The 55,579-nt window shown below is 71.9% G+C and carries 52 protein-coding genes and 1 tRNA gene (2 of these 53 cut by a window edge); 35 read left to right on the top strand and 18 right to left on the bottom strand.

What is annotated here, in order from left to right; translation table 11 throughout:
- From ACZ7LU_RS34245 to ACZ7LU_RS34220, 6 genes are all read left to right on the top strand, one after another.
- On the top strand, positions 1-186 hold the end of the coding sequence (locus ACZ7LU_RS34245; protein ID WP_471919087.1) for a MogA/MoaB family molybdenum cofactor biosynthesis protein. It extends 318 nt beyond the left edge of the window; only the last 186 of its 504 coding nucleotides appear in the window; the start codon falls outside the window, past its left edge; the stop codon is at positions 184-186.
- Positions 183-806 (top strand): GNAT family N-acetyltransferase, encoded by a 624-nt coding sequence (locus tag ACZ7LU_RS34240; RefSeq protein WP_398303759.1) that lies wholly within the window; start codon positions 183-185, stop codon positions 804-806. The genes ACZ7LU_RS34245 and ACZ7LU_RS34240 overlap by 4 nt, the downstream gene beginning before the upstream one ends.
- A gap of 228 nt (positions 807-1,034) precedes the next feature.
- Complete coding sequence (sepX, locus tag ACZ7LU_RS34235) at positions 1,035-2,258, top strand: divisome protein SepX/GlpR (protein WP_468304795.1); 1,224 nt, start codon at positions 1,035-1,037, stop codon at positions 2,256-2,258.
- Between the two features lie 86 nt (positions 2,259-2,344).
- Positions 2,345-2,418: transfer RNA gene (locus ACZ7LU_RS34230), tRNA-Ala, on the top strand.
- A 120-nt stretch (positions 2,419-2,538) separates the two neighbouring features.
- Positions 2,539-2,997, top strand: a complete 459-nt coding sequence (locus tag ACZ7LU_RS34225) for a hypothetical protein (protein WP_471918954.1) — start codon at positions 2,539-2,541, stop codon at positions 2,995-2,997.
- 10 nt (positions 2,998-3,007) lie between these two features.
- Complete coding sequence (locus ACZ7LU_RS34220) at positions 3,008-4,255, top strand: ATP-binding protein (RefSeq protein WP_471918953.1); 1,248 nt, start codon at positions 3,008-3,010, stop codon at positions 4,253-4,255.
- Positions 4,256-4,491: 236 nt separating this feature from the next.
- On the opposite strand, the gene ACZ7LU_RS34215 is transcribed toward ACZ7LU_RS34220, so the two are convergent.
- Positions 4,492-5,043 carry a GNAT family N-acetyltransferase gene (locus ACZ7LU_RS34215; protein ID WP_471918952.1) on the bottom strand — a complete coding sequence of 184 codons (552 nt, stop codon included), beginning with the start codon at positions 5,041-5,043 and terminating at the stop codon, positions 4,492-4,494.
- Between the two features lie 69 nt (positions 5,044-5,112).
- Here ACZ7LU_RS34215 and ACZ7LU_RS34210 point away from each other — a divergent pair, with 69 nt between their 5' ends.
- Together ACZ7LU_RS34210 and ACZ7LU_RS34205 are read left to right on the top strand one after the other, a co-directional pair.
- Positions 5,113-5,904, top strand: coding sequence for an exodeoxyribonuclease III (locus ACZ7LU_RS34210; protein ID WP_468304782.1), 792 nt, complete (start codon positions 5,113-5,115; stop codon positions 5,902-5,904).
- A gap of 160 nt (positions 5,905-6,064) precedes the next feature.
- On the top strand, positions 6,065-7,120 hold the full coding sequence (locus tag ACZ7LU_RS34205) for a DUF6528 family protein (protein ID WP_471918951.1): 1,056 nt from the start codon (positions 6,065-6,067) through the stop codon (positions 7,118-7,120).
- Positions 7,121-7,143: 23 nt separating this feature from the next.
- On the opposite strand, the gene ACZ7LU_RS34200 is transcribed toward ACZ7LU_RS34205, so the two are convergent.
- Complete coding sequence (locus tag ACZ7LU_RS34200) at positions 7,144-7,770, bottom strand: MerR family transcriptional regulator (protein WP_398303761.1); 627 nt, start codon at positions 7,768-7,770, stop codon at positions 7,144-7,146.
- A 308-nt stretch (positions 7,771-8,078) separates the two neighbouring features.
- Here ACZ7LU_RS34200 and ACZ7LU_RS34195 point away from each other — a divergent pair, with 308 nt between their 5' ends.
- From ACZ7LU_RS34195 to ACZ7LU_RS34185, 3 genes are read left to right on the top strand one after another with little or no spacing between them, the layout of a single operon-like run.
- Positions 8,079-9,623, top strand: a complete 1,545-nt coding sequence (locus ACZ7LU_RS34195; protein ID WP_471918950.1) for a flavin-containing monooxygenase — start codon at positions 8,079-8,081, stop codon at positions 9,621-9,623.
- A complete protein-coding gene (locus ACZ7LU_RS34190; protein ID WP_471918949.1) occupies positions 9,620-10,579 on the top strand; it encodes an alpha/beta fold hydrolase in 960 nt (319 codons plus the stop codon). Before ACZ7LU_RS34195 ends, ACZ7LU_RS34190 begins: the two co-directional genes overlap by 4 nt.
- Positions 10,576-11,454 carry an SDR family oxidoreductase gene (locus tag ACZ7LU_RS34185; protein ID WP_471918948.1) on the top strand — a complete coding sequence of 293 codons (879 nt, stop codon included), beginning with the start codon at positions 10,576-10,578 and terminating at the stop codon, positions 11,452-11,454. The genes ACZ7LU_RS34190 and ACZ7LU_RS34185 overlap by 4 nt, the downstream gene beginning before the upstream one ends.
- 129 nt (positions 11,455-11,583) lie before the next feature.
- On the opposite strand, the gene ACZ7LU_RS34180 is transcribed toward ACZ7LU_RS34185, so the two are convergent.
- The gene (locus ACZ7LU_RS34180) at positions 11,584-11,790 is read right to left on the bottom strand and encodes a hypothetical protein (protein WP_471918947.1); all 207 of its coding nucleotides are present in this window, start codon (positions 11,788-11,790) and stop codon (positions 11,584-11,586) included.
- A gap of 102 nt (positions 11,791-11,892) precedes the next feature.
- Positions 11,893-15,255 carry a S41 family peptidase gene (locus tag ACZ7LU_RS34175; protein WP_471918946.1) on the bottom strand — a complete coding sequence of 1,121 codons (3,363 nt, stop codon included), beginning with the start codon at positions 15,253-15,255 and terminating at the stop codon, positions 11,893-11,895.
- A gap of 216 nt (positions 15,256-15,471) precedes the next feature.
- On the opposite strand from ACZ7LU_RS34175, the gene ACZ7LU_RS34170 reads away from it, so the two are divergent.
- Both ACZ7LU_RS34170 and ACZ7LU_RS34165 read left to right on the top strand, forming a co-directional pair.
- Positions 15,472-16,062: a TetR/AcrR family transcriptional regulator gene (locus ACZ7LU_RS34170; RefSeq protein ID WP_398303388.1), complete on the top strand. Its 591-nt coding sequence runs from the start codon at positions 15,472-15,474 to the stop codon at positions 16,060-16,062.
- Positions 16,063-16,162: 100 nt separating this feature from the next.
- On the top strand, positions 16,163-18,403 hold the full coding sequence (locus ACZ7LU_RS34165) for an MMPL family transporter (RefSeq protein WP_471918945.1): 2,241 nt from the start codon (positions 16,163-16,165) through the stop codon (positions 18,401-18,403).
- A gap of 44 nt (positions 18,404-18,447) precedes the next feature.
- Here ACZ7LU_RS34165 and ACZ7LU_RS34160 read toward each other — a convergent pair whose 3' ends face one another.
- The gene (locus ACZ7LU_RS34160) at positions 18,448-18,792 is read right to left on the bottom strand and encodes an SsgA family sporulation/cell division regulator (RefSeq protein WP_398303392.1); all 345 of its coding nucleotides are present in this window, start codon (positions 18,790-18,792) and stop codon (positions 18,448-18,450) included.
- 279 nt (positions 18,793-19,071) lie between these two features.
- On the opposite strand from ACZ7LU_RS34160, the gene ACZ7LU_RS34155 reads away from it, so the two are divergent.
- From ACZ7LU_RS34155 to ACZ7LU_RS34140, 4 genes are read left to right on the top strand one after another with little or no spacing between them, the layout of a single operon-like run.
- Positions 19,072-20,151 carry an energy-coupling factor ABC transporter permease gene (locus ACZ7LU_RS34155; RefSeq protein ID WP_471918944.1) on the top strand — a complete coding sequence of 360 codons (1,080 nt, stop codon included), beginning with the start codon at positions 19,072-19,074 and terminating at the stop codon, positions 20,149-20,151.
- Position 20,152: 1 nt separating this feature from the next.
- Complete coding sequence (cbiQ, locus tag ACZ7LU_RS34150; protein WP_398303396.1) at positions 20,153-20,914, top strand: cobalt ECF transporter T component CbiQ; 762 nt, start codon at positions 20,153-20,155, stop codon at positions 20,912-20,914.
- Positions 20,902-21,678: an energy-coupling factor ABC transporter ATP-binding protein gene (locus ACZ7LU_RS34145; RefSeq protein ID WP_471117117.1), complete on the top strand. Its 777-nt coding sequence runs from the start codon at positions 20,902-20,904 to the stop codon at positions 21,676-21,678. Before cbiQ ends, ACZ7LU_RS34145 begins: the two co-directional genes overlap by 13 nt.
- 47 nt (positions 21,679-21,725) lie before the next feature.
- The gene (locus ACZ7LU_RS34140; RefSeq protein ID WP_471918943.1) at positions 21,726-22,925 is read left to right on the top strand and encodes a serine hydrolase domain-containing protein; all 1,200 of its coding nucleotides are present in this window, start codon (positions 21,726-21,728) and stop codon (positions 22,923-22,925) included.
- A 409-nt stretch (positions 22,926-23,334) separates the two neighbouring features.
- On the opposite strand, the gene ACZ7LU_RS34135 is transcribed toward ACZ7LU_RS34140, so the two are convergent.
- The 3 genes from ACZ7LU_RS34135 to ACZ7LU_RS34125 all read right to left on the bottom strand — a co-directional run bounded on the left by ACZ7LU_RS34135 (position 23,335) and on the right by ACZ7LU_RS34125 (position 24,572).
- The gene (locus tag ACZ7LU_RS34135; RefSeq protein WP_471918942.1) at positions 23,335-23,637 is read right to left on the bottom strand and encodes a hypothetical protein; all 303 of its coding nucleotides are present in this window, start codon (positions 23,635-23,637) and stop codon (positions 23,335-23,337) included.
- A 72-nt stretch (positions 23,638-23,709) separates the two neighbouring features.
- Positions 23,710-23,994 (bottom strand): DUF3817 domain-containing protein, encoded by a 285-nt coding sequence (locus ACZ7LU_RS34130; protein ID WP_398303403.1) that lies wholly within the window; start codon positions 23,992-23,994, stop codon positions 23,710-23,712.
- Positions 23,991-24,572: a hypothetical protein gene (locus ACZ7LU_RS34125; protein ID WP_471918941.1), complete on the bottom strand. Its 582-nt coding sequence runs from the start codon at positions 24,570-24,572 to the stop codon at positions 23,991-23,993. Before ACZ7LU_RS34125 ends, ACZ7LU_RS34130 begins: the two co-directional genes overlap by 4 nt.
- 80 nt (positions 24,573-24,652) lie before the next feature.
- On the opposite strand from ACZ7LU_RS34125, the gene ACZ7LU_RS34120 reads away from it, so the two are divergent.
- Together ACZ7LU_RS34120 and ACZ7LU_RS34115 are read left to right on the top strand one after the other, a co-directional pair.
- Positions 24,653-25,000: a PadR family transcriptional regulator gene (locus ACZ7LU_RS34120; protein WP_398303407.1), complete on the top strand. Its 348-nt coding sequence runs from the start codon at positions 24,653-24,655 to the stop codon at positions 24,998-25,000.
- Positions 24,997-25,701: a permease prefix domain 1-containing protein gene (locus ACZ7LU_RS34115; protein WP_471918940.1), complete on the top strand. Its 705-nt coding sequence runs from the start codon at positions 24,997-24,999 to the stop codon at positions 25,699-25,701. Before ACZ7LU_RS34120 ends, ACZ7LU_RS34115 begins: the two co-directional genes overlap by 4 nt.
- Positions 25,702-25,960: 259 nt before the next feature.
- On the opposite strand, the gene ACZ7LU_RS34110 is transcribed toward ACZ7LU_RS34115, so the two are convergent.
- The 6 genes from ACZ7LU_RS34110 to ACZ7LU_RS34085 form a co-directional block, all read right to left on the bottom strand.
- The gene (locus tag ACZ7LU_RS34110) at positions 25,961-26,812 is read right to left on the bottom strand and encodes an EamA family transporter (protein ID WP_471918939.1); all 852 of its coding nucleotides are present in this window, start codon (positions 26,810-26,812) and stop codon (positions 25,961-25,963) included.
- Entirely contained in the window at positions 26,809-26,988 is a 180-nt protein-coding gene (locus ACZ7LU_RS34105; protein WP_471918938.1) for a hypothetical protein, read from the bottom strand. The genes ACZ7LU_RS34110 and ACZ7LU_RS34105 overlap by 4 nt, the downstream gene beginning before the upstream one ends.
- Positions 26,985-27,500 carry a YbaK/EbsC family protein gene (locus tag ACZ7LU_RS34100; RefSeq protein ID WP_398303413.1) on the bottom strand — a complete coding sequence of 172 codons (516 nt, stop codon included), beginning with the start codon at positions 27,498-27,500 and terminating at the stop codon, positions 26,985-26,987. Before ACZ7LU_RS34100 ends, ACZ7LU_RS34105 begins: the two co-directional genes overlap by 4 nt.
- A gap of 97 nt (positions 27,501-27,597) precedes the next feature.
- Positions 27,598-29,361, bottom strand: coding sequence for a penicillin-binding transpeptidase domain-containing protein (locus ACZ7LU_RS34095; protein ID WP_471918937.1), 1,764 nt, complete (start codon positions 29,359-29,361; stop codon positions 27,598-27,600).
- Positions 29,362-29,497: 136 nt separating this feature from the next.
- Complete coding sequence (locus tag ACZ7LU_RS34090) at positions 29,498-31,129, bottom strand: penicillin-binding transpeptidase domain-containing protein (RefSeq protein WP_471918936.1); 1,632 nt, start codon at positions 31,127-31,129, stop codon at positions 29,498-29,500.
- An 82-nt stretch (positions 31,130-31,211) separates the two neighbouring features.
- Positions 31,212-32,960, bottom strand: a complete 1,749-nt coding sequence (locus ACZ7LU_RS34085) for a dolichyl-phosphate-mannose--protein mannosyltransferase (protein WP_471918935.1) — start codon at positions 32,958-32,960, stop codon at positions 31,212-31,214.
- Positions 32,961-33,022: 62 nt separating this feature from the next.
- Between ACZ7LU_RS34085 and rsmI the strand changes: the two genes are divergently transcribed.
- From rsmI to ACZ7LU_RS34030, 11 genes are all read left to right on the top strand, one after another.
- On the top strand, positions 33,023-33,919 hold the full coding sequence (gene rsmI, locus ACZ7LU_RS34080; protein ID WP_471149675.1) for a 16S rRNA (cytidine(1402)-2'-O)-methyltransferase: 897 nt from the start codon (positions 33,023-33,025) through the stop codon (positions 33,917-33,919).
- 166 nt (positions 33,920-34,085) lie between these two features.
- Positions 34,086-34,559, top strand: coding sequence for a hypothetical protein (locus ACZ7LU_RS34075; protein WP_468087264.1), 474 nt, complete (start codon positions 34,086-34,088; stop codon positions 34,557-34,559).
- A gap of 41 nt (positions 34,560-34,600) precedes the next feature.
- A complete protein-coding gene (locus ACZ7LU_RS34070; protein ID WP_471918934.1) occupies positions 34,601-35,476 on the top strand; it encodes a TatD family hydrolase in 876 nt (291 codons plus the stop codon).
- 122 nt (positions 35,477-35,598) lie between these two features.
- On the top strand, positions 35,599-36,993 hold the full coding sequence (locus ACZ7LU_RS34065) for a ubiquitin-like domain-containing protein (protein ID WP_471918933.1): 1,395 nt from the start codon (positions 35,599-35,601) through the stop codon (positions 36,991-36,993).
- 639 nt (positions 36,994-37,632) lie between these two features.
- Positions 37,633-38,511, top strand: coding sequence for a 16S rRNA (adenine(1518)-N(6)/adenine(1519)-N(6))-dimethyltransferase RsmA (gene rsmA / locus ACZ7LU_RS34060; protein ID WP_471918932.1), 879 nt, complete (start codon positions 37,633-37,635; stop codon positions 38,509-38,511).
- Positions 38,508-39,401: a 4-(cytidine 5'-diphospho)-2-C-methyl-D-erythritol kinase gene (locus tag ACZ7LU_RS34055; protein ID WP_471918931.1), complete on the top strand. Its 894-nt coding sequence runs from the start codon at positions 38,508-38,510 to the stop codon at positions 39,399-39,401. The genes rsmA and ACZ7LU_RS34055 overlap by 4 nt, the downstream gene beginning before the upstream one ends.
- Before the next feature lie 73 nt (positions 39,402-39,474).
- Positions 39,475-40,815 carry an acyltransferase family protein gene (locus tag ACZ7LU_RS34050; protein WP_471918930.1) on the top strand — a complete coding sequence of 447 codons (1,341 nt, stop codon included), beginning with the start codon at positions 39,475-39,477 and terminating at the stop codon, positions 40,813-40,815.
- Between the two features lie 30 nt (positions 40,816-40,845).
- On the top strand, positions 40,846-42,660 hold the full coding sequence (locus ACZ7LU_RS34045) for an ABC-F family ATP-binding cassette domain-containing protein (RefSeq protein WP_468087276.1): 1,815 nt from the start codon (positions 40,846-40,848) through the stop codon (positions 42,658-42,660).
- Between the two features lie 156 nt (positions 42,661-42,816).
- Complete coding sequence (locus tag ACZ7LU_RS34040; protein WP_471918929.1) at positions 42,817-44,625, top strand: outer membrane protein assembly factor BamB family protein; 1,809 nt, start codon at positions 42,817-42,819, stop codon at positions 44,623-44,625.
- 58 nt (positions 44,626-44,683) lie between these two features.
- Positions 44,684-46,525: an outer membrane protein assembly factor BamB family protein gene (locus tag ACZ7LU_RS34035; protein ID WP_471918928.1), complete on the top strand. Its 1,842-nt coding sequence runs from the start codon at positions 44,684-44,686 to the stop codon at positions 46,523-46,525.
- Between the two features lie 223 nt (positions 46,526-46,748).
- Positions 46,749-47,471: a helix-turn-helix transcriptional regulator gene (locus ACZ7LU_RS34030; RefSeq protein WP_398303441.1), complete on the top strand. Its 723-nt coding sequence runs from the start codon at positions 46,749-46,751 to the stop codon at positions 47,469-47,471.
- Positions 47,472-47,492: 21 nt separating this feature from the next.
- Here ACZ7LU_RS34030 and ACZ7LU_RS34025 read toward each other — a convergent pair whose 3' ends face one another.
- Positions 47,493-47,777, bottom strand: coding sequence for a hypothetical protein (locus tag ACZ7LU_RS34025; RefSeq protein ID WP_398303443.1), 285 nt, complete (start codon positions 47,775-47,777; stop codon positions 47,493-47,495).
- A 23-nt stretch (positions 47,778-47,800) separates the two neighbouring features.
- Entirely contained in the window at positions 47,801-49,486 is a 1,686-nt protein-coding gene (locus ACZ7LU_RS34020; RefSeq protein WP_468087284.1) for a sodium:solute symporter family protein, read from the bottom strand.
- A 174-nt stretch (positions 49,487-49,660) separates the two neighbouring features.
- Here ACZ7LU_RS34020 and galT point away from each other — a divergent pair, with 174 nt between their 5' ends.
- Genes galT through galK form a run of 3 tightly spaced genes read left to right on the top strand, consistent with a single transcriptional unit; the run spans position 49,661 to position 52,872 of the window.
- The gene (gene galT / locus ACZ7LU_RS34015; RefSeq protein ID WP_471918927.1) at positions 49,661-50,731 is read left to right on the top strand and encodes a galactose-1-phosphate uridylyltransferase; all 1,071 of its coding nucleotides are present in this window, start codon (positions 49,661-49,663) and stop codon (positions 50,729-50,731) included.
- Positions 50,728-51,681: a UDP-glucose 4-epimerase GalE gene (galE, locus tag ACZ7LU_RS34010; RefSeq protein WP_398303449.1), complete on the top strand. Its 954-nt coding sequence runs from the start codon at positions 50,728-50,730 to the stop codon at positions 51,679-51,681. Before galT ends, galE begins: the two co-directional genes overlap by 4 nt.
- A 36-nt stretch (positions 51,682-51,717) precedes the next feature.
- Positions 51,718-52,872 carry a galactokinase gene (gene galK / locus ACZ7LU_RS34005; RefSeq protein ID WP_471918926.1) on the top strand — a complete coding sequence of 385 codons (1,155 nt, stop codon included), beginning with the start codon at positions 51,718-51,720 and terminating at the stop codon, positions 52,870-52,872.
- Here galK and ACZ7LU_RS34000 read toward each other — a convergent pair.
- Positions 52,869-53,324, bottom strand: coding sequence for a GNAT family N-acetyltransferase (locus tag ACZ7LU_RS34000; protein ID WP_471918925.1), 456 nt, complete (start codon positions 53,322-53,324; stop codon positions 52,869-52,871). The two genes, galK and ACZ7LU_RS34000, sit on opposite strands and share 4 nt — an antisense overlap.
- 265 nt (positions 53,325-53,589) lie before the next feature.
- On the opposite strand from ACZ7LU_RS34000, the gene ACZ7LU_RS33995 reads away from it, so the two are divergent.
- Complete coding sequence (locus ACZ7LU_RS33995; RefSeq protein ID WP_468087290.1) at positions 53,590-54,405, top strand: LuxR C-terminal-related transcriptional regulator; 816 nt, start codon at positions 53,590-53,592, stop codon at positions 54,403-54,405.
- On the opposite strand, the gene tamR is transcribed toward ACZ7LU_RS33995, so the two are convergent.
- Positions 54,364-54,861: a MarR family transcriptional regulator TamR gene (tamR, locus tag ACZ7LU_RS33990; RefSeq protein ID WP_125513240.1), complete on the bottom strand. Its 498-nt coding sequence runs from the start codon at positions 54,859-54,861 to the stop codon at positions 54,364-54,366. The genes ACZ7LU_RS33995 and tamR overlap by 42 nt on opposite strands.
- 102 nt (positions 54,862-54,963) lie before the next feature.
- Here tamR and ACZ7LU_RS33985 point away from each other — a divergent pair, with 102 nt between their 5' ends.
- On the top strand, positions 54,964-55,579 hold the 5' portion of the coding sequence (locus ACZ7LU_RS33985) for a trans-aconitate 2-methyltransferase (RefSeq protein ID WP_471918924.1). 218 nt of this gene lie beyond the right edge of the window; the window shows 616 of its 834 coding nt (coding positions 1-616); the start codon lies at positions 54,964-54,966; the stop codon falls past the right edge of the window.

Raw genomic sequence — 55,579 nt, 5'->3', positions numbered from 1 at the left:
AAGATCCCCACCGCCGTGCTGTCGCGCGGGCTCGCCGGCGTCGCGGGCCGGACGCTCATCGTGAACCTGCCGGGCTCCACCGGAGGCGTACGCGACGGACTCGCCGTCCTGGAGCCGCTCCTGAGGCACGCCGTCGACCAGCTGCGGGGCGGCGACCATCCCGGCCCGCCGGGGGGTGTGAGCTGAACGGCTCCTCCTGGCCCGTCGAGCTGACGGACGGCGACATCGCCCTCCGTCCCATAAAGATGCGTGACCAGCGGGCCTGGCGCGACGTCAACCGGCGCAACCGCGACTGGCTGCGCCCCTGGGAGGCCACGATCCCGCCGCCCACCCCCAGCGGCCCGATCGTGCACCGCCCCACATACCGTCAGATGGTCCGCCACCTGCGCGCGGAGGCCAACGCGGGCCGGATGCTGCCGTTCGTCATCGAGTACCGGGGCCGTCTCGTCGGGCAGTTGACGGTCGCCGGGATCACCTGGGGATCGATGTGCTCGGGGCACGTGGGCTACTGGGTCGACGAGTCCGTCGCGGGCCGCGGGGTCATGCCGACCGCCGTGGCGCTCGCCGTCGACCACTGCTTCCGCTCGGTGGGGCTGCACCGTATCGAGGTCTGTATTCGCCCCGAGAACACGCCGAGTCGACGGGTCGTGGAGAAACTCGGATTCCGCGAGGAGGGACTCCGTCCGCGGTATCTGCACATCGACGGCGCGTGGCGGGATCACCTCGTCTTCGCGCTCACGACCGAAGAGGTCCCGGAAGGGTTGTTGCGCCGCTGGCACCAGGCGCGACCTCGGAACACGGCCTAGCGGGCCGTCACCTCCGCCGTCACCTCCGCAAATGAAATAAGTGTTCGAAATTGATCGCGGATGGTCCGTCAGAGGCGGGTATGAGACTTGTCTCAGGCATTAATTTCCCGCTGCTGACGCGTCGTTGATCGCATCAGTCACAAAAAAAGTTCGAGATATCAGCCAGATCGTGCGACACACCGGCGCAATTGGCAGATGGCCTCACGCAAACCCCTCTACCGTGTGAGCGTGAGCAGCAGCGGCCTCATCTACGCAGTCATCGTCGGGGCCTGGGCCGCCTACTTGGTGCCGATGTGGCTCCGTAGGCAGGACGAGCTGAACGAAGCCCGTCCGACGGAACGCTTCAGCACCGCCATCCGGCTGCTGTCCGGACGGGCGGGGATGGAGCGCCGATACGCCAGGGACCTGCAAGCGCGCTCGCCCGAGGAAGGGGAGTCGCTCGACGACCCGGACGTCATCACCGGCTCGGTGGACGTCCGGTCCTTCGTCGCGCCCCCGTCCGACACGGCGGCATCCCGACCGGACCGGGCCGACCGGCCCGACCGGGCGGAGCGCGAACCAGAACGCGAGCGGGAGCACGAGCGTGAGCCCGAACGTGCACCCGCACCCGCACCCCGTGCCAAGGCCCCCGCCAAGGACCCGGCCGCCAGGCCCACGCCCGCACAGCGCGCCGCGTCGGCGGAGGCCGCCGCGCGCGCCCGGCGCGTCAAGGTCCTCGCCCGGCGCCGCCGCACGACGGTGCTCCTCTTCCTCGCCTTCACGGCCGGCACGGTCGTCGCCGCGGTCGGCGGGCTCGCCTTCCTGTGGGCGCCCGCCGGGCCCGCCGTGCTGCTCAGCGCGTACATCGTCTATCTGCGCGGCCAGGAGCGGCGGCGCTTCACCTACACGATGGACCGGCGCCGGGCCGAGGCCGCGGCGCAGCGGCTGCGCGAGCGACAGCCCCGCCGCAGGCCCGCGGGCACGGAGCACGTCGCCGACGGAACGGCGGAGGAGGGACCGGCGCCCGAGACGGAGACCGGGCTCTCCGCACTCGCCGCGGACCGCCGCGCCCTCGTCGAGCAGACCGACCACGCCGAGTGGGTCGACCAGCAGCGCGAGCGGCAGCGCGGCCCGGGCCGGGGCGACAGCTGGGACCCGGTCCCGGTGCCGCTGCCGACCTACGTGACCGCGCCGGTCGCCCCGCGCGCCACCGGCAGCGTCGACCTGGGCGCGCCCGACGTCTGGAGCTCCGTGCGGTCCAGCACGGCGGAGCCGGCCGCCGAGCGCGCGGCCGAGCGGGAGCGACCGGCCGCGGGCCCGGGGGACATCGACGGAGCCGAGGGCGCCGACGCGGGCGGCGGCCGCAGCGACAAGCGCCGGGCGGCGTCCGCGCGGCGCGCTCGCGAGCGCGGCCGCACGCCGCTCTTCGACCAGTACGAGGACGGCGACCGGCCGCGCGCGGCCAACGAGTGAGACGCGGCGAGGTCCGCACCGGCTGACCAGCCAGGAACGGATTTCCAAGCACCCGGATCGGGATGCTAGAGTTTCACTCGTTGCAAGGGCCTGTGGCGCAGTCTGGTAGCGCACCTCGTTCGCATCGAGGGGGTCTGGGGTTCAAATCCCCACAGGTCCACTGCACATGAGATCCCGTCCAGTTCATCGAACTGGGCGGGATCTTTGCGTTGCGGTACGCGAGGCCGGGCTCCGCGTGTGGTCTCCGTGTGGGTTGTCCGGCTGTGGATACATTTGATCCATGGTGTCCCCTTTGCGGGTTGGCGTGATCTGCGGCACTTCTCTGGCCGCCGTGCTCGTGGGCGGGTGTGCCGAGCCCCGGGGGCTGCGGGTGGAGGGGCCCGCGCTGCGGCCCACGCGAGTGGCGGGGCCCGTCTATGTGGCCGACGTGTCGGGGCGGCCGCTGCAGCAGCCGGCCGAGGTGGAGCTCACCGAGTCCGTCGTCGTCGCGGAGCTGAGCTGGCGCGACTGGGGCGGGCCGACCGCGCGGGCCACCGGGAGGCTCGGCGGCCCGTGGTGCGGGCCAGGGTGCCGTGACAGGCCTTACGACGCGACGCTGACGCTCAGCGGTCTGGAGCGGCCAGAGGGCGTGGCGTACTACCGGCGGGCCACCGTCGAGCCGAGGAAGCCGGAGGAACTGCCCGCCGCGGCGGTGAACGTGCAGTTCCAGGGGATCCGGCTGTCGGCGCCGGACTTCTGAGGGCACGGGCATGAGTGTGGGGATGGGGTTGCGCGCCAAGATCGGGCTCGCCATCGCGGCCACCGCGGCCGTGGTGGCCGCGGTGATGGGGCTCCTCGTGCACCACCGCACCGTCGACGCGCAGTACGCGGCCGCGCGCAGTCAGATCGGGGACCGGTTGCGGACCGCCGTGCAGGACCACGCGGCCGGGATCGACGGGGACCGCACCCTCATCGACCCCGTCGACCTGCCGGGGCCGCTCGCCGGGGCCGTCACGAACGGGCGGTGGGGCGTCTATCTGGACCGGAGCGGGCGGGTGCCGCAGCTGTGGGCGGCGAGCAAGTACGGCAAGGAGGTCGTCGCGCTGAAGCGCCCGTACGACAGGGAGACGGAGACCGTACGGGATCTGGACCGGGTGCTGTGGATCTCCGGGGGCATCGGGACGGCGCTCGCGTGTGCGGCGGGGCTGCTCGTCGCCACGCGGCTGGGGCGGCGCCTCAGGAGGAAGGCCGGGGCGGCGCGGCGCATCGCCGACGGGGATCTGACGGCGCGGCTGCCCCTGCACGGCAAGGACGAGATCACTCAGCTCGCGGCCGCCGTGAACACCATGGCCGACGCGCTTGCCGCGCGGTTGCAGGCGGAGCGCGAGGTGACGGCGAACATCGCGCACGAGCTGCGTACGCCGGTGGCCGGCATGGTCACGGCGGCGGGGTTGCTGCCGCCAGGGCGGCCGTCCGAGCTGGTGCGGGAGGCCGCGGGGCGGCTGCGGGAGCTCGTCGACGACGTCATCGAGGTGGCGCGGCTCGACGGGGCGGGGGAGCAGGTGGCCGCGGAGGTGTGTGAACTGGGGGTGGTGGTGCGGAGGTCTGTCGCGGCGGGGGCTGCTGGAGCCGCCGGGGCCGACGGTGCCGACGGGGCGGTCGGTGTGACGGTGGATGTTGTGCGGGACGTGGAGGTGGTGACGGATCCGCGGAGGGTGGAGCGGGTGGTCGCCAACCTCGTCAGCAACGCGTTGCGGCACGGGGCGGTGCCTGTGGTGGTGGAGGTCGACGGTGGGGTGGTGCGCGTGCGGGACTCCGGGGGTGGGTTTCCGGAGTCCTTGTTGTCCGGGGGGCCGCAGCGGTTTCGGAGTGGGGGTGGGGAGGAGGGGGTGGGGCTTGGTCTTGGGCTGACCATTGCTCAGGGGCAGGCGCGGGTGTTGGGGGCGGGGTTGCGGTTCGCCAATCCGGTGGGGGGTGGGGCGGTGGTCGAGTTCGACCTGCGGTCCGCTGTGCGGTGACCCTCCGGGGGGGTGCGGGGTTGTCCGTGCGGGGGTGTCGTCTGCGGGTTTGTGGGGGCTGGTCGCGCAGTTCCCCGCGCCCCTGAGCGGGCTGGGGGTGTTGTTTTGTGTGCCGCCTGTCTGTGGCTTGTTGCGCAGTTCCCCGCGCCCCTGAGTGGGTTGAGCGTGTTGTTTTGTGTGCTGCCCGTCTGTGGCTGGTCGCGCAGTTCCCCGCGCCCCTGAGTGGGCTGGGGGTGTTACAGGAGTTTTGCGTAGCAGCGGCTCAAGTTGTCGAAGCGGTAGTAGCCGAACTTTTCCTCGGCGGGGGTGTAGCCGCTGGAGGTGTAGAGGGCTATCGCCTCCGGCTGCTTCGTGCCTGTTTCCAGGACCATGCGGGTGCGGCCCGCCGCCTTCGCGTCGGCCTCCAGGGCCGCGAGGATGCGGCGGGCGAGGCCCAGGCCCCGGGCCTCCGGGGTGACGTACATGCGCTTCAGCTCGGCGTCGCCGTCCTGGTAGTTCTCCTCGTTCCGGTCCATGCCGCGCCAGCCGCCGGTGGCCAGCGCGGTGCCCTCGTCGTCGTACGCGATGAGGTAGAGGCCGCGTGGTGGCTCGAACATGGTGGGGTCGAGGGGGGTGAGGTCGCCGTCGTCGCCGTAGCGCTCGGCGTATTCGAGCTGGACGCGGTCGTTGAGGCGGACGGCGTCCGGGTGCGCGAAGGTGACGGTGCGCAGCTCGACGGGGGGAGGGGTGGGGGTGGTGCGGGGCTGGGCGGGTATGGGGGCGGCGGTGTCGCGGGCCTGGATATTCATGCGCTCCATCGTACTTCTATGCGTAACGGATGAGAGTGGTGTCGTCCAGTGTGCCGGTATCGTGCCGGGATGCTCACTGTGACCAGCGTGAATGTGAACGGCCTGCGCGCGGCCGCCAAGAAGGGCTTCGTGGAGTGGCTCGCCGGGACCTCGGCCGACGTGCTCTGCCTCCAGGAGGTGCGCGCCGAGGCGCATCAGCTGCCGGACGAGGTGCGGGCCCCCGAGGGCTGGCACGTCGTGCACGCGCCCGCGGCCGCCAAGGGGCGCGCCGGTGTCTCGCTGTACACGCGCCGTGAGCCGGACCGGGTGCGGGTCGGCTTCGGGTCCGACGAGTTCGACGGCAGTGGGCGGTATGTCGAGGCGGATCTGCCCGGTGTCACCGTGGCCAGCCTGTATCTGCCTTCCGGCGAGGTCGGCACCGAGCGGCAGGACGAGAAGGTCCGGTTCATGAAGGAGTTCCTCGACTACCTGAAGGAGCTCAAGGCGCGGGCCGCCGCCGAGGGGCGGCACGTCGTCGTCTGCGGCGACTGGAACATCGCCCACCAGGAGGCCGACCTCAAGAACTGGAAGGGCAACAAGAAGAACTCCGGGTTCCTGCCCGAGGAGCGCGCCTGGATGGACGAGGTCTTCGCGGAGTACGAGGACGTCGTGCGGGCCCAGCACCCGGGCGTCGAGGGCCCCTACTCGTGGTGGTCGTACCGCGGGCGCGCCTTCGACAACGACACGGGCTGGCGCATCGACTACCACGTCGCGACGGCCGGGCTCGCCGAGCGCGCGGTGAAGGCGTACGTCGAGCGGGCCGCGACCCACGCCGAGCGGTGGAGCGACCACGCGCCCGTGACGGTGGTCTACGACCTGTAGGCCCTCGATCCGCGCATCCCCGGGGGCATGGGGAGGGCCATAGGAGTGGCCGGTGGCGGGGCGCGGGTGCAAAGTCCGGCAGAAGGCTGTCCCTCGCCCGCCCGGCATGGCAGATTGCGGTCGCGCACGTGACCAACTGCCGAGCTTTCGGGGGGACTTCATGTCGGCCGTGCCCAGAGCCGCGTCCACATCTGCCACGCCATCGAGACGTGCCGTCGTGCTGGGCGCGGCGGGTGCCGGGATCGCGGCGGCGCTGCCCGCCACCCGGGCGTACGCGACGGGCGGCGGTGGCGGGGTGCCCGCCGGTACGCCGCCCGTCCTGCTGACCGAGCAGGCGAGCAGGCGCCTCCTCGTCCTCGACCCGCGGCGCCGCGTCTGGGACCCGGCCGAGGAGCCGTCCGTCGTGCGCTGGCAGTTCTCGCCGCTCGGCGACCCGCGCTACGAGGACCTGCGGCCGGACGAGAGCTGGGTGTATCCGTGCGAGGCGAAGGTGCGGGTGCACCGGAAGCGCACGTACGTCCTGACGACGGCGTCGTTCGGCTTCGTGGCCGTCGTCGAGCACCCCTCGGGCAGGCGGTACTGGGGTGCGGCGCTCGGACCCGGGGACGATCTGTACAACCCGCACAGCGCCGAGATCCTGCCCGACGGCAATGTGGCCGTCGCGTGCAGCACGGGCGCGCTGGTGCGGCTGTACGCGGCGTCGCGGGGGCCCCGGGCCACGCGGTACGCGGAGGCGACGCTCAAGGGCGCGCACGGACTGCACTGGGACGGCACGCGTGAGGTGCTGTGGGCCATCGGCGACGACGAGTTGGTGTCGTACGCGGTGGGCGGCACGGCGGGGCGGCCCACGCTGACGCGGACGTACGCGGTGGGCCTGCCGGTCGGGACACCGGGCCGGACGCCCGGCGGGCACGACCTCTTCCCCGTGGCGGGGCGGCCTGGGCGGCTGTGGGTGACGACCAACGCGGCCGTGTTCCAGTACGAGCCGGACAGCGGCGCCTTCCTGCGGGACTTCGCCGGGGCCGAGGAGATCTCCCGCAAGTCCGTCAAGGCCGTCGGCGACGACCCGCGCACCGGGCAGGTCCTGACCACCGTGCCGGAGAGCGGGCTCGACGAGACCTGGTGGACCACGACGGTGAGCGTGCACCGGCCCGCGAGCAGCTACAAGCTCGTCAATGGGGGTATTTACAAGGCGCGTTGGTGGCTGCCCCGCTGAACCCGTAATGACTGGCCGGTCGGTCAGGGCTTCTTGAGGCGCCGGTCCAGGGCCATGGACAGCTCGGCCTCCACCACGCTCTTCGCGAGCGGGCGCAGCTGCTCGATGTCGACCTCCGCGGTGTCGGGCGTGTGGGTGCGCATGACCGTGATGAACAACTCCGCCAGCGCGTCGGCGTGTTCGCGGACGCGCTGGCCCGCCTCCAGGACCGCGGCGAGCGGAACTCCCTTGCGCACCAGGGTGGATGAGGCGTCGAGCAGGCGGCGGCTGATGTGGACCAGTTCGTCGCCGTCGGTGCCGAGGTAGCCGAGGTCCAGGGCGGCGACGAGGTTCTCCGGGGTGACCTCGCCCGCGAAGTGGTCGGCCAGCTCCTCGGGGGTGAGGCGGACCGGCTGCTCCTCCGTCGGCTCGCCGAGGCCGAGGAGTTCGCCGACGTCACGGCCCTTCTCGAAGGCGTCGGCGAGTTCGGCGATGCCGTTGAGGGTGTGGCCGCGCTCCAGGAGGGCGGCGATGGTGCGGAGTCTGGCCAGGTGGTGCTCGTCGTACCAGGCGATGCGGCCCTCGCGGCGCGGTGGCGGGATGAGGCCGCGCTCGCGGTAGAAGCGGACGGTGCGCACGGTGATGCCGGCCGCCTCGGCCAGCTCCGCCATGCGGTACTCGCGTACGTCTCCGGGTCCGCTGTCACGTTCGTCTGCCACGGGTGAAGCCTATGCGGTGCCCCGTCGGGGGCGCGGGGGACCGCGAGCTCGGCCCCCGCCGAGGCGCGGTCGCGTCTGCCGCGGCGGGTTCCACGGCGAGTGCGGCTTGTCGTCGGTTGCTCGCGCAGTTCCCCGCGCCCCTGGCGGGGCACGGGGCAGTCGACCTTGCTCGACCCCTACCCATGAGTACGGAACTGCCCTACTCTCCAATTGCGCCAGTAACCACTGGCATGGTTCGCGAACTTCCGGGAGGCGGCGGAATGGCAGAGCACGAGCACGTACGAGTGGCGGTGGTCGGTTCCGGGTTCGGAGGCCTCGGCGCGGCCGTGCGGCTGCGCCGCGAAGGCATCACCGACTTCGTCGTCCTGGAGCGGGCCGGCGCGGTGGGCGGCACCTGGCGCGACAACAGCTACCCGGGCTGCGCCTGCGACGTGCCCTCGCACCTGTACTCGTTCTCCTTCGCGCCCAACCCGGACTGGCCGCGCACCTTCTCCGGGCAGGAGCACATCCGGGAGTACCTGGAGCACGTCGCCGACACGTTCCGGCTCCGCCCGCACATCCGCCTCGACACCGAGGTGAAGCTGATGAGCTGGGACGCCGACCGGCTGCGCTGGACGATCGAGACGAGCAACGGCACCTACACCGCCGACGTCGTCGTCTCCGCCACCGGACCGCTCTCCGACCCGAAGACCCCCGACATCCCGGGCATCGACACCTTCCCCGGCAAGGTCTTCCACTCCGCCCGCTGGGACCACGACTACGACCTGCGCGGCAAGCGCGTCGCGATGATCGGCACCGGCGCCTCCGCCATCCAGATCGTGCCGGAGATCCAGAAGACGGTCGGTAAGCTCACGCTCTTCCAGCGCACGCCCCCGTGGGTGATGCCGCGCGCCGACCGCGCCATCACCGGCGCCGAGCGCTGGCTGCACAAGCAGCTGCCGTTCACCACCCAGGCCCGGCGCGGCCTCCTGTGGGGCATCAGGGAGCTGCAGGTCCAGGCGTTCACCAAGCGGCCCAACGAGCTCGGCATGGTGGAGCAGCTCGCCAAGCGCAACATGTACCGGGCCATCAAGGACCCCGCGCTGCGGGCCAAGCTGACCCCGACGTACCGCATCGGCTGCAAGCGCATCCTGCTCTCCAACACCTACTACCCGGCGCTCGCCAAGCCGAATGTCGACGTCGTCGCCAGCGGTCTGACCGAGGTGCGCGGCAACACCGTCGTCGCCGCGGACGGCACGGAGGCCGAGGTCGACGCGATCATCTTCGGCACCGGCTTCCACGTCACGGACATGCCGATCGCCGAGCGTGTGGTGGGCGACGAGGGCCAGACCCTCATGGAGAGCTGGAAGGGCGGGATGAACGCGCTGCGCGGCGCGACCGCGGCCGGCTTCCCCAACTGGATGACGATCATCGGCCCGAACACCGGGCTCGGCAACTCCTCCATGATCCTGATGATCGAGTCGCAGCTGAACTACATGGCCGACTACCTGCGGCAGTTGGACCTCCTCGGAGGCCGCGCCGCCCTCGCCGCCCGGCCCGACTCCGTGAGCGCCTGGAACCGCCGGGTGCAGGAACGGATGAAGCGCACCGTGTGGAACACCGGCGGCTGCAACAGCTGGTACCTCGACGAGAACGGCGTCAACACCACGGTCTGGCCCGGCACCACCACCGAGTTCCGGGCGGCGACGCGACGCGTGGACCTCTCCGAGTACGAGGTGCTGCGGGAGCCGAGGGCGCTGAAAGCCGTGCCCGACACCCGTGCCGCGGAGAAGTCCGGGACGGCGAAGGTCGAGGCCGGGGCATGAGCCGACGACTGACGCCAGTGGCGAGCGGGCCCTACGCGCCGCCCGCTCCCGTGCGCGAACTGACCGCCGTCTCCGCCGACGGGGCCCGCGTCCACGTCGAGGTGCACGGCCCCGAAGGCGCGCCCGCCGTGGTGCTCGCCCACGGCTGGACCTGCTCGACCGCCTTCTGGGCCGCGCAGATCCGCGCACTCCGCGCCGGTCACCGCGTCATCGCGTACGACCAGCGGGGGCACGGGCGCAGTGACGCGCCCGGGGCCGCCGACGGGTACAGCACGACGGCGCTCGCCGACGACCTCGAAGCGGTCCTGGCGGCGACGCTCGCGCCGGGCGAGAAGGCCGTGCTCGTGGGGCACTCCATGGGCGGCATGACCATCATGGCGGCGGGCGGCAGGGACAAGGTCCGTGAGCATGCGGCCGCCGTTCTGCTGTGCAGCACGGGGAGTTCGGCGCTGGTCGCCGAGTCGCTGGTGGTGCCGCTGCTGCGGGCAGGGCGGGCGCGGACGCGCGTCACGCGGTCGGTACTCGGCTCGCGCGCGCCGCTCGGGCCCGTCACGCCGCTGGCCAAGCGCGTCCTCAAGTACGCGACGATGGGCCCCGGCGCGTCACCGGACAAGGTGGAGGCCTGCGCGCGGATCGTGCATGCGTGCCCCCGGGACGTGCGGTACGGCTGGTCGCACGTCCTTGAAGGGCTGCAACTGGACGTCGAAGTCAGTGAGTTGCAGGCGCCCACCGCCGTCATCGCCGGCACGGTCGACCGGCTCACGCCCGTCGTGCACGCGCGGCGGATCGCGGCCGCGCTGCCCGAGTGCCTGGGGCTCACCGAGCTGACCGGGGTCGGACACATGACGCCCATCGAGGCACCCGAGGCGGTCACCGCGCGGATCGCGGAGCTCGTCGGAACGTACGTACAGGTCGAGCAGGGCAAGCCGGTCGAGCCGGTCAAGGAGGACGCATGAGCAGGGTCAGCCTGGAGGGACAGGTCGCGGTCGTCACGGGGGCGGCGCGCGGAGTCGGTGAGCTGCTCGCGCGCAAGCTGTCGGCGCGCGGCGTGCGGGTCGCGCTCGTCGGCCTGGAGCCGGACGAGCTGAAGCAGGTGTCGGAGCGGCTGCACACCGAGTCCGCACACTGGCACGCGGACGTCACCGACCACGCGGCGATGGCGCGGGTCGCGCAGGAGGTCAAGGAGCACTTCGGCAAGGTCGACATCGTCGTCGCCAACGCGGGCGTGGCCGGCGGCGGGCCCTTCCTGGAGTCCGACCCGGACGCGTGGCGCCGCGTCATCGAGGTCAACCTCATCGGCAGCGCGGTGACCGGCAGGGCCTTCCTGCCCGTCCTCATGGAGAGCCGCGGCTACCTGCTGCAGATCGCCTCGCTCGCCGCGATCACCCCGGCGCCGATGATGACGGCGTACTGCGCGTCGAAGTCGGGCGTCGAGGCGTACGCGCACGCGCTGCGGGCCGAGGTCGGCTACAAGGGCGTCAAGGTGGGCGTCGGCTATCTGTCCTGGACCGACACGGACATGGTGCGGGGCGCCGACCAGGACGAGGTGATGCGGGAGTTGCGGCAGCGGCTGCCGTGGCCGTCGAACAAGACGTACCCGCTGGGTCCGGCCGTGGACCGGATCGTGGCGGGCATCGAGCGGCGCTCCAGCCATGTGTACGCGCAGTGGTGGCTGCGGGGCATGCAGGGCGTCCGCGGCTATCTGCCCGCGGTCATCGGCTCGGTCGGCCAGCGCGAGATGCGGCGCTTCGAGCCGCGGCTCGGCAACGTGTCGACCGGTCTCGTCGGCGCGGGCGGTTCGGCGGACGAACGGGAGCGCGCCGCCGGTTGAGCCGACGTCGCGTGGCCGTACGGAGCGCAAAGGCCGTACGCAGCGCAAAGGCCGTACGCAGCACAGAGGCCCCCGGCGTCCCGGGGGCCTCCTCGCACGAGCTCGACGTCAGGCGTCAGGCGTCAGACGTCAGGCGTCGTAGTCGCGGTCGAACTTGTCCCGCTGCTCCTGCGCGGCGTCACGGGCCTGGTCCGGCGCCTGCGAGGACCGCTCACTCGCCTCGTCCTGGGCCTGCGAGGCGCGGTCGCGTGCCTGGTCGCTCTTCTCGCCCATGGAGCCCTTGGCCTTGTTGGCGAGGTCCTGAGCCTTGTCCTGGAACTGGTCCTTGATGCCCATGCGGTTCACTCCCGTTGTTGGGTGGGGGGATGGGGCCTCGATCAGATTTACATGGGCGGGCATTCTTCGCATTTCGATCATGTGGCCAGGTCAGGAGCGTGGTCACGGCCGGTGCGGCCGCGGCGGCAGGGGCGGCCTGCTGCGGTCCGGCACGTCCGAGTAGTCGGGGGGCGTGACCGCCGGGTTCCGCTCCAGGAGCTCCAGCGCGAGCCGTACCGCGTCGTCGAGTTGGGCGTGCCGGCCCTCCGCCCAGTCCAGCGGCGTCCGCAGGACGTCGAGGTCCGGGGGCACGCCGTGGTTCTCCACGCCCCACCCGTACGCGTCGAACCAGCCCGCGTTCATCGGCACCGTGATCACCGTGCCGTCACCGAGGGCGTGCCGTCCGGTCATGCCGACCACGCCGCCCCAGGTGCGCTGTCCGACGACCGGGCCGAGCCCGAGCAGCTTGAAGGCCGCCGTGATCATGTCGCCGTCCGAGGACGTCGCCTCGTCCGCGAGGGCCACCACCGGGCCGCGGGGCGCGTTCGAGGCGTACGACACCGGCTGGGCGTTCCGCGTCAGGTCCCAGCCGAGGATCTTGCGCGTCAGCTTCTCCACGACGAGTTCGCTGATGTGGCCGCCGGCGTTGCCGCGCACGTCCACGATCAGGGCGGGCCGGGACATCTCCATGCGCAGGTCCCGGTTGAACTGCGCCCAGCCCGAGCCGCCCATGTCGGGGATGTGGAGGTAGCCGCACTTGCCGTCGCTCAACTCCCGGACCACTTCACGGCGTTTGGCCACCCAGTCCTGGTAGCGCAGCGGCCGTTCGTTGACGAGGGGGACGATCGCGACGCGGCGGGGCGGGCCCTCGCCCTCCGCGGGTTCGAAGGTGAGCTCGACGGTCGTGCCGCCGGCCGCCGCGAGGAGGGGGAAGGGGCCGGTGACCGGGTCGACAGGGCGGCCGTCGATGTGGGTGAGGATCGCGCCCTCCCTGATGCCGGACCCGGCCAGCGGCGAGCGCGCCTTGGAGTCGGAGGACTCGCCGGGCAGGATCCGCTTGACCATCCACCCGCCGTCCCGGTGCACGAGGTTGGCGCCGAGCAGGCCCATGGCCCGCTGGTAGTGCGGCGGGCCCTCGTTGCGGCGGGCGGCGGAGACGTAAGCGTGCGAGGTGCCGAGCTCGCCGAGGACCTCGCGGAGCAGGTCGGCGAACTCGTCGGGGGACGCGACGCGTTCGACAAGCGGCCGGTACTGCGCGAGCACCCCGTCCCAGTCGATGCCGCTCATCCCCGGGTCCCAGAAGTAGGCGCGGATGATCCGGCCCGCCTCCTCGTAGGCCTGGCGCCACTCGGCGGCCGGGTCGACCTCGTGCAGGATGCGGCGCAGGTCGATCCAGACGGTGGTGTCGACGTCACCCGTCTCGGTGGCGGGCACGGCGCTCAGGTCGCCCTCGTCGACGACCACGAGCCGCGAGCCGTCGCCGCTGAGCGCGAACCAGTCGAGGTGGTCGACCAGCTGGGACTTCTTGGCCTTGGCGATGTTGAAGTATTCGAGGGTGGGGCGGCCCGAGGTGTCGGCCGGGTTGACGAAGGTCTCGCCGAGCGCGCCCGAGATCGGCCAGCGCAGCCAGACCAGGCCGCCGCCGCTGACGGGCTGGAGCGCCGAGTACTTCGACGCGGCGACCGGGAACGGCGTGACCCGCGCCGCGAGCCCCTCGACCTCCACCGTCGTGGTGCCGTCGCCCCCGCTGCCGTCGGCCGGGTCGAGGCCGCCCGCCACCGGGCGCCCGTCGGGCAGCAGCGCGAAGGGGGAGGGGGTCGCCGAGGAGAGCGGTACGAGGTAGGGGCGGCAGCCGAGGGGGAAGGACAGGTCGCCGGTGTGCACGTCGTAGACGGGGTCGAAGCCGCGCCAGGAGAGGAAGGCGAGATAGCGGCCGTCGCGGGTGAAGACGGGGTTCTCGTCCTCGAAGCGGCCGTTGGTGACGTCGACGATCGTGCGGGGGCCGGGACCGGCGATGCGGGCCAGCTTGATCTGGCGCAGGGAGCGGCCGATGCCGGGGTGCGACCAGGTCAGCCAGCAGCCGTCGGGGGAGAAGGCGAGGTCGCGGACGGGTCCATTGACGGACCGGATCAGCTCGGTGACCCCGCCGTCCGGGCCCTCCGAGCCCTGCGAGCCCTCTGAGCCCTCCGAGCCCTCCGGGCCCGCCGAGTCCTCCGAGGTGTCGACGAGGAGCAGCCGGCCGTCGTTCGACGCGATGGCGAGGCGTTCGCCGTCACGGTCGGCGACCATCTCCTGGACGCGGCCGAGCCGCCCGCTCGCCAGCCTGCGCGGCTCGCGGGCGCCGCTGGCCCGCGGCAGATAGGCGATCTCGATGGCGTCCTCGCCCTCGGCGTCGGTGACGTAGGCGACCTGCCCACCGGTGCCGAGCATCTCGGGGAGGCGGACCCGCACGCCCGGGGTGTCGCTGATGGTGCGGGCCGGGCCGTCCCGGTGGGTGAGCCAGTAGAGCGAGCCGCGTACGACGACGGCGCTCGCCCGGCCCGTCGCGTCCACGGAGAGCGCGTCGAGGTGCTGCGCGGCCGGCACCTGATAGACCCGCCGGCCGGCGCGCGGCCCGCCGAGCCGCACGTCGAGGCGGCGCGGCACGGAGTCCGCCGCGAGGTCGTCGACCAGCCAGATGTCGCCCGCGCACTGGTAGACGACGCGGGTGCCGTCACTGGCCGCGTGCCGGGCGTAGAAGGCGTCGTGGTCGGTGTGGCGCCGCAGGTCGGAGCCGTCGGGCAGGCAGGAGTAGAGGTTGCCGATGCCTTCGTGGTCGGAGAGGAAGGCGATGCGCCCGGCAACGAACATGGGCGAGTCGAGGTGCCCGTCGAGGTCGGCGAGGATCTGCTCGCCGTGCACCCACAGGCGGCCGGTCGCGCCGCCCCGGTACCGCTTCCAGGCGGCGGGTTCGTGCGGCGGCTTGCCGGTGAGGAGCAGCGTCTTGCGGTCGCAGTCGCTGTCGGCGAGGGAGTCGGTGATCGCGATGTCCCAGACCGGGCCCCAGGGCAGCTTGCCGCCCGGGGAGCCGTCGAGGGGCACGCTGTAGGCCCAGCAGAGGTGCGAGAAGGGCTCGCCGTGCGAGGACACGGCGAGGATGTCGCCGTCGGGGGACCAGCCGCAGACCCGGGTGTCGGTGCTGCCCCAGTAGGTCAGGCGGCGCGAGGGCCCGCCGCCCACCGGTGCGAGGTGGATCTCCGGGTCGAGGCTGCGCCACGTCGTGTACGCGATGTGGCGGCCGTCCGGTGAGAAGCGGGGATGGCTCACCTTGGTCCGGTCGACGGTGAGCCGCCAGGCCCGGTCCGCGGGGGTGCCCGCGGGGGAGAGGGGGGCCACCCACAGATCGTCCTCGGCGGCGAAGCAGAGGCGGTCGCCGCTGAGGTGCGGAAAACGCAGGTAGGCCTGGTCGGCGTGGTCGTCCTGGGCATCGTCGCGCGCGTCGGTCACCTGTCCATGCTTTTCCGCTCCGGGGGCTGCGGCAACTTCTGCCGGACAACGGATGTGACACGTGATGCAGCGCACGTGCGAAACGGTTTCGTTTCGTTAGGCGGGGGGCGTACAGTCTTGGCGTACTCAAGACGTACGAAACAGTTTCGTACGAGGTGGTTTCGTGCACGGTAGTTACGTACGAGGCGACCCGGGCACCCGGAGGAGGTGGAGACCATGACCGAGGCGGCACCGGCACGGCGCAGCAGGATCACGCCCGAGCGCGAGGCCGAGCTCTACGAGGCCGTGCTCGACCTGCTCCGCGAGGTCGGCTACGACGCGCTCACCATGGACGCCGTCGCCGCCCGCACCCGCTCCAGCAAGGCCACCCTCTACCGCCAGTGGGGGAGCAAGCCGGAGCTGGTAGCCAAGGCGCTGCGGCACAACAAGCCGACGTCCCTGGCGGACATCGACACCGGGTCGCTGCGCGGCGACCTGTACGAGATGGTGGCCCGCTCGGACGACTGCCAGATGGAGAAGGACGCCGCGCTGATGCGGGGCCTGTTCCATGCCGTGCACGACAACCCCGAACTCCACCAGGCGCTGCGGAACCTGCTCATCGAGCCGGAGCTCACCGGCCTCAACGACCTGTTGCGCAGAGCCGTGGACCGCGGCGAGATCGCCGCGGACAATCCGGCGCTGAAGTTCGCCGTCCACATGATGGTCGGCGCCTTCGTGGCCCGGGACCTCATCGAGGACCGCCCGGTCGACCGCGACTTCCTCGCCTCCTACATCGATGCCGTGATCCTCCCCGCCCTCGGCGTCTGACCCTCCCCACCCCGCACCTGACGTCACGCACCGCTCACGTCGTCGGGCTGATCCCCCCTGCCCACATCCGGACACACGACTTGACCGGGAGTACGCCCTCGTGGCCACTTTCCTCTACAAACTCGGCAAACTCGCCTTCCGGCGACGCCACTTCGTCGCCCTCATATGGGTGGCGCTCCTGACGCTCGCCGGAGTCGGCGCGGCCTCGGCGCCCACCGCCGCCTCCAGCAGCTTCTCCATACCCGGCACGGAGGCCCAGAAGGCCTTCGACCTGCTGGAGAAGCGGGCCCCCGAGGCCAGCGCGGACGGGGCGAGCGCCCGCGTCGTCTTCAAGGCGCCGGACGGCGAGAAGGTCACCGACAAGGCCAACAAGGCGGAGATCGAGAAGACCGTCGCGGCCATCAAGTCGGGCTCGGACCAGGTGGCCTGCGCCGACAGTCCCTTCGCGGCCAAGACGGTCAGCAAGGACGGCTCCACGGCGTACTCCGCGGTCTCGTACAAGGTCACCTCGATGGAGCTGACCGACGACGACCGCGAGGCACTGGAGAAGACCACCGACGACGCGCGCGAGTCCGGGCTCACGGTCGAGGTCGGCGGCGACGCGCTGCAGGCCATGCCCGAGACCGGCTCCACGGAGATCATCGGCATCGCGGTCGCGGCGGTCGTCCTCGTCATCACCTTCGGCTCGCTGATCGCGGCCGGACTGCCGCTGCTCACCGCGCTGATCGGCGTCGGCATCGGCGTCTCGTCGATCACCGCGCTCGCCGACGCGCTCGACCTCGGCACCACCACATCGACGCTCGCCATGATGATCGGCCTCGCGGTCGGCATCGACTACGCGCTCTTCATCGTCTCGCGCTTCCGCGGCGAACTCGCCGAGGGACGCGACCGCGAGGAGGCGGCGGGCCGGGCCGTCGGCACCGCGGGCTCGGCGGTCGTCTTCGCCGGACTCACCGTGGTCATCGCGCTGGTCGGCCTCGCCGTCGTCAACATCCCGATGCTCACCAAGATGGGCTTCGCCGCGGCCGGCACGGTCGTCATCGCCGTCCTCATCGCGCTCACGCTCATCCCGGCGCTGCTCGGCTACGCGGGCAAGCGCGTCCTTCCCATGGGGGAGAAGAGCAGGCTGTTCGGCGGCGGCAGGAAGAAGGCCGCGGGTGCCTCCGGTGAGGCGAAGGAGAAGGCGAAGGCGAAGGAGAACATGGGCACGCGGTGGGCCCGCTTCGTGGTCCGCCGCCCGGTCGCCGTGCTGCTCGTCGGCATCGTGGGCCTCGGCGCCGCGGCCGTCCCGGTCGCGCAGCTGGAGCTCGGCCTGCCGGACGACGGCGCACAGCCGACGTCCACGACCCAGCGCAAGGCGTACGACCTGGTCTCGGAGGGCTTCGGCCCCGGCTTCAACGGTCCGCTGATGGTCGTCGGCGACCTCAAGGGCGCCGAGAACCCCGCGGCGGCCGCCGGTGAGATCAAGAAGACGATCTCCAAGCTCGACGACGTCCTGACCGTCGCCGCACCGGTGTTCAACAAGGACAAGGACACCGCGATCATCAGCGTCGTGCCGTCCTCCAAGCCCAGCGGCGTCGAGACCGAGGACCTGGTCCACTCGATCCGCGACACCGGCGCGCAGCTCAAGTCCGACTCCGGCGCCGAGATCATGGTCACCGGCACCACGGCCATGAACATCGACGTCTCCCAGAAGCTCAACGACGCGCTGCTGCCCTACCTGGCGCTGGTCGTGGGCCTCGCCTTCCTGCTCCTGATCGTCGTCTTCCGCTCGGTCCTGGTCCCGCTCAAGGCGGCCCTCGGCTTCCTGCTCTCGGTCCTCGCGGCCCTCGGCGCGGTCGTCGCGGTCTTCCAGTGGGGCTGGCTCGGCTCGCTCTTCGGCGTCGAGCAGACCGGACCGATCATGTCGATGATGCCGATCTTCATGGTGGGCGTCGTCTTCGGCCTCGCGATGGACTACGAGGTGTTCCTCGTGACGCGGATGCGGGAGGCGTACGTCCACGGGGAGCGGCCTGCCCAGGCGGTCGTGACCGGGTTCCGGCACGGGGCGCGGGTGGTCTCGGCGGCCGCCGTCATCATGATCGCGGTGTTCGCGGGCTTCATCGGCTCCAGCGAGCAGATGGTGAAGATGATCGGCTTCGGCCTCGCGATCGCGGTCTTCTTCGACGCGTTCGTGGTCCGGATGGCGCTGGTGCCCGCGGTCCTCGCGCTGCTCGGCAAGAAGGCGTGGTGGCTGCCGAAGTGGCTGGACCGCGCGCTGCCGAACGTCGACGTGGAGGGCGAGGGGCTGCGCACGGCGGCCGAGAAGGACGACGCCGAGAGGGAACTCGCTCGCGTCTGACCGGGTGCGCGGTCAGAAGTCCGACCGGGTGACCGTGTGCGCGGTCAGCGGGTGACCGGGGTGGCGGTCGTGTGGGTACGACGCAGGAAGCGGATCAGCGCCGACGCGTCGAACTGCACGACCGTCACCCCGTCGCGTTCGTGGAACTCCACGACCGTCTGGACCCGGCCGCACGGCCATACGTGCACCTCGCCGGAGGTGACAGGGGCCCGCAGTCCCCGCTCCAGGAGCTGCCGGGCGAAGAGGCGGTGCGGGGAGCCGGGGAGGCCGATCCGCACGGTGTCCGGGTCGGCCTCCGGGTCGTAACGGAGGACGACGGACACGGCGCGGTGGCCCTCGGAGGAGTCCGTGACGAGGTGGGCGCGTGCGTACTGCTCGACTGCGGGCATCGCTGGACTCCTCATCCTTACGGGCACTTCCTCACCAATGTCCCATATGTACGGTAATTCGCCGCGGGTGGGCGGGCGGCCGGGTGGCGTCGGCGGTGGGCGCGTGAACGCGGGGACGCGGGGACCCCGGCGGGCGCGGCGGGCGCGGTGGGGGCGCGCGGAGGTGCGCAGCCGATTCGGGACCCGCACGCTCTTGCAAGCCGTTTGCAACAACGCACTATCCTTGAACGGTTCACGAGCCTTCCGCCCTGTCCAGGGCGCCTGCCCAGGAGCGCGCGCATGCATGTCCCCGACGGGTTCATCAATGTCCCGGTCTCCGCGGCGGCCGGGGTCGTCGCGGCGGGCGCCGTGGCCGTCAGCCTCAAGGGCGCCCGGCGTGAGCTGGACGAGCGGACCGCGCCGCTCGCGGGTCTGGTCGCGGCCTTCATCTTCGCCGTGCAGATGCTGAACTTCCCCGTCGCGGCCGGGACCAGCGGGCACCTCCTCGGCGGTGCGCTCGCCGCGATCCTCGTCGGACCCTTCACCGGGGTCCTCTGCGTCTCCGTCGTCCTGCTCATGCAGGGCGTCCTCTTCGCGGACGGCGGCCTCACCGCGCTCGGCGTGAACATCTCCGACATGGCGATCGTCACGACCGTCGTCGCCTACCTCACCTTCCGCGGCCTGGTGAAGGTGCTGCCCCGCGGGCGCCGCTCCGTCACCGTCGCCTCCTTCGTCGCCGCGCTGCTGTCCGTGCCGGCCGCCGCGATCGCGTTCACCCTCATCTACGCCATCGGTGGCACGACGGACGTCTCCATCGGCAAGGTCGCCACCGCCATGGTCGGCGTCCACATCCTCATCGGCATCGGCGAGGCCGCGATCACCGCGCTCACGGTCGGCGCCGTCATCGCCGTACGACCGGACCTGGTGTACGGGGCGCGGGGCCTGACACAGCGGCTCAAGCTGCGGGTCGGCGGGGAACTGGTGGACGCGCCGGCCCCGGCCTCCGCCCCAGAACCGGCCCCTGCCTCCGCTTCCCGCTCGACCCGCCCGGTCTGGATCGCGGGCATCGTCGCCTCCCTCGTCCTCGCGGGCTTCGTCAGCTTCTACGCCTCGGCCGACCCGGACGGCCTGGAGAAGGTCGCCCACGACAAGGGCATCGACAAGAAGGCCGAGGAGCACGCCACCGCGGACTCCCCGCTCGCCGACTACGGCGTCAAGGACATCACCGACGCCCGCCTCTCCGGCGGCCTCGCGGGCGTGATCGGCGTGGGCGTCACGGTGGTCGCGGGGACGGGAGTCTTCTGGGCGCTGCGGCGGCGTCGTAAGGACGACGCCTCGCCGACCGCGGTGCCCGAGGACGTCACCTCCGAGAAGGCCTGACATGGGTGCGGGGCACGCCCACCGGCTCTACCGGCACGGTCACTCGCCGGTGCACGCGCTGCCTCCGCACACCAAGCTCGCGGCGGTCTTCTGCTTCGTGATCGTCGTGGTGTCCACGCCGCGCGAGGCGATGTGGGCCTTCGGGCTCTACGCGGTCCTGCTCGGCGTGGTCGCGTACGCCGCGCGCGTCCCGGCAGGGTTCCTGCTGAAGCGGCTGCTGATCGAGGTCCCGTTCGTGGCGTTCGCCGTGCTGCTGCCGTTCGTCGCGCAGGGCGAGCGCGTCGACGTGCTCGGCGTCTCCCTGAGCGTCAACGGACTCTGGGGCGCCTGGAACGTCCTCGCCAAGGGCACGCTGGGCGTCGCCGCGTCCGTACTCCTCGCCGCCACGACCGAGCTGCGCTCCCTGCTGCTCGGGCTGCAGCGGTTGCGGCTTCCCCCGCTCCTCGTCCAGATCGCCTCCTTCATGATCCGGTACGGCGACGTGATCACGGACGAGATGCGCCGCATGAAGATCGCCCGGGAGTCGCGCGGTTTCGAGGCGCGGGGCGTACGCCAGTGGGGCGTCCTCGCCAAGTCCGCGGGGGCGCTCTTCATCCGCTCGTACGAGAGGGGCGAGCGGGTGCACCTCGCCATGGTCAGCCGGGGCTTCGCCGGATCGATGCCGGTCATCGACGAGGTGACGGCCTCGCGGGCGCAGTGGACGTACGCGCTGACCCTGCCGTTGACCGCCCTTGTCGTATGCCTGTTGGGATGGACGCTGTGACCTCTGCACCCACCTCTGCCCCCTCTCTGGAAGTGGCCGGACTGGCCTTCGCCTATCCCGACGGGCACCAGGCCCTCTTCGGTGTCGACTTCACCGTCGCGCGCGGCGAGCGCGTCGCCCTGCTCGGGCCGAACGGCGCGGGCAAGACGACCCTCGTCCTGCACCTGAACGGCATCCTGACCGGCGGCGCGGGCACGGTCACCGTGGCCGGGCTGCCCGTCGGCAAAGAGCACATGGCGGAGATCAGGCGCCGGGTCGGCATCGTCTTCCAGGACCCGGACGACCAGCTGTTCATGCCGACGGTGCGGGAGGACGTGGCGTTCGGGCCCGCGGCGGCGGGGATGCGGGGGCCGGAGCTGGAGGCCCGGGTGCGGAAGGCCCTGTCGCAGGTGGGCATGGCGGAGTTCGCGGACCGTCCGCCGCACCACCTCTCCTTCGGGCAGCGCAGGAGGGTGGCGGTGGCCACGGTCCTCGCGATGGAGCCGGAGATCCTCGTCCTGGACGAACCGTCCTCGAACCTCGACCCCGCGTCGCGCCGCGAACTGGCCGACATCCTGCGCTCGTTGGACGTGACGGTCCTGATGGTCACGCACGACCTGCCGTACGCCCTGGAGCTCTGCCCGCGCGCCCTGATCCTCAGCGAAGGCGTCATCGCGGCGGACGGGCCGACGGGCGAGCTCCTCGCCGACGAGGACCTGATGAGCGCACACCGCCTGGAACTGCCTTTCGGCTTCGATCCGAAGACGGTACGGGCAAGGGGGTAGGGAATCGATGGCGCGGAGCGGCTGTTGCCCTTGTCATGAATGACGTCATGGGTGCGGCCATAGATGGGACCGCTCGGGTGCACGGCACGGTGGCGGCCGGTTACGAGCCGGTACGGGACGCTTTCGTACGCAACTTCGACGAGCGCGGGGAGCGGGGCGCGGCGGTGACCGTCTACCGGGACGGGCGCAAGGTCGTGGACCTGTGGGGCGGGGCGAAGGACGTCGACGGGGACCTCGGGGTGGGCGACGCCCCGTGGGAGCCCGGCACCGCGCAGGTCGTCCGCTCGGCGACGAAGGGCGTCGCGGCCGCCGCGCTGCTCCTCCTGCACCAGCGCGGCGAACTCGACCTGGATGCGCCGGTCGGCTCCTACTGGCCGGAGTTCAAGGCGCGCGGCAAGGAGCGCGTCCTGGTCCGGCACGTGCTCGCGCACCGGGCGGGGGTGCCCGCCCTGGACCGTCCGCTGACGCCCTCCGAGGCGCTGGACCCGGATCTCGCCGCCGCGGTGGTCGCGGCGCAGGCCCCGTTCTGGGAGCCCGGCGAGGACCACGGCTACCACGCGCAGACGTACAGCTGGCTCACCGGCGAACTGGTGCGGCGCGTGACGGGCCGGCCCGTCGGGGAGTGGATCGCGGACGAGATCGCGCGGCCGGTCGGCGCCGACCTGTGGGTCGGGCTTCCTGACGCGGCGGCGGCGCGGGCCGGCCGCCTCGGCCCCATCGAGCCGGCGCCGGCCGGGGCGGGTGGGCTTCGCATGCGCCCGAAGCGGAATGTGGCGGAGGCGTACGCGGACCCCGACTCGCTCACCCGTCGCGCGTTCGGGGCGATCGATCCCCTGCCGGACGAGAACGACCCCGCCTACCGGGCGGCGGCCCTGCCCGCCTCCAACGGCATCGCCACGGCGGACGGGCTTGCCCGCTTCTACGCCGCGCTGATCGGCGGAGTCGACGGCGGCCGACGGCTGTTCGAGCCTTCTACGGTCTCGCTGGCGCGGGGCGAGGTGTCGGCGGGGGCCGACCGCGTCCTGGTCGTCGGCACGCGGTTCGGCCTCGGCTATATGCTCCACGGCGGCGCGTCGCCGCTCCTCGGCCCCGGTTCCTTCGGGCACCCCGGGCGCGGGGGTGCCCTCGGCTTCGCCGACCCGGAGTCGGGTCTGGCCTTCGGCTACGTCACCAATGGCATGAACAAGGGGGTTACGGCGGATCCGCGGGCCCAGGCTTTGGTCCGCGCGCTCCGCGACGCGACGTAACGCCCTACGGGGCGCGCTACTCGTACCCGGCGCCGGGTGCGATCAGCTCCCCACCCGCCCGCCCCGATGGAGCCTTCGAGCGGGCCTCGGGCCGGGGCGACGTCGTCCCACAACCCCCAACGGCGCCCCACCGCACTGCCTCCGTCCGGCGCCGTCAGCTCCCCACCCGCCCGCCCCGACGGAGCCTTCGGGCAGGCCCCGGGCCGGGGTCACGTGGCCCACGACAGCAGTCGGCGCCCCGGCTCCGCACCCCGTCCCCCACCGCCCGCGTGCGGCCAAGTCCCCACCGCGCCGCCACCCGGCTGCGCCCACCACCCCGTGGACGTACCGACAACCCAGGCCGACCCAAGAGGGAAACACGGAAGGGGAACAGGGAGGGGCAACGCCACCGTGTGGCGGCGGGCCTTGCTCAGGTGCTGATGCCCATCAGCGTGAGCGTAGGGGCGAGCATGCCGAGGATGCTCACGGACCAGTACAGCGCCGGATGCAGGCGCGTGCGGTTGGCGAGAGGGCGGTTGGCCAGCCACCACAGGAAACCGCAAAGGGCGACGAAGGATCCGAAGGTGAAGAGAACGACAGCGAGGCCGTCGTTCTCTTCGGGCGCGGGGTGCGCCCAGGTCATGCCGATGTAGTAGAGCATCCAGATCGGGACGACGGCGGGGACGCCGAGCAGCACGTTGACGACGAATGCGGCGTACCACCGTCTGTTCATGTGGCCCCTGCCCCCGTGATCATCCATGGTGTCGGTGACAGTAACCGACGGCTGACGAGGGGCCGGTGCCGGTCAGGCCCGGCCCTTGAGCCGACGCATGGCCAGCAGACCGCCGATGCCCGGGACCAGGGCGCGCCACCGGGAGGCGCGGGAGGCGCCCGGGTCCTGCGCGACGGCCGTCGGGAGCATCCACGTGGCCGCGATCACGACGAGATACGCCGTGCCGTGCAGCGGGCCGAGGAGTGACGAGAGCGGGCGGGCGTGGATGGTGAACAGGTTGGTGAGGAGGAGGGCCAGGGACACCGCCTCCGCGCCTGCCGCGATGCGGAGCGTGCGCAGGGTGAGCACAGCGGTCACGCCCCCGTCGTGGAGCCGGGGCGGACGATCATCAGGACGGTGACCGTCGCCCAGAGGACGTTGAAGATGCCGGTGAGCATCGCCAGGCGCGCCGTCGCGGGGCGGATCGTCGCGGGATCGACAATCGCGGGGTCGACCATCGCGGGGTCGTCCGTCGCGGCGCGGGCAGACCCCGGCGCGGACTCCGCGAGCTCCAGCAGACTCCGCTGCCCCGGCAGGATGACCAGCGCCAGAAGCCCCGCCGCGATCGCCGTCAGCAGGAGCGAGGCGATCAGCCACGCGTCGGTGAGGACGCCCAGCTGGGCCGCGGTGGCGATGCCGAACACGGGGACGGCGAGGCCGGCGACGGCGTAGGCACGGCAGACGCGGTGCAGGAGCGCGGCGATCCCAGCGGCCCGGCCACTGTCGCCCCGCTCACCGCTGTCCCCTCGCTCCGCACCGTCACCCAACTCCTCCCCGTCCCCCGCCCCGCCGAGCGCCCGCAGCGCGTACCGCGGAAACATCGACGCGGCCACGGTGATCGACCCGACGGCCAGGATCGCCACCAGGACGTGGACGGACAGCAGGAACTTGGTCACCGGGATGCCTCCAGGCAGGTGAATACGTTGGCTGCCAATACATACACTGCCAACGCCTTCTTTGGGTAGGCTGCCTACTCATGAAGGCGGATGCGGTGCGAGGGCACCTCGACGGACTGCTGCTGGCCGTGCTGGAACCGGGCCCGCTGCACGGGTACGCGATCATCGCGGCGGTGCAGCGCCGCAGCGGGGGCGCGCTGGAGCTGCGTACGGGCACGATCTACCCGGCGCTGAACCGCCTGGAGCGCCTCGGCCTGCTGAGCAGCAGCTGGCAGACGGCGGCGGGCGAACGACGTCGCAGGGCCTACGAACTCACCGACGCCGGACGCGCCACGCTCGCCGGCGAACGGGCGGCGTGGAGCGAGTTCACGGCGGCGATCGGCTCGGTCCTCAACCCCGGCACGACGGCTCCCGGGCTCGCCACATGAGCACCGCCGCGGGCCTGCGGGCCGACCCCGTCGAGGAGCACATCACCGCCCTCGCCGCCGCCCTGCACGGGCCGGCCAAGGCCAAGTCCCGGCTGGTCGAGGAGATGCGCGCCGGCCTCGCGGACACGGCCGCCGCGTACGTGGACGAAGGAGCGGACGAGGTGGAGGCCGCCCACCGGGCGATCCACGAGTTCGGCACCGTCGACGAACTCGCCCCCGCCTGCCAGCGCGAGCTGACCGTCGCGCAGGCCCGGCACACCGCGAGGACCGTCGCGCTCACGGCCCCCTTCCTGGTCGCCTGCTGGTACCTCGCCCGCACGGCGGGCGGCGGACCGGCGCCCGGGGAGCTCGCGCACACGCCCCAACTGCTGGCCGTCCACCTCGCCTTCGTCGCGACCCTCGCCGCACTGCTGGCCGCGGCGACCCTGGCCGCGACCGGCCCCCTCGCCCGCCGCCTGCCCGCTCCGGACGGGACCCCGCACCGGCTGCCCCTCGTCGTCGCCTGGACCGGCACCACAGCGAGCGCCGCCATGGCCGTCGCGACCCTCGCCCTCACCACGGCCGCCGCCCTGGCCACGAACTGGCCCCTGCTGGCCGCCGCAGGAGCCCTGGCAGCCGCGTCCCACGCGGTCGTAGCCACCTCGGCCCGAGCCTGCCGCCGCTGCGCGACCCTGCCGATCGCGCGCCTCGCGCTGGACTGAGCCGGCCCGAGGGCGCCGAGCCTTGCCGGGGCACCCGCGCACGCACCGTGAGGGTCCAGGTTCTTCGGAACGAGAAGGGCTGCGGAAGGTGCTTCCCGGCTGGGAGTTGAGCGGTGCGACGACACCCCCGCGCTGCCGCAACCCATGCCGCTGCCCGGCGACGACATGTGCTCGGGGCGTGGGCGGTGGCTCGCCTCGCGTCGTCGCCCCCCGCCGGGTGGCAGGCGGCGAGCCACCCAGTTGCGCACCGCTGACGGAACTACCCCGCGTGCAGCATCAACCCGATCCCCGCCACCATCAACCCCGCCGCCACCAACCGCGGTGCCCCGAACCGTTCCTTGAAGAAGACCGCTCCGATCGCCGCGCCGACGATGATCGAGGATTCGCGCAGCGCGGAGATCGGGGCCAGGTCCGCCTTCGTCTGGGCCCAGAGGACCAGGCCGTACGCCGAGACCGAGAGGGCCGCGCCGAGCAGGCCGACGCCCGCGAACGGGCGCAGGCGCGGGAGCAGTTCGCCGCGCCAGCGGTACGCCGCGTACAGCGGGACCGCGACGCCCTCCAGGATCATCAGCCACGCGATGTAGCCCATGGAGGAGCCGGAGGCGCGGACGCCCAGGCCGTCCACCACCGTGTACGCCGCGATGGAGACGCCCGTCGCGAGGGCCGCACCGATCGCCGTCCAGTCCGGGCGGCGCCCCGAACCCCGTATCCCCCACAGGGCGAGGCCCGTCAGGCCCGCGCACGACACCGCGACGCCCGCCGCCTGCCAGGCGTCGGGGACCTCGCCGGCGAAGACCGCCGCGAGGACGGTGACCACCAACGGCGCCGTGCCGCGCGCGATCGGGTACGCCTGGCCGAAGTCGCCGAGCTTGAACGACTTCATGAGCAGGGCGTAGTAGCCGACGTGGATCGCCGCGGAGAGGAGCAGGTAGGGCCAGGCCCCGGCGTCCGGGATCGCCACGAAGGGGGCCATGAGCAGGCCGATCAGCGTGCCGCCGCCGGATATGAGGGTGAAGCCGACCAGCTTGTCCGTGATGTGGTGGGCGATCGCGTTCCAGCTCGCGTGCGTGACGGCGGCGAGCAGGACGGCCGCGGCGACCAGCGGGGTCACACCATCACCTCGCGGGTCCGCGCGGCCACTTCGCGGGCTCGCGCGGCCACTTCGCGGGTCCGCGCGGCCACTTCGCAGGCTCGCACGGCCACCTCGCGGGCTCGCACGGCCACCTCGCGGGTCCGCGCGGTCACTTCGCAGGCTCGCGCGGTCACCTCGCGGGCTCGCGCAGTCACTTCGCGGACTCGCGCACGTCCACCAGCGTGCCGCCCGCGTGGGCGATCAGCGTCTTGGGTGCCATCGGGAAGACCGCGTACGGCGTGCCCGCCGCCGCCCACACCACGTCGTGGTCGAGGAGCGAGCGGTCGGCCAGGACCCGGGTCCTCGTGGCGTGGCCGAAGGGCGGCACGCCGCCGATCGAGTAACCCGTGGTCTGCCGGACGACGTCCGCCTTGGCGCGCGTCACCTTCTCCGCGCCGAGCTCCTGGCGCACCAGTTCCAGGTCGACGCGGGACGCGCCGTCCATCAGGACCAGTACGGGGACGCCGTCCGCCGCGAAGATCAAAGACTTGCAGATCTCGCTGAGTTCACAGCCGATGGCCGCCGCTGCCTCTGCCGCCGTGCGGGTCTGCTCCGGGAAGCGGCGGACCCGGGGAAGCAGTTCGCCGAGGCCCAGGTCGCGCACGGCCTCGGCGAATCGGGGATGGGCGTCGGACGCGCCGGACGACTCGGGTGTTGTAGCGCTCATGCCCCGCACGCTAGCGGTCCGTGTACGGGGCATGCGACCACGTATCCGTATGGCGGACGGACGCGTTCGCCCACGGGTGGGCCGGGTGGCCCGACCCTCAGGAACCCGCCCGCAGCATCGCCCGCACCACCGGCCCCGCCGAGTCCCCGCCGTGCCCGCCCTGCTGGACCACCGCCGCCGACGCGAGGTCGCCGCGGTACGCGGTGAACCAGCCGTTGGGCTTCTTCTGGCCGTCGACCTCCGCCGAGCCGGTCTTCGCGCCCATGTCGGAGCCGAGGCCCCGCATCGGCTCGGCCGCCGTGCCCGCGACCGCCGTGTAGTGCATCAGCTCCCGCAGCGCCGCCGCCGTCGCGCCCGACATCTTGCGGGGCGCCGTCGCGAGCGTGCGGTCGTCGACGTCGGGGGAGACCAGGTAGGGCTGCTTGAACGTGCCCGACTTCACCGTCGCCGCGACCGACGCCATGTTGAGGGGGTTCATGCGCACACCGCCCTGACCGATCAGCGAGGCCGCCATCTGGGCGTCGCTCTGCACCGGCACCGCGCCGTCGAAGGACGACACGCCGATCGACCAGTTGTCGCGGCCGAGCCCGAAGACCTCCTGGGCCTGCTTGGTCAGGGAGTCGTCGTGGAGCTTCTTCGCCTGGCTGATGAAGGCCGTGTTGCAGGACCGCGCGAAGCTCGCCCTGAACGTGCCGTTCTTGATCTGGAACTTGTCGTCGTTCTGGAACTTCCAGCCGCCGTACGTCTCGTACTTGGGGCACGGGTGCTTCTTGTCGACGCCGGCGAGCTTCTTCTCCAGAAGCATCGACGCCGACACGACCTTCATCGTGGAGCCGGGTGCGAGCGAGCCCTGGAAGGCCGTGTTGAAGCCCGTGGGGTTCGAGTTCGCGGCGGCCAGGATCTCGCCGGTGCTCGGCTTGAGCACGACGACGGACGCCCGCTTCCGCTTGGCCGTCTCCCGCTCGGCGGCGGACTGCAGCGAGCCGCTGAACGTCGTCTTCAGCGTGCCCGGAGTGCCGGGGGAGAGGGTCAGCAGCGTCTTGTCGGGCGTCGACTTCGCGTCGTCCTTCTTCGCGGCCGCGCCCCCCGCGGACTTCGCCGAGGCGTCGCCCGCACGCACCACCCGCAGCTCGACCCCCGCCTTGCCGCCCGCCTCCTTGCCGTACTTCTCCCGCAGTCCGTCCAGGACCGTGCCCAGCGACGGGTACTTCGCCGCGGTCAGCTCGGCGCCGTCCCGGTCCACCGCCTTGATCGGCGGGTCGCCCGCCTCACCGGTGACCAGCCGGTCGCCCGGCTGCTTCAGCTCCGGGTGGAGGACCGAGGGGCGCCAGCCGACCAGCGTCTTCCCGTCGCTCTTCCTGCGGACGACGGTGAGTTCGGACTCGTACGACAGCGGTTTGCTCTGCTTCTTGTACGAGACGGTGGCGGACGCTTTGAAGGGCACCTTCGCGCCCGACCGCTTGCCCGGCGTCAGCCGGGGCTGCACGAGGTGGCCGTCCTTGCTGTAGGACGTCAGGGCCTTCTCCGCCGCCGCTCGGTCGTCCGTGAGCGCCGCGGCCCGCGCCGCGTCGCCCTTGGCCCACGCGGTGAGGAACGCCCGTGCGGTGGTGCGGACTTCGGCGGCCGTCGGCGGGCCGGAGGCCACCGGCTTCTCGTCGACGGTCGAGCCGTCGCCGCCGGAACCGGAACCGGAGCCACCGGACAGCGCGAACGCGGCGGCCCCCACACCGCACAGGACTACGGCCGCCGCCCCGCCGAGCACCCCCGGGTGCAGCCTCGTGTTCCCGACACGCACGTTCCCCGTGCGTACGTTCCCGACGCCGACGCTCTTGCGCTCGGTGGCGCGCCTTCGCTTGCCCACAAACCCTCCGCAGTTCCCCAGAACCCCCGGCTCTTCACCAGAACCCCCGGCTCGTCACCGGAAGGCCACCTTAGAGGCGTACGGAGAAGCCCTCGACCACTTCTTCGCCCGGCCGGGCGACGCGCCACCCGACCGATTACCCTGCGCCCAGCACCGCCGCCACGATCGGCCCCGCCGCGTCACCGCCGTGGCCGCCCCGCTGGGCCATCGCGGCGGCCGCGACATCGCCCCGGTAGCCGGTGAACCAGCTGTCCGACTTCTCCTGGCCGTCGACCTCCGCAGAGCCGGTCTTCGCGCCGATGTCGCTGCCGAGGCTCGCCATGGCCCGCGCGCCGGTGCCGCTCACCGCCGTGCGGTGCATCATCCGGCGCAGCTGCTGGACGGTGGAGGCGCGCAGCCCCTGGGCGGTGGCCAGTTCACGGTCGTCGAGGGACTTCGGCACGATCACCGGCTGCCGGAAGGTGCCCGTCATCGCCGTCGCCGTGACCGACGCCATGTTCAGGGGGTTCAGCTGGACCTCTCCCTGGCCGATGGCGTTCGTCGCGCGGTCGGGGCCGGCCGACGCGGGGACGGAGCCGTCGAAGGTGGTGACGCCGACCTGCCAGTCGTCCCCGCCAAGACCGAAGTTGTTCCGCGCCTCCTCGGTGAGGGAGGAGTCCGTGATTCCCTTCTCGTCGATGAGCTTCACGAACGCCGTGTTGCAGGAGCGCGCGAAGCTCTCCGAGAACGTCGCGGACTCGTTCGGGACCATGCCCTTCAGGTTGTGGATGGTCTGGCTCTGCCAGGTCGCGGTGGCCGGGCAGGGCGCGGGTCCTTCCGCCTTGGTGACACCCTTGTCGATGAGCATCGCCGCCGTGATGATCTTCATCGTGGAACCGGGCGGCACCTGCCCCTCGAACGCCGCGTTGAACGCGTCCTTGCGGTTGTTGGCGACCGCGAGGATCTCGCCGGTGCTCGGCTTCACCGCCACCACGGACGACTCGTCGCTCCGCAGCACCGCCTGTTCCGCCGCCTTCTGCACACCAGCGCTGAGCGTCGTGGGCAGCTTGCCCGGCTTGCCCTTGGCGAGAGTGAGCAGCACGCGGCTGCCCGCGCCCTTGTCCGCGTGCCGGACGTACAGCTCGACGCCCGGCTTGCCGCCCGCGCTGTCGCCGTACTTCTCGCGCAGCTTGTCCAGGATCGGCCCCAGCGAGGGATAGTCCTTCGGGCGCAGGACGGTGCCCGCGCGGTCCACGGCCTGGATGGGCGGCGTGGTGGCCTCACCCGTCACGAGCGTGTCCCCCTTCTCCAGAGAGGGGTGGACGACGGCCGCCGACCAGTCGACGAGCGGGCGTCCTGTGGTCTTGCCGCGGACGACGGTGAGCTGCGAGTCGTACGCGAAGGGCTTGCTCTTCCCCTTGTACGACACCGTCGCCGACACGGAGAACGGCACCCGGGCGCCCGACGCCCGCTTCGGCGTCAGCTTCACCTTCGTCAGGTGCGCGTCCTCGCGGTAGCCGGTCAGCGCGGCCGCGGCCGCCTCGCTGTTGTTCGTGTAGCCCGCGGCCCGCCGGGCGTCGCCGTCGGCCCACGCCGCGAGGAACTTCCGCGTGGTCTCCCGGACCTCGTCGCGCGTGGGCGGCCCGGTCTTCACGGCCACCGGGCCCGATCCCGGCGAGCCGTCGTCCCCGGTGACGTCGTTCACGAGGCTGTACGCGCCATATCCGGCACCCCCCACCATGACGGTGAATACCCCGCCTACCAACGCGACCTTTACCCCTTTGCGCACGATGCGCTCCCCTCCCCAGGTTCGCCATGAACCTTAAGCGGGTGGAGTGGCGCAAGGGGCATTCGTTATCCGAAGGTGTCCATTACACCCAGGTATCCAGCCACATTCGGGAACGCCAGGAATCGATGGGGATCGCCGTGCCGGTGTAGATCGGCCAGAAGTAGATGAAATTCCAGAGGATGAGCAGAACGACGACACCCGAAGCGGCGGCGCCGACCGTCCTGCGGCGTTCGCTCGACCCCGGCGGGCCCAGCAGCGCGCCGATCATCATCGCCACGGCGAGACACAGGAACGGCACGAAGACGACCGCGTAGAAGTAGAAGATCGTCCGCTCCTGGTAGAAGAACCAGGGCAGATAGCCCGCGAGGACGCCGCAGAGGATCGCGCCCGCCCGCCAGTCGCGGCGGAACGCCCACCGCCACAGGACGTACACCAGCGCGAAGGCCGCCACCCACCACAGCATCGGCGTGCCGAGCGCGAGGACCTCGCGGGCGCACTTCTCCGTGGTGTCGGCCGGACAGCCGTCCTTGCCGGGCAGCGGCGACTCGTAGAAGTACGAGACGGGACGGCCGTCGACGATCCAGCTCCACGGGTTGGACTGGTAGGTGTGCGGCGACGACAGACCCACGTGGAACTCGTACACCGCGTGCTCGTAGTGCCACAGGCTGCGCACCCAGTCCGGCAGCCAGGTCCAGCTGCCGCCCTTCCCGTCGGTGGCCGCCCAGTTGCGGTAGTAGCCGCCGCTGCCGTCCGTCGGCGAGAGGATCCAGCCGAGCCACGACATGACGTACGTGAAGAGGGCCACCGGCACCGTCGACACGAACGCCGGGAGCACGTCCCGCCGCAGCACCGCGCGGTAGGGCCGGTCCGCCCCGGCCACCCGGCGCGCGCCCACGTCCCAGAACACGGTCAGCAGACAGAGGAAGACCATGACGTACAGGCCGTTCCACTTCGTGCCGAAGGCGAGGCCGAGACAGAGCCCGGCCGCCCACCGCCACGGCCGCCATCCCAGGCGGGTCGTCTCCGCCACGTACGCGTCCGGTCGTACGACCCCGTCCGCGCTGTCGGGGTCCGCCGGCAGCGCCGCCGCCAGCCTCGCCCGCGCCTTGTCCCGGTCGATCAGGAAACACCCGAACGCGGCGAGCACGAAGAACATCAGGACCTGGTCGAGCAGCGCGGTCCTGCTCATCACGTAGTGCAGGCCGTCCACCGCGAGCAGCGCGCCCGCCAGACACCCCAGGAACGTCGAGCGGAAGAGCCGCCGCCCGATCCGGCAGAGCATCAGCACCGACAGCGTGCCGAGCACCGCCGTCATGAACCGCCAGCCGAACGGGTCGAAGCCGAACAGCCATTCGCCGATCCCGATCACGTACTTGCCGACCGGCGGATGCACCACGTACGCCGCGTCGTGCGGGATCGCGATGGAGCCGCCCTGCCGCAGCACGTCGTCGTTGATCTTCTCCGGCCAGTTGACCTCGAAGCCGCGGTGGATGAGCGCCCAGGCGTCCTTCGCGTAATACGTCTCGTCGAATATCACGGCCTTCGGACTGCCGAGGTTCCAGAACCGCGTCACCCCGGCGACGAGCGTGATCAGCAGCGGACCGACCCAGCCGGACCAGCGCACCACCTGCTCGGCGGCCGTCCGCGACAGACCGAGCGTCATCCACAGGCGGGGGCTCGGCTCCGTGTACGGCGGCACGAGGCGTGTCCTGACGTCCGCTCTGGGCCGCGCCGCATGGCCGAATCGGCGCAGCCGCCGCTGCCACGGGGGCTGCTGCTCCTCGGCTGCCTGGCCCCCGCGGGTGTCCGGGGAAGACGCGGTACTGGTCACCGCGCCATCGTAGGGAACCAGACTGTGCGAGTCCCGTCCGTGGGCCCTGCGAGGATGGATCCGTGACAGGAAGCGCAGATTCCCCCGGAACCCTGGTCCTCGCGGGCACCCCCATCGGCGATGTCGCCGACGCCCCGCCGCGGCTCGCCGCCGAACTGGAGGCGGCCGACGTCGTCGCCGCCGAGGACACCCGGCGCCTCCGCAGGCTCACCCAGGCGCTCGGCGTGCAGGTCGGCGGCCGCGTCGTCTCGTACTTCGAGGGCAACGAAACGGCGCGCACGCCCGAGCTGGTCGAGGCGCTGACGGGCGGCGCGCGGGTGCTGCTCGTGACCGACGCGGGCATGCCGTCCGTCTCCGACCCCGGCTACCGCCTCGTCGCCGCGGCCGTGGAGCGGGACGTGCGGGTGACGGCCGTGCCGGGCCCCTCCGCCGTGCTCACGGCGCTCGCCCTCTCCGGGCTGCCCGTGGACCGCTTCTGCTTCGAGGGCTTCCTGCCGCGCAAGGCGGGCGAGCGTCTCTCGCGGCTGCGGGAGGTGGCCGATGACCGGCGCACGCTCGTCTACTTCGAGGCCCCGCACCGCATCGACGACACGCTCGCCGCGATGGCCGAGGCGTTCGGCGAGGAGCGCAGGGCCGCGGTCTGCCGCGAGCTGACCAAGACGTACGAAGAGGTCAAGCGCGGCTCCCTGAAGGACCTCGCCGAGTGGGCCGCCGACGGCGTGCGCGGCGAGATCACCGTCGTCGTCGAGGGCGCACCGGAGAAGAGCGCCGCCGAACTCACCCCCGACGAGCTGGTGCGCAGGGTGCGGGTGCGCGAGGAGGCGGGCGAGCGACGCAAGGAGGCGATCGCCGCGGTGGCCGCCGAAGCGGGCCTGCCCAAACGCGAGGTGTTCGATGCCGTCGTGGCGGCAAAGAATGCGGATCGGGGCAGCCCATCGGCAGGCAAAGGACTATCGTGAAAAGCAAAGCGCGGACCGCGCACCAGGCTGCTTTCGAGCCTCTTTCCTAAGGGGAGGCCAAATCGGCTCCAATGCTCGACAGGTCTGATGCGCTCGCTCCGGGAAAGGCGTCCACTGGTCGAAGGGACGCACAGTGCTTGTCCCTCGGGCAAGAGGAGCAGCTGGCATGAGTGAGATCGCAGACACCGGCCACCCCACCACAGCGATGAATGCCTCGCCCACGGCGCTGAACGTGGTGCATGAGTCCTACGCATTCGCCTGCATGCGCTGCGGACACGGCTGGGAGCAGTCCTACGAGATCGAGCACCACGTCGACGTCGCGGGCCAGGAATTCGTGACGTACCTGGCGGACGGCGCCCGCGTGCCCTCGCCGCTGACCCGGCCCACGTGCCTGAACTGCGGTGGGCACGTCGTGCGGATCATGCGGGCGGGGCAGGTGTCCTCCGTGCTCGACATGATGCGGCGGCAGCAGGCGGGTGGGGCCACGGCTGCGCGTCCCGGGAGCGGGGTGGGAAAGCCGGCCGGGCCCGTGGACCCCGTCGGGCCCGGGGACGGTGACGCGGGCGGTGACGTGCGGGAGCGGCACCACTGGCACCTCGCCGACCTGCTGCACCCCTTCCAGCACCGCAAGGGGCAGTAGGGCCCGAGGTGGTTCCCCCGGGGGCTTCGTAGGATCGGAGCATGCCTTCGAAGAACGCCGACGCACCGCCGCCCCTGCCCGAACCGCTCCGGGTGGCGGTCGCCGACTCCCACACCCACCTCGACATGCAGTCGGGCACGGTGGAGGAGGGACTCGCCAAGGCCGCGTCCGTCGGCGTCACGACGGTCGTGCAGGTCGGCTGCGACGTACGCGGGTCACAGTGGGCGGCCGACACCGCCGCCGCGCACGACAGCGTGCACGCCGCCGTCGCCCTCCACCCCAACGAAGCGCCCCGCATCGTCCTCGGCGACCCCGACGGCTGGTCCCGGCAGGGCGCGCGCGAGCCGGGCGGCGACGCGGCCCTCGACGAGGCGCTCGCCGAGATCGACCGGCTCGCCGCGCTGCCGCACGTGCTCGGCGTCGGCGAGACCGGCCTCGACTACTTCCGCACCGGCCCCGAGGGCATGGCCGCGCAGGAGCGCTCCTTCCGCGCGCACATCGAGATCGCCAAGCGGCACGGAAAGGCGCTCGTCATCCACGATCGCGAGGCCCACGAGGACGTGCTGCGCGTGCTGAAGGAGGAAGGCGCCCCCGAGCGCACCGTCTTCCACTGCTACTCCGGCGACGCCGAGATGGCCCGCGTCTGCGCGGAACACGGCTACTTCATGTCCTTCGCGGGCAACGTCACCTTCAAGAACGCGCAGGGGCTCCGCGACGCGCTGGCCGTCGCCTCCCTCGACCTGGTTCTCGTCGAGACCGACGCGCCGTTCCTGACGCCCGTCCCCTACCGCGGACGGCCCAACGCGCCGTATCTCGTTCCGGTCACGCTGCGGGCCATGGCCGAGGTGCGCGGCATCGACGAGGACGCCATGGCCACGGCGATCGCCGCGAACACGGCGCGCGCCTTCGCCTACTGAGTCGCTGACTGAGTCGCCTACCGAGTGTCAACTGCGCGACGCTGTGTAGTCGCGCTGCTTTGGAGAGTGACGGCGGCTCCGCTAGGTTCTGTGCGCCCGGTACGTACCCCTGGAGCGTCGGCGTGAGCAACTCGCAGTACGAGACGTACGAGCCGTATGAGACATATGCGCCATACGAGCCGTATGGCGAGCCGCAGAGCGGAGTGTGGCAGGACGCGGCGTACGAGGTGTCGTACGCCGGGTCGCGTGACGTGTCGTACGCGGAGGCCGCCACGCTGCCGCGGCAGGTGGCCTCGTCCTCTGCACCCCCTGCACCCTCCGCGCCCTCCTCTGTTCCCGCGCCCGGTGGGGGGCGGGCGGGGGCGCGGCGGGCCGCGCGCGGCAAGAAGGGGCCCAGGGCGTCCGAGCCCGCGTCCGCCGAGCGGCCCGAGGTGATCCGGCGGCTGCTGCCGCAGGCCCTCGTCGTCGCCTTCCTCGCGGGCGGCACGTCCGCGTTCGTCGCCAACGACAAGGCCGTCCAGCTCATCGTCGACGGCAAGCCCCGCACGCTGCACACCTTCGCCGACGACGTCGGTGAACTCCTCGCCGACGAGGGCGTGGACGTCGGCGCCCACGACATCGTCGCGCCCGCGGCCGGCACCGCGCTCGCCAGCGGCGACGAGGTCGCCGTCCGCTACGGCAGGCCCGTCCACCTCACCCTCGACGGGCAGCGCCGCCGGGTGTGGACCACGGCGCGGACCGTGGACGGGGCGCTGCGGCAGCTCGGGGTGCGGGCGGAGGGGGCGCATCTGTCGGCCTCGCGCAGCAGCCGCATCGGCCGGGACGGGCTCGCTCTCGACGTCCGTACGGAACGCACCGTCACGATCATGGCGGACGGGCGGGAGCGGACCATCCGCACGAACGCGGCGACCGTGCGGGAGGCCGTCGCCGAGTCCGGGGTGACGTTGCGGGGGCAGGACACGACGTCGGTCCATCCGGACAGCTTTCCGCGCGACGGGCAGACCGTGACCGTCATGCGGGTCACGGGGACGAAGGAGGTACGCGAGGAGGCGATCCCCTTCGAGGTGGAGCGGACGGAGGACGCGTCGCTGTTCCGCGGCACGGAGGTCGTGGCGCAGGCGGGGCGGCAGGGGGTCAGGCGGGTCACGTACACGGTGCGGAGCGTCAACGGCGTCAGGCAGAAGCCGCGGCGGGTCAGTTCCGAGGTGGTGCGGGAGCCGCAGAAACGGATCGTGAAGGTCGGCACGAAGCAGAGGCCCATGGCGGTGGCCGGGGCGGACGGTCTCGACTGGGGGTCGCTCGCCCGGTGCGAGTCGGGTGGGCGGCCCGGGGCGGTGGATCCCTCCGGTACGTACGGAGGGCTCTACCAGTTCGACACGCGGACCTGGCAGGGGCTCGGCGGTTCGGGTCGCCCCCAGGACGCCCCGGCGGCGGAACAGACCTACCGCGCAAAGAAGCTCTACATCCAACGCGGAGCAACCCCTTGGCCCCACTGCGGCCGCCACCTCCACGGCTGACCCCCCGACGGGGGGCACCCCTACCCCCACAGCCCGTCGCGAAGAACCCCCACCCCGCCCGCCGGGCGGGGAGCGCCCCTACCCCCGCAGGCCATCGCGGAGAACCCCCACCCACCCGCCCTTGCCTCCGCTGGCCGTCGCGGGCATCCCCCGCACCCGCCCCCCCCGCAGGGTTGCGGGCAGGCAACCCGCACCCCACCTGCCCCTGCCTCCGCAGGCCGTCGCGGGCCCCCCACCCCAGCCGCCTCGACCCCCGCAGGCCGTCGCGGGCAACCCCCACCCCACCCGCCCCTGCCTCCGCAGGCCGTCGCAGAGAACCCCCACCCACCCGCCCCTGCCCCCGCAGGCCGTCGCGGGCAACTCCCACCCACCCGCCCCCATCCCCGCAGGCCGTCGCGGGGAACCCCCACCCCACCCGCCCCCACCCCCGCTGGACGTCGCGGAGAACCCCCACCCACCCCCGCATGACGTCGCGGGGCAAACGGGTGGGTGGGTGGGAGGCATCCGCCGCGGAGCGGCGGGACTGTTTGTGCGGGCGGAGGGAAGAGGGGAGGGCCACCCTCCACCGAACCCCGCCCCGGCCCCGGGCAGGGGGTGGACCGTGCGAGGCCCAGGGGCCAGGGCCCGTAACCTGGGACCGTGAGCACTGAGCACGGCGCCCTCCTCGGCCCCGCCGACATCCGCGAACTGGCCGCTGCCCTGGGCGTACGCCCCACCAAGCAGCGCGGCCAGAACTTCGTCATCGACGCCAACACCGTACGGCGCATCGTCCGCACCGCGGAGGTCCGCCCGGACGACGTCGTCGTGGAGGTGGGACCGGGCCTCGGCTCGCTGACCCTCGCGCTGCTGGAGACCGCCGCCCACGTCACCGCGGTCGAGATCGACGACGCGCTCGCCGGCGCGCTGCCTGCGACGGTGGAGGCCCGCCTTCCGAAGAAGGTGGGTTCCTTCGGGCTCGTGCACAGCGACGCCATGCTCGTACGGGAGCTGCCGGGCCCCGCGCCCACCGCCCTCGTCGCGAACCTCCCGTACAACGTGGCCGTGCCCGTGCTCCTGCACATGCTCGACACCTTCCCGACCATCGAGCGCACGCTCGTGATGGTGCAGGCCGAGGTGGCCGACCGGCTCGCCGCCGCCCCCGGCTCGAAGGTGTACGGAGTGCCGTCCGTGAAGGCCAACTGGTACGCCGACGTGAAGCGCGCCGGATCCATCGGGCGCAACGTCTTCTGGCCCGCGCCCAACGTCGACTCGGGGCTCGTCTCCCTGGTGCGCCGCGCCGAGCCGGTGAAGACCACCGCGTCCAAGCGCGAGGTGTTCGCCGTCGTGGACGCCGCCTTCGCGCAGCGCAGGAAGACGCTGCGGGCGGCCCTGGCCGGCTGGGCCGGTTCCGCGGCCGCCGCGGAGACCGCGCTGGTCGCCGCCGGGGTCTCGCCGCAGGCGCGCGGCGAGGCGCTGACCGTGGAGGAGTTCGCGCGGATCGCCGAGCACAAGGAGCAGCGGCAGGAGGCCGGCGCGTGAGCGCGAGCGTGACGGTACGGGTCCCCGCGAAGGTCAACGTCCAGCTCGCCGTGGGCGCCGCCCGCCCCGACGGCTTCCACGACCTCGCCAACGTCTTCCTCGCCGTAGGCCTCCACGACGAGGTCACCGCCACACCCGCCGACGCGCTGCGGGTGACCTGCGAGGGCCCCGGCTCGGACCAGGTGCCCCTGGACCGCACGAACCTCGCCGCCCGCGCCGCCGAACTCCTCGCCACGCGGTACGGCATCGCGCCCGACGTGCACCTCCACATCGCCAAGGACATCCCCGTCGCCGGCGGCATGGCGGGCGGCAGCGCGGACGGCGCCGCCGCGCTCGTGGCGTGCGACGCGCTGTGGGGCACGAACGCCTCCGGCGCGGAACTGCTCGACATCTGCGCGGAACTCGGCAGCGACGTGCCGTTCAGCCTGGTCGGCGGGGCCGCGCTCGGCACCGGGCGCGGCGAGAAGCTCCAGCCGCTGGAGGTCGGCGGCGCCTTCCACTGGGTGTTCGCCGTCGCCGACGGAGGACTCTCCACGCCCGCCGTCTACCGCGAGTTCGACCGCCTCACCCCCGACGCGCCCGCCCCCGAGGCGTCCCCGGCGCTGCTCGAAGCCCTGCGCACGGGCGACGTCGAAGCCCTCGCGGCCACGGTCACCAACGACCTCCAGCCCGCGGCGCTCTCCTTGTTCCCCGCGCTCCACGACACCCTCGCGGCGGGTACGGCGGCGGGCGCCCTGGCCGCGCTGGTCTCCGGCTCGGGCCCGACGACGGCGTTCCTCACGGCCGACGCCGCGTCCGCCCGCAAGGTGGCGGACGCGCTGACGGCCTCCGGCACGTGCCGCACGGCGCGGGTGGCGACGTCCCCGGCCCAGGGCGCCCAGCAGATCTAGCCCCCAGATACTCACTCCCGGATGAGTACGTACACGCTGACGCCGGAGGCGTACCGCACGCGACCGTACGTCCATGGGATCAAGCGTTCGCGAACTCGCCGAGAAGACGCCCGCCGGGCGTGACCGGTACATCGACCTGCTGCGGGTCGCCTCGCTCGGCACGGTCGTCGTCGGGCACTGGCTGATGGCCGCCGTGACCGTCGGCGACGACGGCCGCGCCGAGGTCGGCAACCTCCTCGCCGTGGTGCCGGAGCTCCAGCTCCTCACCTGGGCGCTGCAGATCATGCCCGTCTTCTTCTTCGTCGGCGGGTTCTCGCACGCGCTGTCGTACCGCTCGTTGAGCCGCCGGTCCGAGGGACGGCCCGTCTACTCGGCGTTCGTGCGGGCCCGGCTCCAGCGGCTGCTGCGGCCCACCATGGTCTTCATAGGGGTGTGGGGCGCGGGCGCGCTGCTCCTGCAACTGGGCGGCCGGGGCGGCGGACTGCTCGATGTCGCGCTGCGGCTCGTCGCGCAGCCGCTGTGGTTCATCGGCGTCTACCTCGCCATGGTCGCCTTCACGCCGCCGCTGCTGCGGCTGCACGAGCGGTGGGGTTGGGGCGCGTTCGGCGCGCTCGTGGCGGCGGCCGGCGCGGTGGACGTGGCGCGCTTCGCGTTCGGCGTGCCGTATCTGGAGTTCCTGAACTTCGCCTTCGTATGGCTCGCCGTGCACCAGCTGGGCTTCCTGCGCGCGGACGGCAGGCTGCGGACGCCGTACGTCCTGGCAGGCGCGGGTCTCGCGGGCGCCTGCCTGCTCGTGGCCCTCGGCCCCTATCCGCTGTCCATGGTCGGCATGCCCGGCGAACGCGTCTCGAACATGGCGCCGCCCACCTTCGCCCTCCTCTGCCACGGCATGTGGCTGGTCGGCGCCGTGGAGCTGCTGCGCGGCCCCGCGACGCGGTGGCTGGCGCGGCCGCGGGTGTGGCGCGGCGTGGTCGCGGCCAACGGCATCTCCATGACGGCGTTCCTCTGGCACCTGACGGCGATGCTCGGGGTGTACGGGACGCTGCTCGCCCTCGACATCCCGCTGCCGGAGCCGGCGAGCGCGGCGTGGTGGGCGCAGGCGCCGCTGCGGATGGGAGCGGCCGCGGCTCTGACGGCGGCGCTCGTCGTGGCCTTCCGCCGCTTCGAACGGCCGGGGACGGCGGGGCCGGTCGCACCGGGCACGGCCTCGGGCCCGGCCGCGGCCCTCGGCGTCACGCTCTGCCTCTTCGGGGTGCTCGGCCTGTCGATGGTCGGCTTCGGGGGCCTGCTCGAAGGGCGTACGGCGATGCTGGTGGCCGTCCATGTGACGGCACCGGGGGCGGTGGCGATGGCCCTTGCCGGGTGGGTGCTGGTGGAGGGGGCGGGGCGCTCCCGCGCGGGCGACTACGCTTGAGGATCGATCGTCCCCCCTGTCAGGAGAGAAATGGCCGTCAATCTGGTCAATGTCGAGGCAGTCAGCAAGGTGTACGGCACCCGTGCCCTGCTCGACGGCGTCTCACTCGGCGTGTCCGAGGGGGACAGGATCGGTGTCGTCGGGCGCAACGGCGACGGGAAGACCACCCTGATCCGGATGCTCGCCAAGCTGGAGGACGCCGACACCGGCCGCGTCACGCACAACGGCGGGCTGCGGCTCGGCGTGCTGACGCAGCACGACTCGCTGGACCCCGCCGCCACCGTCAGGCACGAGGTCATCGGAGACCTCGCCGACCACGAGTGGGCGGGCAGCGCCAAGATCAGGGACGTGCTGACCGGGCTGTTCGGCGGACTCGACATGCCGGGGTTCCCGCAGGGCCTCGACACCGTCATCGGCCCGCTGTCCGGCGGCGAGCGGCGCCGTATCGCGCTGGCCAAGCTGCTCATCGCCGAGCAGGACCTGATCGTGCTCGACGAGCCGACCAACCACCTGGACGTCGAGGGCATCGCCTGGCTCGCCGAGCACCTGCGCACGCGGCGCTCGGCGCTCGTCTGCGTGACGCACGACCGCTGGTTCCTGGACCAGGTGTGCACCCGCATGTGGGACGTGCAGGGCGGTTCGGTCTTCGAGTACGAGGGCGGGTACTCGGACTACGTCTTCGCCCGCGCCGAGCGTGAGCGCATCGCGGCCACGGAGGAGACCAAGCGCAAGAACCTGATGCGCAAGGAGCTGGCCTGGCTGCGGCGCGGCGCCCCGGCCCGCACCAGCAAGCCGAAGTTCCGCATCGAGGCGGCCAACGAACTGATCGCGGACGTGCCGCCGCCGCGGGACACCAGCGAGCTGATGAAGTTCGCGACGACGCGGCTCGGCAAGACGGTCTTCGACCTGGAGGACGTGTCGGTCCAGGCCGGCCCGAAGCTGCTGCTCAAGCATCTGACCTGGCAGCTCGGTCCCGGTGACCGCGTCGGCCTGGTCGGGGTGAACGGCGCGGGCAAGACCTCGCTGCTGCGGGCCATGGCGGAGGCCGCGCGCAGTGCGGGCGACGTGCAGCCCGCGGCCGGGAAGATCGTCGTCGGCAAGACCGTGAAGCTCGCCTACCTCTCGCAGGAGGTGGCCGAACTGAAGCCGACGCTGCGGGTGTTGGAGGCCGTGCAGCAGGTGCGTGAGCGCGTCGACCTCGGCAAGGGCCGGGAGATGACCGCGGGGCAGCTCTGCGAGACCTTCGGGTTCAGCAAGGAGAAGCAGTGGACGCCGGTCGGCGACCTCTCCGGCGGTGAGCGGCGCAGGCTGCAACTGCTGCGGCTGCTGATGGACGAGCCGAACGTCCTCTTCCTCGACGAGCCGACCAACGACCTGGACATCGAGACGCTGACGCAGCTCGAGGACGTGCTGGACGGCTGGCCCGGCTCCATGGTCGTCATCTCCCACGACCGGTTCTTCGTCGAGCGGACCACGGACAAGGTGTTCGCGCTGCTCGGCGACGCCACGATGCGGATGCTGCCGCGTGGCATCGACGAGTACCTGGAGCGCAGGCGGCGGATGGCGGAGACCGCGAGCGCGTCGGCGCCCGCTCAGGCCGCGCCAGCGCAGGCCGCGGCGAAGACCGTCTCCTCCGCCGATGCCCGCGCCGCGAAGAAGGAACTCCAGAAGATCGAGCGGCAGCTGGACAAGGTCTCCACGAAGGAGACCAAGCTCCACGCCCAAATCGCCGATAACGCGACGGACTTCGAAAAGGTGGCCAAACTGGACGCCGAGCTCCGCGAACTGATCAGCGAGCGCGAGGAGTTGGAAATGCGCTGGCTGGAGCTTGCGGAGGACGCGTAGAGCTCCCGTGGAGCTCGCGTAACGGACGCATTACGGGCCGGTCCTCCCTTGGGAACAGGGGCTGGACCGGACCCGTGTGGTACGGGGGCAGGGTGATAGAAAGGCTGCCCTGAGCACCACTTGGCGTGCCGAAAATCAGTGAAGGGGGAAGCGCTGATGACTCAGCCGCCCAACCAGCCGCCGCCCGGCGGCTTCGGAGCTCCGCAGCCACCGGGGCAGGAGCCCCAGCCGGGTTACGGATACCCGCAGACACCGCCGTCCACGCCCGACAACCCGTACGCGAACCAGCCGACCCAGCCCGGCCCGTACGGCAACCCGCCGCAGCAGCCGGGTCCGTACGCGAACCAGCCGCAGCAGCCGGGTCCGTACGCGAACCAGCCGCAGCAGCCCGGCCCGTACACGGCCCCGCCCCAGCAGCCCGGCCCGTACGGTCAGCCCCAGCAGCCCGGCCCCTACGCGGCCCAGCCGCAGTACGGCTACCCGCAGCAGCCGCCGACCCAGCCGCAGTTCCCCGCCGGCCCCGGCGCGCCCGGCGGCGGCAGCGGCAAGAAGCGCGGCAAGCTCCTCGTGATCGCCGCCGCGGCCGTGGCCGCGCTGCTCGTCGCGGGCGGTGTCACCTGGGCCGTCGTCAGCGGTGACGACGACGGCAAGAAGAAGTCCGAGGCGAAGAACAAGGACCCCGAGCCCACCGCCTCCGCCCCGGTCAACCCGGGCACCGGCGACGGCGACGGCCACGAGGGCAAGGAAGACCTCAACGAAGGCCGCCAGGCCGGCGAGGCCAAGGTCCTCTGGTACAAGGAGGCGCCCAAGGTGCCCGGTTCCGGAGGCGACGCCCCCGGCATGTGGGTGTACGGCGACACCGTCGTCAAGGCCGCGTACAAGCAGCTCCTCGCGTACAAGGCCGGGACCGGCAAGACCGCCTGGAAGGCCATCGAGTTCCCGCAGAAGATCTGCGCGGCGACACAGACGGCCACCGACGACGGCAAGATCGTCGTCGCGTACAAGGAAGGCACCAAGAGCGACGCCAAGTGCAACCAGCTCCAGGTCGTCGACCTGAAGACCGGTGACAAGGGCTGGGGCAAGCCGGTCAAGGAGGAGGGCCTCTTCGACTTCGCCCTCAAGAGCCACCTGGTCCTCGTCGGCGACGTGCTGATGGTCGGCCGCGACCAGTCCGGCACCGCGCTGCGGATGAGCGACGGCAAGAAGCTCTACGTCGCGGACAAGAAGGACGAGGGCACCTGCTTCCCCAACGGCTTCGTCGGCGGCAAGAAGCTCCTCATGGCCCTGTCCTGCGGCGCGAGCACGCCCAGCGCGCACGACGAGCTGCAGCAGCTCGACCCGAAGACCGGCCGCGCCCTGTGGACCAAGAAGTTCCCCAAGGGCTGGCGCATCGGCAAGGTCTTCTCGGACAGCCCGACGATCGTGTACCTCAGCAACGAGGACAAGAAGCAGTTCAACATCACGGTGCTGAAGGAGAACAGCGACAAGACGCGCTCCGAGGTCATCACCAAGGACAGCTTCGCGCCGGAGTGCGACACCTCGGTCCTCAGCCGTGAGCTGGCCGGCTGCCTGGGCGTGGCCGTCGACGACAAGTACCTCTACCTGCCGACGAGCGAGAAGAGCGGCGCGAACGACGTGGTCGCGCTGAGCCTCGCCACCGGCAAGGAGGCCTGGCGCGCCAAGTCGCCGCTGGACGAAACGATGCTCCCGCTGAAGGTCGAGAACGGCGAGGTGATCGCGTACGTCACTCCGTCGTACGACTCCGGCGGCCGCGTCGTCTCCATCGCGACGTCCGGTTCGCACAAGCCCAAGACCCTGCTCCAGCACCCGAAGGGCACATCGCGGATCGAGAGCGGCTTCTACTCGAAGGACGTCGACTACGTGGACGGGCGCTTCTACATCTCGACCACCAGCATCATGCGCTCCTCCGGCCAGGCGAAGCTGATGCTCGCCTACGGCAAGTGACGCGCCCCCACCCAGTCATCCGCTCGACCGCTCTCGTCCCCAAGGAATAGACGACGTCATGACCCAGCCGCCCCAGCCACCGCAGCAGCCGCCGAACGAGCCCCCGCAGGGCGGCTTCGGCGCCCCGCAGGACCCTCCGCCCGGAGGCTTCGGCAAGGCCCCCGACCCGTCGTACGGCTACCCGCAGACGCCGCCCCCGCCCGCGGCTCCTCCGGCGGCTCCGCCGACGGCCCCTCCCGCGCCGCCCGCCCAGCCCACCTACGGCTACCCGCAGGCGCCCCAGGCACCTCAGCCGCCCCAGCCCCCGCAGAGCTACGGCTACCCGACCCAGCCCGCCACGCCGCAGTACCAGCAGGGCTACCAGCAGCCGTACCAGCAGGGCTACCAGCAGCCGCCGACCATGCCGATGCAGCCGCAGCCCGGTGACTCCGGCTCCGGCGGCGGCAAGAAGTTCAACAGCCAGCTGGCGATCATCGTCGCGGCGGCCGCCGCGATCGCGCTGATCGTCGGCGGCGGGGTCTACTACGCCTCGACGAAGGACGACGACTCCAAGAACACCGCGCAGGAGTCCGGCAAGGACGGCAAGGGCGGCAAGGGTTCGGAGAAGGGCGAGCAGGGCGGCACCGCGCCGGACCAGGGCCCGGCCAAGGAGAAGGCGCCGGCCGACCCCTCGGCCAAGGTCCTCATGCAGCTGCCCCAGCCCGAGGTCCCCAAGGACCAGATCTGGAACGCCACGGGCTCGGTGCTGACCGACGACGTCTACGCCAAGGCCGGCGTCTACGAGCTCAACGGCTACGACCCGGACACCGGCAAGAAGAAGTGGACGGTCCCGCTGTCCGGCATGGCCTGCGCGATGTCGCCCGAGGTCACCGAGGACGGCATCGTCGCGGTCGTCACCGAAGAGGCCAAGCGGAACAAGAAGGGCGACTACGAGCAGTGCTCCAACGTCTCCGCGGTTGACCTGAACTCCGGCAAAAAGCTCTGGACCGAGAGCGTCGAGACCAACGGCGTGAAGGCGACCTTCAAGGAAGTCACCATCTCGGGCACCACCATCGCCGCCGGCGCGGGCACCTCCAGCGGCGGCGCCGCCTGGGACGTCAAGGGCAACTCCCTGTGGAAGCCAAAGGTCGGCAAGTGCGAGGACGTCGGCTACGCCGGCGGTGACCAGCTGGTCGCGGTCCGCAAGTGCGGCACGTACGGCGACGAGCGGCTGAAGGTCCAGCTCCTCGACCCGAAGACCGGCGACGACAAGTGGACGTACCCGCTCGCCGACGGCATCGACAACGCCAAGATCATCTCGACGAACCCGGTCGTCTTCGGCCAGGACACCACCGAGATCACCGCCTCCGGTGTCACGGACGTCTTCGCCATCGGCAGCAACGGCAAGCTGCGCTCCAAGATCTCCCTGGAGGACGGCAAGTACGACCACGACTGCGGCGTGAACATGGTGAACGACTGCAAGGCGATCGCCGTGGGCAACGACCGGCTGTACGTCCCGACGCGCCAGCACGACGGCGCCGGCGAGAGCTACAACCGCACCAACGAGATCGTCTCCTTCTCGCTGGCCACCGGAAAGCCCACCAGCGACCGCGCGGTCGCCGGTGAGAACGGCGAGATCTTCCCGATCCGCATGGACGGCGGCAACGTCCTCGCGTACAAGGCGCACGGCTACCAGAAGGGCGCCCAGGTCGTGTCGCTCGACGGCAAGACGATGAAGGAGACCAAGCTCCTGGAGACCCCCTCCTCCGAGGCGGTCACCGACGCGATCAGCGGCATGGTCCCGAAGTCGAACGAACTCCTCTACGGCAACGGGCACTTGTTCCTCGGCAAGAAGCTGCTGAGCAAGCCCTACTCGAAGGACGAGAAGGAGTTCGTGGCGCTCGGCTTCGTCGCGGAGTAGCCGCACGGCACGGCAGCGCACCACGGCGGCGGCCGCCCCCTCGCACCACCGGGGGCGGCCGCCGCCGTTCGTGTACCCCTCCGTACCTCCCGGCGCCCCCGAAGGGCAGGGATTTCGGCATTCCGGGCCGCTTCTGACGGGTAGGGGGCGCGCAACGTCGAACAAGCGTGTAGCTTCCGGGGGATGGAGGGTCGGGGGGCCCGCGGGGAAGTGGGGGGTTGCTATGGGTGTGCGGCTCATGGTGGTCGACGATCACCGACTGCTCGCCGAGGCGCTCGCCTCGGCACTGAAGTTGCGCGGGCACCGGGTGCTCGCCGCCGCCGCGCCCGCCGCCGGTGCGGCGGAACTGGTCATCAGCAGGGCTCCGGAGGTCTGCCTCCTGGGCACGGCCACGCCGGCCGAGCCGGGCATGTTCGACCCGGTCGTGAAGATCAAGCGGGACCGGCCGCAGGTGGCGGTCGTGGTGCTCGGCCCGGTGCCGAACCCGCGCGGCATCGCGGCCGCCTTCGCCTCCGGCGCCTCCGGTTACGTACGCCATGACGAGCGCATCGAAGGAGTGGAGCGCGCCATCATGAAGGCGCGCGCCGGGGAGGCCGCGGTCGCGCCCCAGCTGCTGCAAGGTGCCTTCAGCGAGCTGCTCAATCCGGCCGCGCAGCCCGACGACGAGGGTCAGCGGCTGCTGCAGATGCTGACGCCCCGCGAGGTCGAGGTCCTGGTGCGGGTCGCGGACGGCGAGGACACCCGGCTGATCGCCGCCGGGATGGGGATAGCGCCCAGCACGGCGCGTACGCACGTGCAGCGGGTCCTGATGAAACTGGGCGTCGGCTCGCGTCTGGAGGCCGCCGCGCTCGCCGCGCGCACGGGCCTCCTGGAGCGTGCCGAGCGCCCCGCGTCGGCCTACGCGAACAGCGTGGACAAGCCGGCGGGGCCCGAGTCACCGCAGTGAGCCCGGGCCCCGTGGGGGATGTCAGTCGCTCTCGTCCGGCTCCCGCGCGGGCGGCACGGTCGGGCGCAGCCACAGCCACCCGAGGAAGAAGAGCCCGAGGGCGAGCATGCCGAGGCCCGTCCACAGGTTGATGTTGATGTCCTCGGCCTTCTTCAGGTCGGCGTCGGACGCGGTGATCCCGGCGATCGTCACGATGATGCCGTAGACGACGAACAGGCCGCCGATGATCCGCCGGATGTCGAAGAGGCGGGCCGCCGTCGCGGACTCGGCCTCCAGCTCGGAGACGTGCTTGTGCAGGTCGGACACGGTATTCGGTCCTCCGATCGGGGCTAGAGCGAGTACGGCAGGTAGCAGGCGGCGGCGAGGACGACGGCGCCCCAGCCGAGCAGGGCCGGCTTGCGGTACCAGGCGTCGTCGCCCGCCTCGGCCCCTTCGTCCTCCAGGCCGGGCGAGGCCGTGCCGTAGACGAGCCCGGCCAGTTCGGCCTCCGGCTTGGGGGCGGTGAAGAGCGTGACGACGACCATCACGACGGCGCCCGCGACGAAGCCGACGATCGCCGAGACGAAGTTGGCGCCCTGGTCGGTCGGGATGTCGATGACGCCCTGCTTGTAGATCCAGAAGTAGTTGACCATCGCCGCGGTGGTGCCCGCGACCAGGCCCCAGACACCGGACTTCATGGAAGCCCGCTTCCAGAACATGCCGATGATGAAGACGACGAACATCGGGACGTTGAAGAAGGAGAACAGCGTCTGGAGGTACCCCATGATGTTCGAGAAGCTCGACGCGATGAACGCCGTGCCGATCGAGGCGAGCACGCCGATCGCCGTGATGAGCCGCCCGAAGTTCAGGTAGTAGCCGTCCTCGCGGCCCTTGACCACGTACTTCGCCCAGATGTCGTACGTGAACACGGTGTTGAAGGACGAGACGTTCGCCGCCATGCCCGCCATGAACGCGGCGAGCAGACCCGTGACCGCGATGCCGAGGACGCCGTTGGGCAGCAACTCCTGCATCAGGTAGGGGATCGCGTCGTTGTACGTCAGGTCGGAGCCCGGTGTGCCGATCTTCGGCACGAGGACGGCGGCGACTAGGCCCGGGATCATCACCAGGAAGACGATGAAGATCTTCGGGAAGGCGGCGATGAGCGGGGTGCGCTGGGCGGCGCTCAGGTTCTTCGCGGAGAGCGCGCGCTGCACCTCGGCGAAGTTCGTCGTCCAGTAGCCGAAGGAGAGCACGAAGCCGAGGCCGAGGATGATCGTCAGCCAGTTGGCGCCGAGCGGGTTGGCGTCGCCGATGCCCGTACCGCCCCAGGCGGTCATGAAGTTGTCGCCGTGCTGGTTCTCGATGGAGCCCGTGAGGCCGTCCCAGCCGCCGACCTTCTTCAGGCCGATGACGCAGATGGGTATCAGCGCGGCGAGGATCACGAAGAACTGCAGCACTTCGTTGTAGATCGCCGAGGAGAGACCGCCGATGGTGATGTACGCGAGCACGAAGAGCCCCGCGACGACGATCGCCACCCACTGCGGCCAGCCGAGCAGCGCCTCGACGACGATCGACAGGGCGTAGAGGTTCACGCCCGCGATGAGGATCGCCGCGAAGGCGAAGAGCGCCGAGCTGAGCAGGTGCGCCGACCTGTCGAAGCGCTGGAGCAGGAACTCGGGGACGGAGCGGACCTTGCTGCGGTAGTAGAACGGCATCATGACCAGGCCGAGGAAGACCATGGCCGGGATGGCGCCGATCCAGTACCAGTGGACGACCGCGACGCCGTACTGCGCGCCGGTTGCGGCCATGCCCAGGATCTCGGTGGCGCCCAGGTTCGCGGCGACGAAGGCGAGACCCGTGACCCAGGCGGGCAGGGAGCGGCCCGAGAGGAAGAAGTCGAGGCTGGTCTTGACGGAGCGCCGGGCGGCGAAGCCGATGCCGAGGACCACGGCGAAGTAGATCGCCAGGATCGCGTAGTCGAGGCCGTTGGTGGGCAGCCGAAGCCCCTCGGCCAGAGTTGTTGTGGGGGACTGCATGTGAACTCGCTTCGTTGCGCGAACGGATCAGACGGGAACCTACGCCTCTCGCTTCAATAACTGAACAGTTCTGTTGGTGTTCTTTGTTTGATCGTGATCGGGCGTTGACGCTCCTGTCGTGATGTGGTTTGTTTGTGTTCGATTCTGTTGGGTTGGTGGTGAGGAGACCCGCACGTGAAGAAGACCTCGACCCGTCTCGCCGACGGTCGCGAGCTCATCTACTACGACGCGCGTGACGACGCGGTCCGCGAGGCCGTCGACCGGCGCCCGCTCGACCCCGTATCGACGGCGTCGGAGATCCGCAGGGACCCCCTCCTCGGCGACTCCGTGGCCATCGCCTCCCACCGCCAAGGCCGCACCTACCACCCGCCGGCCGACGAGTGCCCCCTCTGCCCCTCCGCCGGGAACCGCCTCAGCGAGATCCCCGACTCCGCGTACGACGTCGTGGTCTTCGAGAACCGCTTCCCCTCGCTCGCCGGCGACGCGGGCCGCTGCGAGGTCGTCTGCTTCACCTCCGACCACGACGCGTCCTTCGCCGACCTCACCCCCGAGCAGGCCGGACTCGTCCTGGAGGCCTGGACCGACCGCACCGCCGAGCTCTCCCACCTGCCCTCCGTCGAGCAGGTGTTCTGCTTCGAGAACCGCGGCGCCGAGATCGGCGTGACCCTCGGCCATCCGCACGGGCAGATCTACGCGTACCCCTTCGTCACCCCGCGCACGGCGCTGATGCTCCGCTCGCTCGCCGCCTTCAAGGAGGCCTCCGGCGGCCGGAACCTCTTCGACGACATCGTCGCCGAGGAGAGCGCGGGGGAGCGGGTCGTCCTGGAGGGCGAGCACTGGATCGCCTTCGTGCCGTACGCCGCGCACTGGCCCTACGAGGTGCACCTGTACCCCAAGCGCCGGGTGCCCGACCTGCTCGCACTCGACGAGGCGGCGCGCGCGGAATTCCCGCAGCTCTATCTGGAACTCCTGCGGCGCTTCGACCGGATCTTCGGCACCGGGGAGACGGGGCGGACCCCGACCCCCTACATCTCCGCCTGGCACCAGGCGCCGTTCGGCGCGCTCGACGGATATGAGGGGATCAATCGTGATGATGTCGCCCTGCACCTCGAACTTTTCACGATTCGCCGCACTTCGGGCAAGCTGAAGTTCCTCGCGGGTTCCGAATCCGGCATGAGCGTGTTCATCAACGACGTGCCGCCGGAAGCCGCGGCCCAGCGACTGCGAGAGGTAGCGAGTTCATGAGCGGTAAGTACCTGGTCACCGGTGGAGCGGGCTACGTGGGAAGCGTGGTGGCCCAGCACCTGATCGAGGCCGGGCACGAGGTGACGGTCCTCGACAACCTCTCGACCGGCTTCCGCGAGGGCGTCCCCTCGGGTGCCGCCTTCATCGAGGGCGACATCCGGGATGCCGCCAAGTGGCTGGACTCCTCGTACGACGCCGTGCTGCACTTCGCCGCCTTCTCGCAGGTCGGCGAGTCCGTCGTCAAGCCCGAGAAGTACTGGGACAACAACGTCGGCGGCACCATGGCACTCCTCGCCGCCATGCGCGACGCCGGTGTGCGCAGGCTCGTCTTCTCCTCCACCGCCGCGACGTACGGCGAGCCCGTGAACACCCCCATCACGGAGACCGACCCGACCGCCCCCACCTCCCCCTACGGCGCCTCCAAGCTCGCCGTCGACCACATGATCTCCGGTGAGGCGGCCGCGCACGGCCTGGCCGCCGTCTCGCTGCGCTACTTCAATGTCGCGGGCGCGTACGGCGACTGCGGCGAGCGCCACGACCCCGAGTCGCACCTCATCCCGCTGGTCCTCCAGGTCGCCCAGGGCAGGCGCGAGGCGATCAGCGTCTTCGGCGACGACTACCCGACCCCCGACGGGACCTGCGTCCGCGACTACATCCACGTCGCCGACCTCGCCGAGGCGCACCTCCTCGCCGTCGAGGCCGCCACCCCCGGCGAGCACCTCATCTGCAACCTCGGCAACGGCAACGGCTTCTCCGTCCGCGAGGTCATCGAGACCGTCCGCCAGGTCACGGGCCACCCCATCCCCGAGGTGCTCGCCCCGCGCCGCGGCGGCGACCCGGCGGTCCTCGTCGCGTCCGCCGCCACCGCACGCGAGAAGCTCGGCTGGCGGCCGTCCCGCGCTGACCTCGCGGGCATCGTCGCCGACGCCTGGGCGTTCGCCCGGCGCTGACCCGCCCGACCGAAACACCGGACCAAGGGATAACTGATGGACGTAGCGCGGCAGTTCGCGGAGCTCTACGGGTACGAGCCGGCCGGGGTCTGGTCGGCCCCGGGCCGGGTCAACCTCATCGGCGAGTACACGGACTTCAACGAGGGCTTCGTGCTGCCGCTCGCGCTGCCGCACACCGCGGTCGCGGCGGTGGCGCGCCGCACCGACGGCGTCCTGCGGCTCCACTCGGCCGACATCGACGCCCCTGTCGCCGAACTGCGCGTGGCCGAGCTGACACCCCTGTCGCAGTACGGCCAGGGCGGCTGGGCCGCCTACCCGGCGGGCGTGGTCTGGGCGCTGCGGGACGCGGGCCACGACGTCTCCGGAGGTGCCGACCTCCACCTCGCCTCGACCGTGCCGACCGGGGCGGGCCTGTCCTCGTCGGCCGCCCTGGAGGTCGTCACGGCATTCGCCCTGAACGACCTGTACGAACTCGGCCTCGACGCACCCCGGTTGGCGGTCCTCGCGCAGCGCGCCGAGAACGCCTTCGTCGGCGTGCCGTGCGGCGTGATGGACCAGATGGCATCCGCGTGCGCCACGGGGGGCCACGCCCTGCACCTGGACTGCCGCGACCTCTCCCTACGCCAGGTCCCCTTCGACCTGGCGGCACAGGGACTGAAGCTCCTGGTCGTCGACTCGCGCGTGAAGCACGCCCTCGGGGACGGCGCGTACGCGGAGCGGCGCGCCGGATGCGAGGCGGGCGCGCGGGCGCTCGGAGTCTCACACCTGCGTGACATCGAGTACGCGGAACTCCCGGAAGCCCTCGCGAAACTGACAGATGAAAAGGTCCGTCGCTACGTCCGGCACGTCGTGTCGGACGACCATCGGGTCGAGCGGGTCATCGCGCTCCTGGACGCCGGAGACGTCCGCGCGATCGGGCCCGTCCTCACCGAAGGCCACGCCTCGCTCCGTGACGACCTGCGCATCTCCTGCCCGGAGCTGGACCTGGTGGTGACCTCCGCGAACGCGGCGGGCGCGCTCGGCGCCCGGATGACCGGCGGCGGCTTCGGCGGCTCGGCGGTCGTCCTGGTGGAGTCGGCGGACGAGGACACGGTGACGAAGTCGGTCCTGGAGGCCTTCGCCGCGGCGGGGTACACGGCGCCGCGCGTGTTCCCGGCGGTGGCGTCGGCGGGGGCGCGCCGGGAGATCTAGGCCAGCCGCTTCGTGAGCGTGAACTCCTTGACGCCCTCGGGGTAGTCGGGGATCACGCTCACCAGCTCGTACCCCTGGTTCCGGTAGAAGCCCGGGGCCTGGAAGTCCCACGTCTCGACACGGGAGTTGAGGCAGCCGCGGTCCTCGCGGGCCACCCGCTCCGCCTCCGCCAGGAGACGCGAGCCGAGGCCCGCGCCGCGGTGGCGGTCGTCGACCCACAGGTAGTTCACGTGCAGCCAGCGCGCCCAGGTGTGCGCGGCGAGACCCGCCGCGAGGCCGCCGCCCGCGTCCAACGCCCAGATTGCCAGCGGCACTTCGAGGTCGTCGCGGGTCCCGCGCAGGGCGCGGAGCTCGGGCGATGCCGCCGTGTTCGTCTCGCGCAGCCGTGAACGAAGCAGACCCAACCGCTCTTTGTCGACTCCCGTCTCAATACGAAACATACGGCTCACCATAAACGCGCCGGCCAATCAGTTCTGCAAATCGCCTTCCGCTCCCGGCGTCCGGCCCTACTCTGAAGGGCAGTGCCGGTGGGGGCCGGCACTGATTCAGGGGGCGAGACAGTCGGGTACGACGCCCGGCGTGGGGGTGGCGGTCACAGCACGGCGGCGGCCGTGCGGCTGCGTCGATCCCCCGTACCGGGCGCCGTACCCGCACCAGCCGTTCTCCGATGACGGCGTATCCCCAGCTCCTCGCAGGAGCGCGGGGAAGGGGGTTTCTGTGGTTCGCATTCGAGTCCTGGTCGTCGACGACCACCGCATCTTCGCCGAGTCGCTGGCCGCCGCGCTCGCGGCCGAACCCGACGTCGACGTGTCCGCGGCCGGCAGCGGCCCCGCCGCGCTGCGCTGCCTGGAGCGGGCGGCCACCGAAGGCCGCAGATACGACGTGCTGCTCGTCGACGCCGACCTCGGCAGCGCCGCGGGCGCGTTGCAGGGCACCCTCCCTCAGACTCTCGGCGTCGCCCGGGCAGGGGGGACCCCGATCGCCGCCCCCGTCCAGGACGGCAGCGCGGAGGGGCTCGTCGACGGCATCTCCCTGGTCGCGGGCGTCCGCTCCGGCCAGCCCGCCGTGCGCACCGTCGTGCTCGCCGAGAAGGACGACCCGCGCCGCGCGGCCCTCGCGCTCCAGGCCGGGGCCTCGGGCTGGGTGGCGAAGGACTGCTCGCTCTCCCGCCTCCTCACGGTCATACGGGGAGTGCTCAGGGACGAGACGCACCTGCCGCCGGCCCTGCTCACCGGCGTCCTGCGCGAGCTGACCGCCGCCCGCAAGCACCGCACCGAGTCCGAGCGCCTCGTGGAGTCCCTGACCCCGCGCGAGCGCGAGGTGCTGCGCTGCATGGTGGCGGGCCTCGGCCGCAAGGCCGTCGCCGAGCGCCTCTTCCTCTCCCCGCACACAGTGCGCACCCACATGCAGAACGTGCTGGGGAAGCTGGGCGTCCACTCCACCCTCGCCGCGGTGGCGCTCGCCCGGCGCGCGGGCGTCGGCCCGGCCGACCTAGCCGGGGATGTTGTCGAACGGGGCGGTCAACTGGCGTAGCAACCCGGCCAGTTCACCCCGCTGAGCGCGGGAGAGCTCGGCGAGGATCGCCCGCTCCTGCGCCAGCAGACCCGCGAGGGCCTGGTCCGCGCGGTCCCGGCCCTCGGCGGTGAGGCGCACGAGGACGCCGCGCCGGTCGCTCGGGTCGGGCAGGCGCTCCACGAGGCCCTTCTTCGCGAGCCGGTCGATGCGGTTCGTCATGGTGCCGGACGTCACGAGCGTCTGGGTCAGGAGCTGGCCGGGGGAGAGCTGGTAGGGCGCGCCCGCGCGCCGCAGCGACGTCAGGACGTCGAACTCCCAGGGCTCCAGATTGTGCTCGGAGAACGCGAGTCTGCGGGCGCGGTCCAGGTGCCGCGCGAGCCTGCTCACGCGGCTGAGCACCTCGAGTGGTTCCACGTCGAGGTCCGGGCGCTCCCGGCGCCACGCTGCGACCAGCCGATCGACCTCGTCCTCCATGACGATCAGTGTAGGGGGTCTGTCGACATGAAGTCTCTTGACGTCAAGATATCTGGGGTTCAGGATGGCGACAGATCCCCGTCACCCGAGGAGGCCCGCCCCATGCCCGCAGCCACCCCGACCTGGGACCCCCACCAGTACCTGCGCCACGCCGGCCACCGGTCCCGCCCCTTCGCCGACCTCCTCGCCCGCGTCCCCGAGCTCCCCGCCGACGGGCGGCCGCCCCGCGTCGCCGACCTCGGCTGCGGGCCCGGCACCGTCACCCGGCTCCTCGCCGAGCGGTGGCCCACCGCGCACATCACCGGGTTCGACAACTCACCGGAGATGCTGGCCCGCGCGGACCGGCTCGCCGGCCCCACCGCCGGGGGCGGCCGCCTCGACTTCGCCCCGGCCGACGCCACGGAGTGGACCCCGGCCCCCGGGGCGTACGACCTGATCCTCTCCAACGCGACCCTCCAGTGGGTGCCGGGCCACCCCGACTCCTTCCCCGCCTGGATCGCCGCCCTGGTGCCCGGCGGCACGTTCGCCTTCCAGGTCCCGGGCAACTTCGACGCCCCCAGCCATGTCCTGATGCGGGAACTCGCCGCCTCCCGGCGCTGGCGCGACCGCCTCGGCGACGTCCTGCGCCACGCGGACGCGGTGCTCTCGCCAGGGGCGTACCTGGCACGCCTCGCGGACCTCGGCTGCGAGGTCGACGCCTGGGAGACGACGTACCAGC

The sequence above is a fragment of the Streptomyces sp. NPDC039462 genome, assembly GCF_055639375.1.
This window is presented reverse-complemented; position numbering and strand designations above follow the sequence as displayed.

Excerpts from the sequence above, each read along its gene's own strand:
- ACZ7LU_RS34225 (WP_471918954.1), top strand. The coding sequence starts at position 2,539 with ATGGTGTCCCCTTTGCGGGTTGGCGTGATCTGCGGCACTTCTCTGGCC.
- ACZ7LU_RS34220 (WP_471918953.1), top strand. The coding sequence starts at position 3,008 with ATGAGTGTGGGGATGGGGTTGCGCGCCAAGATCGGGCTCGCCATCGCG.
- ACZ7LU_RS34215 (WP_471918952.1), bottom strand. The coding sequence starts at position 5,043 with ATGAATATCCAGGCCCGCGACACCGCCGCCCCCATACCCGCCCAGCCC.
- ACZ7LU_RS34210 (WP_468304782.1), top strand. The coding sequence starts at position 5,113 with ATGCTCACTGTGACCAGCGTGAATGTGAACGGCCTGCGCGCGGCCGCC.
- ACZ7LU_RS34205 (WP_471918951.1), top strand. The coding sequence starts at position 6,065 with ATGTCGGCCGTGCCCAGAGCCGCGTCCACATCTGCCACGCCATCGAGA.
- ACZ7LU_RS34200 (WP_398303761.1), bottom strand. The coding sequence starts at position 7,770 with ATGGCGGAGCTGGCCGAGGCGGCCGGCATCACCGTGCGCACCGTCCGC.
- ACZ7LU_RS34195 (WP_471918950.1), top strand. The coding sequence starts at position 8,079 with ATGGCAGAGCACGAGCACGTACGAGTGGCGGTGGTCGGTTCCGGGTTC.
- ACZ7LU_RS34190 (WP_471918949.1), top strand. The coding sequence starts at position 9,620 with ATGAGCCGACGACTGACGCCAGTGGCGAGCGGGCCCTACGCGCCGCCC.
- ACZ7LU_RS34185 (WP_471918948.1), top strand. The coding sequence starts at position 10,576 with ATGAGCAGGGTCAGCCTGGAGGGACAGGTCGCGGTCGTCACGGGGGCG.
- ACZ7LU_RS34180 (WP_471918947.1), bottom strand. The coding sequence starts at position 11,790 with ATGGGCATCAAGGACCAGTTCCAGGACAAGGCTCAGGACCTCGCCAAC.
- ACZ7LU_RS34170 (WP_398303388.1), top strand. The coding sequence starts at position 15,472 with ATGACCGAGGCGGCACCGGCACGGCGCAGCAGGATCACGCCCGAGCGC.
- ACZ7LU_RS34160 (WP_398303392.1), bottom strand. The coding sequence starts at position 18,792 with ATGCCCGCAGTCGAGCAGTACGCACGCGCCCACCTCGTCACGGACTCC.
- ACZ7LU_RS34155 (WP_471918944.1), top strand. The coding sequence starts at position 19,072 with ATGCATGTCCCCGACGGGTTCATCAATGTCCCGGTCTCCGCGGCGGCC.
- cbiQ (WP_398303396.1), top strand. The coding sequence starts at position 20,153 with ATGGGTGCGGGGCACGCCCACCGGCTCTACCGGCACGGTCACTCGCCG.
- ACZ7LU_RS34145 (WP_471117117.1), top strand. The coding sequence starts at position 20,902 with ATGGACGCTGTGACCTCTGCACCCACCTCTGCCCCCTCTCTGGAAGTG.
- ACZ7LU_RS34140 (WP_471918943.1), top strand. The coding sequence starts at position 21,726 with ATGGGTGCGGCCATAGATGGGACCGCTCGGGTGCACGGCACGGTGGCG.
- ACZ7LU_RS34135 (WP_471918942.1), bottom strand. The coding sequence starts at position 23,637 with ATGAACAGACGGTGGTACGCCGCATTCGTCGTCAACGTGCTGCTCGGC.
- ACZ7LU_RS34120 (WP_398303407.1), top strand. The coding sequence starts at position 24,653 with ATGAAGGCGGATGCGGTGCGAGGGCACCTCGACGGACTGCTGCTGGCC.
- ACZ7LU_RS34115 (WP_471918940.1), top strand. The coding sequence starts at position 24,997 with ATGAGCACCGCCGCGGGCCTGCGGGCCGACCCCGTCGAGGAGCACATC.
- ACZ7LU_RS34100 (WP_398303413.1), bottom strand. The coding sequence starts at position 27,500 with ATGAGCGCTACAACACCCGAGTCGTCCGGCGCGTCCGACGCCCATCCC.
- ACZ7LU_RS34075 (WP_468087264.1), top strand. The coding sequence starts at position 34,086 with ATGAGTGAGATCGCAGACACCGGCCACCCCACCACAGCGATGAATGCC.
- ACZ7LU_RS34070 (WP_471918934.1), top strand. The coding sequence starts at position 34,601 with ATGCCTTCGAAGAACGCCGACGCACCGCCGCCCCTGCCCGAACCGCTC.
- ACZ7LU_RS34050 (WP_471918930.1), top strand. The coding sequence starts at position 39,475 with ATGGGATCAAGCGTTCGCGAACTCGCCGAGAAGACGCCCGCCGGGCGT.
- ACZ7LU_RS34045 (WP_468087276.1), top strand. The coding sequence starts at position 40,846 with ATGGCCGTCAATCTGGTCAATGTCGAGGCAGTCAGCAAGGTGTACGGC.
- ACZ7LU_RS34040 (WP_471918929.1), top strand. The coding sequence starts at position 42,817 with ATGACTCAGCCGCCCAACCAGCCGCCGCCCGGCGGCTTCGGAGCTCCG.
- ACZ7LU_RS34035 (WP_471918928.1), top strand. The coding sequence starts at position 44,684 with ATGACCCAGCCGCCCCAGCCACCGCAGCAGCCGCCGAACGAGCCCCCG.
- ACZ7LU_RS34030 (WP_398303441.1), top strand. The coding sequence starts at position 46,749 with ATGGGTGTGCGGCTCATGGTGGTCGACGATCACCGACTGCTCGCCGAG.
- ACZ7LU_RS34020 (WP_468087284.1), bottom strand. The coding sequence starts at position 49,486 with ATGCAGTCCCCCACAACAACTCTGGCCGAGGGGCTTCGGCTGCCCACC.
- galE (WP_398303449.1), top strand. The coding sequence starts at position 50,728 with ATGAGCGGTAAGTACCTGGTCACCGGTGGAGCGGGCTACGTGGGAAGC.
- galK (WP_471918926.1), top strand. The coding sequence starts at position 51,718 with ATGGACGTAGCGCGGCAGTTCGCGGAGCTCTACGGGTACGAGCCGGCC.
- ACZ7LU_RS34000 (WP_471918925.1), bottom strand. The coding sequence starts at position 53,324 with ATGGTGAGCCGTATGTTTCGTATTGAGACGGGAGTCGACAAAGAGCGG.
- tamR (WP_125513240.1), bottom strand. The coding sequence starts at position 54,861 with ATGGAGGACGAGGTCGATCGGCTGGTCGCAGCGTGGCGCCGGGAGCGC.